This window comes from Chitinivorax sp. PXF-14 (genome assembly GCF_040812015.1).
GTDB lineage: Bacteria > Pseudomonadota > Gammaproteobacteria > Burkholderiales > SCOH01 > JBFNXJ01.
Genome location: NZ_JBFNXJ010000015.1, coordinates 56,139 through 106,479 on the forward strand (window position 1 = coordinate 56,139; position 50,341 = coordinate 106,479).

At 59.4% G+C, this 50,341-nt stretch carries 48 protein-coding genes, 1 tRNA gene and 3 pseudogenes (1 of these 52 running past the window's edge); 22 read left to right on the top strand and 30 right to left on the bottom strand.

The window, feature by feature from the left end:
- From ABWL39_RS16800 to ABWL39_RS16885, 18 genes and pseudogenes are all read right to left on the bottom strand, one after another.
- Positions 1 to 149, bottom strand: a pseudogene (locus ABWL39_RS16800) (restriction endonuclease) (its annotated part extends 799 nt beyond the left edge of the window); the annotation flags it as partial.
- A 166-nt stretch (positions 150 to 315) separates the two neighbouring features.
- Positions 316 to 1,308, bottom strand: a complete 993-nt coding sequence (locus ABWL39_RS16805; protein WP_367793913.1) for an Abi family protein — start codon at positions 1,306 to 1,308, stop codon at positions 316 to 318.
- Between the two features lie 21 nt (positions 1,309 to 1,329).
- Positions 1,330 to 2,937, bottom strand: a complete 1,608-nt coding sequence (locus ABWL39_RS16810; RefSeq protein WP_367793916.1) for a type I restriction-modification system subunit M — start codon at positions 2,935 to 2,937, stop codon at positions 1,330 to 1,332.
- Positions 2,934 to 4,118 (bottom strand): AAA family ATPase, encoded by a 1,185-nt coding sequence (locus tag ABWL39_RS16815; protein ID WP_367793919.1) that lies wholly within the window; start codon positions 4,116 to 4,118, stop codon positions 2,934 to 2,936. The genes ABWL39_RS16810 and ABWL39_RS16815 overlap by 4 nt, the downstream gene beginning before the upstream one ends.
- A complete protein-coding gene (locus ABWL39_RS16820; protein WP_367793923.1) occupies positions 4,115 to 5,398 on the bottom strand; it encodes a restriction endonuclease subunit S in 1,284 nt (427 codons plus the stop codon). Before ABWL39_RS16820 ends, ABWL39_RS16815 begins: the two co-directional genes overlap by 4 nt.
- Before the next feature lie 13 nt (positions 5,399 to 5,411).
- Positions 5,412 to 8,408 carry a type I restriction endonuclease subunit R gene (locus tag ABWL39_RS16825; RefSeq protein WP_367793926.1) on the bottom strand — a complete coding sequence of 999 codons (2,997 nt, stop codon included), beginning with the start codon at positions 8,406 to 8,408 and terminating at the stop codon, positions 5,412 to 5,414.
- A gap of 71 nt (positions 8,409 to 8,479) precedes the next feature.
- A complete protein-coding gene (locus ABWL39_RS16830; protein WP_089460208.1) occupies positions 8,480 to 8,671 on the bottom strand; it encodes a hypothetical protein in 192 nt (63 codons plus the stop codon).
- Between the two features lie 173 nt (positions 8,672 to 8,844).
- A complete protein-coding gene (locus ABWL39_RS16835; RefSeq protein WP_367793930.1) occupies positions 8,845 to 9,888 on the bottom strand; it encodes a hypothetical protein in 1,044 nt (347 codons plus the stop codon).
- Positions 9,885 to 10,463 carry a hypothetical protein gene (locus tag ABWL39_RS16840; protein WP_367793933.1) on the bottom strand — a complete coding sequence of 193 codons (579 nt, stop codon included), beginning with the start codon at positions 10,461 to 10,463 and terminating at the stop codon, positions 9,885 to 9,887. Before ABWL39_RS16840 ends, ABWL39_RS16835 begins: the two co-directional genes overlap by 4 nt.
- A gap of 40 nt (positions 10,464 to 10,503) precedes the next feature.
- A complete protein-coding gene (locus tag ABWL39_RS16845; RefSeq protein ID WP_367793936.1) occupies positions 10,504 to 11,688 on the bottom strand; it encodes a tyrosine-type recombinase/integrase in 1,185 nt (394 codons plus the stop codon).
- Positions 11,689 to 11,902: 214 nt separating this feature from the next.
- Positions 11,903 to 12,994 carry a redox-regulated ATPase YchF gene (gene ychF / locus ABWL39_RS16850; protein WP_367793938.1) on the bottom strand — a complete coding sequence of 364 codons (1,092 nt, stop codon included), beginning with the start codon at positions 12,992 to 12,994 and terminating at the stop codon, positions 11,903 to 11,905.
- Positions 12,991 to 13,602, bottom strand: a complete 612-nt coding sequence (gene pth, locus ABWL39_RS16855; RefSeq protein ID WP_367793941.1) for an aminoacyl-tRNA hydrolase — start codon at positions 13,600 to 13,602, stop codon at positions 12,991 to 12,993. The genes ychF and pth overlap by 4 nt, the downstream gene beginning before the upstream one ends.
- A 78-nt stretch (positions 13,603 to 13,680) precedes the next feature.
- Positions 13,681 to 14,271 (bottom strand): 50S ribosomal protein L25/general stress protein Ctc, encoded by a 591-nt coding sequence (locus ABWL39_RS16860; protein WP_367793944.1) that lies wholly within the window; start codon positions 14,269 to 14,271, stop codon positions 13,681 to 13,683.
- An 83-nt stretch (positions 14,272 to 14,354) separates the two neighbouring features.
- On the bottom strand, positions 14,355 to 15,308 hold the full coding sequence (locus ABWL39_RS16865) for a ribose-phosphate pyrophosphokinase (RefSeq protein ID WP_367793947.1): 954 nt from the start codon (positions 15,306 to 15,308) through the stop codon (positions 14,355 to 14,357).
- A 65-nt stretch (positions 15,309 to 15,373) separates the two neighbouring features.
- Positions 15,374 to 15,450: transfer RNA gene (locus ABWL39_RS16870), tRNA-Gln, on the bottom strand.
- An 18-nt stretch (positions 15,451 to 15,468) separates the two neighbouring features.
- Complete coding sequence (gene ispE, locus ABWL39_RS16875) at positions 15,469 to 16,314, bottom strand: 4-(cytidine 5'-diphospho)-2-C-methyl-D-erythritol kinase (RefSeq protein ID WP_367793950.1); 846 nt, start codon at positions 16,312 to 16,314, stop codon at positions 15,469 to 15,471.
- Positions 16,311 to 16,865 carry a lipoprotein insertase outer membrane protein LolB gene (gene lolB, locus ABWL39_RS16880; protein WP_367793953.1) on the bottom strand — a complete coding sequence of 185 codons (555 nt, stop codon included), beginning with the start codon at positions 16,863 to 16,865 and terminating at the stop codon, positions 16,311 to 16,313. The genes ispE and lolB overlap by 4 nt, the downstream gene beginning before the upstream one ends.
- Positions 16,865 to 18,637: a tetratricopeptide repeat protein gene (locus ABWL39_RS16885; protein ID WP_367793956.1), complete on the bottom strand. Its 1,773-nt coding sequence runs from the start codon at positions 18,635 to 18,637 to the stop codon at positions 16,865 to 16,867. The genes lolB and ABWL39_RS16885 overlap by 1 nt, the downstream gene beginning before the upstream one ends.
- A 167-nt stretch (positions 18,638 to 18,804) precedes the next feature.
- On the opposite strand from ABWL39_RS16885, the gene mutM reads away from it, so the two are divergent.
- Complete coding sequence (gene mutM, locus ABWL39_RS16890; RefSeq protein ID WP_367793958.1) at positions 18,805 to 19,620, top strand: bifunctional DNA-formamidopyrimidine glycosylase/DNA-(apurinic or apyrimidinic site) lyase; 816 nt, start codon at positions 18,805 to 18,807, stop codon at positions 19,618 to 19,620.
- A 133-nt stretch (positions 19,621 to 19,753) separates the two neighbouring features.
- Positions 19,754 to 21,721, top strand: coding sequence for a dynamin family protein (locus ABWL39_RS16895; RefSeq protein WP_367793961.1), 1,968 nt, complete (start codon positions 19,754 to 19,756; stop codon positions 21,719 to 21,721).
- 93 nt (positions 21,722 to 21,814) lie between these two features.
- Here ABWL39_RS16895 and ABWL39_RS16900 read toward each other — a convergent pair whose 3' ends face one another.
- Positions 21,815 to 22,066 carry a YfhL family 4Fe-4S dicluster ferredoxin gene (locus ABWL39_RS16900; protein ID WP_367793964.1) on the bottom strand — a complete coding sequence of 84 codons (252 nt, stop codon included), beginning with the start codon at positions 22,064 to 22,066 and terminating at the stop codon, positions 21,815 to 21,817.
- 70 nt (positions 22,067 to 22,136) lie between these two features.
- Complete coding sequence (gene rsmD / locus ABWL39_RS16905) at positions 22,137 to 22,778, bottom strand: 16S rRNA (guanine(966)-N(2))-methyltransferase RsmD (protein WP_367793967.1); 642 nt, start codon at positions 22,776 to 22,778, stop codon at positions 22,137 to 22,139.
- On the opposite strand from rsmD, the gene ftsY reads away from it, so the two are divergent.
- From ftsY to clpA, 6 genes are all read left to right on the top strand, one after another.
- Positions 22,777 to 23,814 carry a signal recognition particle-docking protein FtsY gene (gene ftsY, locus ABWL39_RS16910; RefSeq protein ID WP_367793970.1) on the top strand — a complete coding sequence of 346 codons (1,038 nt, stop codon included), beginning with the start codon at positions 22,777 to 22,779 and terminating at the stop codon, positions 23,812 to 23,814. The genes rsmD and ftsY overlap by 2 nt on opposite strands.
- Positions 23,811 to 24,464 carry a cell division ATP-binding protein FtsE gene (gene ftsE / locus ABWL39_RS16915; protein ID WP_367793973.1) on the top strand — a complete coding sequence of 218 codons (654 nt, stop codon included), beginning with the start codon at positions 23,811 to 23,813 and terminating at the stop codon, positions 24,462 to 24,464. Before ftsY ends, ftsE begins: the two co-directional genes overlap by 4 nt.
- Positions 24,461 to 25,363: a permease-like cell division protein FtsX gene (ftsX, locus tag ABWL39_RS16920; RefSeq protein ID WP_367793976.1), complete on the top strand. Its 903-nt coding sequence runs from the start codon at positions 24,461 to 24,463 to the stop codon at positions 25,361 to 25,363. Before ftsE ends, ftsX begins: the two co-directional genes overlap by 4 nt.
- A gap of 111 nt (positions 25,364 to 25,474) precedes the next feature.
- A complete protein-coding gene (rpoH, locus tag ABWL39_RS16925) occupies positions 25,475 to 26,341 on the top strand; it encodes an RNA polymerase sigma factor RpoH (protein ID WP_367793979.1) in 867 nt (288 codons plus the stop codon).
- Positions 26,342 to 26,617: 276 nt separating this feature from the next.
- A complete protein-coding gene (gene clpS / locus ABWL39_RS16930) occupies positions 26,618 to 26,926 on the top strand; it encodes an ATP-dependent Clp protease adapter ClpS (protein ID WP_367793982.1) in 309 nt (102 codons plus the stop codon).
- Positions 26,927 to 27,161: 235 nt separating this feature from the next.
- On the top strand, positions 27,162 to 29,450 hold the full coding sequence (clpA, locus tag ABWL39_RS16935) for an ATP-dependent Clp protease ATP-binding subunit ClpA (protein ID WP_367793984.1): 2,289 nt from the start codon (positions 27,162 to 27,164) through the stop codon (positions 29,448 to 29,450).
- 72 nt (positions 29,451 to 29,522) lie between these two features.
- Here the strand turns inward: clpA and ABWL39_RS16940 are convergent, their stop codons facing one another.
- From ABWL39_RS16940 to ABWL39_RS16950, 3 genes are read right to left on the bottom strand one after another with little or no spacing between them, the layout of a single operon-like run.
- On the bottom strand, positions 29,523 to 30,533 hold the full coding sequence (locus ABWL39_RS16940; RefSeq protein ID WP_367793987.1) for a DUF475 domain-containing protein: 1,011 nt from the start codon (positions 30,531 to 30,533) through the stop codon (positions 29,523 to 29,525).
- A 51-nt stretch (positions 30,534 to 30,584) separates the two neighbouring features.
- Positions 30,585 to 31,490, bottom strand: coding sequence for a site-specific tyrosine recombinase XerD (gene xerD / locus ABWL39_RS16945; protein ID WP_367793990.1), 906 nt, complete (start codon positions 31,488 to 31,490; stop codon positions 30,585 to 30,587).
- The gene (locus tag ABWL39_RS16950; protein WP_367793992.1) at positions 31,453 to 31,953 is read right to left on the bottom strand and encodes a methylated-DNA--[protein]-cysteine S-methyltransferase; all 501 of its coding nucleotides are present in this window, start codon (positions 31,951 to 31,953) and stop codon (positions 31,453 to 31,455) included. Before ABWL39_RS16950 ends, xerD begins: the two co-directional genes overlap by 38 nt.
- 53 nt (positions 31,954 to 32,006) lie before the next feature.
- Here ABWL39_RS16950 and ABWL39_RS16955 point away from each other — a divergent pair, with 53 nt between their 5' ends.
- Positions 32,007 to 32,900, top strand: a complete 894-nt coding sequence (locus tag ABWL39_RS16955; protein ID WP_367793995.1) for an AEC family transporter — start codon at positions 32,007 to 32,009, stop codon at positions 32,898 to 32,900.
- Positions 32,901 to 32,963: 63 nt separating this feature from the next.
- Here ABWL39_RS16955 and rplS read toward each other — a convergent pair whose 3' ends face one another.
- The 5 genes from rplS to ffh all read right to left on the bottom strand — a co-directional run bounded on the left by rplS (position 32,964) and on the right by ffh (position 36,306).
- Positions 32,964 to 33,338 (bottom strand): 50S ribosomal protein L19, encoded by a 375-nt coding sequence (rplS, locus tag ABWL39_RS16960; protein ID WP_367793998.1) that lies wholly within the window; start codon positions 33,336 to 33,338, stop codon positions 32,964 to 32,966.
- Between the two features lie 4 nt (positions 33,339 to 33,342).
- Positions 33,343 to 34,107 (bottom strand): tRNA (guanosine(37)-N1)-methyltransferase TrmD, encoded by a 765-nt coding sequence (gene trmD, locus ABWL39_RS16965; RefSeq protein WP_367794001.1) that lies wholly within the window; start codon positions 34,105 to 34,107, stop codon positions 33,343 to 33,345.
- The gene (rimM, locus tag ABWL39_RS16970; protein ID WP_367794004.1) at positions 34,107 to 34,613 is read right to left on the bottom strand and encodes a ribosome maturation factor RimM; all 507 of its coding nucleotides are present in this window, start codon (positions 34,611 to 34,613) and stop codon (positions 34,107 to 34,109) included. Before rimM ends, trmD begins: the two co-directional genes overlap by 1 nt.
- A 7-nt stretch (positions 34,614 to 34,620) precedes the next feature.
- On the bottom strand, positions 34,621 to 34,872 hold the full coding sequence (gene rpsP, locus ABWL39_RS16975) for a 30S ribosomal protein S16 (protein ID WP_367794007.1): 252 nt from the start codon (positions 34,870 to 34,872) through the stop codon (positions 34,621 to 34,623).
- 90 nt (positions 34,873 to 34,962) lie between these two features.
- Positions 34,963 to 36,306 (bottom strand): signal recognition particle protein, encoded by a 1,344-nt coding sequence (gene ffh, locus ABWL39_RS16980; RefSeq protein WP_367794010.1) that lies wholly within the window; start codon positions 36,304 to 36,306, stop codon positions 34,963 to 34,965.
- 98 nt (positions 36,307 to 36,404) lie between these two features.
- On the opposite strand from ffh, the gene ABWL39_RS16985 reads away from it, so the two are divergent.
- The 12 genes and pseudogenes from ABWL39_RS16985 to ABWL39_RS17040 all read left to right on the top strand — a co-directional run.
- Positions 36,405 to 37,205 carry an inner membrane protein YpjD gene (locus ABWL39_RS16985; protein WP_367794012.1) on the top strand — a complete coding sequence of 267 codons (801 nt, stop codon included), beginning with the start codon at positions 36,405 to 36,407 and terminating at the stop codon, positions 37,203 to 37,205.
- A 120-nt stretch (positions 37,206 to 37,325) separates the two neighbouring features.
- Complete coding sequence (locus tag ABWL39_RS16990; RefSeq protein ID WP_367794015.1) at positions 37,326 to 38,570, top strand: HlyC/CorC family transporter; 1,245 nt, start codon at positions 37,326 to 37,328, stop codon at positions 38,568 to 38,570.
- Between the two features lie 159 nt (positions 38,571 to 38,729).
- Positions 38,730 to 40,442 carry a type IV-A pilus assembly ATPase PilB gene (gene pilB, locus ABWL39_RS16995; RefSeq protein WP_367794018.1) on the top strand — a complete coding sequence of 571 codons (1,713 nt, stop codon included), beginning with the start codon at positions 38,730 to 38,732 and terminating at the stop codon, positions 40,440 to 40,442.
- A gap of 14 nt (positions 40,443 to 40,456) precedes the next feature.
- Positions 40,457 to 41,680, top strand: coding sequence for a type II secretion system F family protein (locus ABWL39_RS17000; RefSeq protein ID WP_367794021.1), 1,224 nt, complete (start codon positions 40,457 to 40,459; stop codon positions 41,678 to 41,680).
- A gap of 29 nt (positions 41,681 to 41,709) precedes the next feature.
- On the top strand, positions 41,710 to 42,570 hold the full coding sequence (locus ABWL39_RS17005) for an A24 family peptidase (RefSeq protein ID WP_367794024.1): 861 nt from the start codon (positions 41,710 to 41,712) through the stop codon (positions 42,568 to 42,570).
- Positions 42,567 to 43,178, top strand: a complete 612-nt coding sequence (gene coaE / locus ABWL39_RS17010; protein ID WP_367794026.1) for a dephospho-CoA kinase — start codon at positions 42,567 to 42,569, stop codon at positions 43,176 to 43,178. The genes ABWL39_RS17005 and coaE overlap by 4 nt, the downstream gene beginning before the upstream one ends.
- Positions 43,179 to 43,261: 83 nt before the next feature.
- A complete protein-coding gene (gene zapD / locus ABWL39_RS17015; RefSeq protein ID WP_367794030.1) occupies positions 43,262 to 44,020 on the top strand; it encodes a cell division protein ZapD in 759 nt (252 codons plus the stop codon).
- 243 nt (positions 44,021 to 44,263) lie between these two features.
- Positions 44,264 to 44,811: pseudogene (locus ABWL39_RS17020) on the top strand (urease accessory protein UreD).
- 152 nt (positions 44,812 to 44,963) lie between these two features.
- Positions 44,964 to 45,263 carry an urease subunit gamma gene (ureA, locus tag ABWL39_RS17025; protein ID WP_367794054.1) on the top strand — a complete coding sequence of 100 codons (300 nt, stop codon included), beginning with the start codon at positions 44,964 to 44,966 and terminating at the stop codon, positions 45,261 to 45,263.
- Between the two features lie 69 nt (positions 45,264 to 45,332).
- A complete protein-coding gene (locus ABWL39_RS17030) occupies positions 45,333 to 45,863 on the top strand; it encodes a GNAT family N-acetyltransferase (RefSeq protein WP_367794033.1) in 531 nt (176 codons plus the stop codon).
- Between the two features lie 15 nt (positions 45,864 to 45,878).
- Positions 45,879 to 46,163 carry an urease subunit beta gene (gene ureB / locus ABWL39_RS17035; RefSeq protein ID WP_367794036.1) on the top strand — a complete coding sequence of 95 codons (285 nt, stop codon included), beginning with the start codon at positions 45,879 to 45,881 and terminating at the stop codon, positions 46,161 to 46,163.
- Positions 46,164 to 46,189: 26 nt separating this feature from the next.
- Positions 46,190 to 46,538, top strand: a pseudogene (locus tag ABWL39_RS17040) (hypothetical protein); the annotation flags it as partial.
- A gap of 93 nt (positions 46,539 to 46,631) precedes the next feature.
- Here the strand turns inward: ABWL39_RS17040 and ABWL39_RS17045 are convergent.
- Complete coding sequence (locus ABWL39_RS17045; protein WP_367794039.1) at positions 46,632 to 47,858, bottom strand: fatty acid desaturase; 1,227 nt, start codon at positions 47,856 to 47,858, stop codon at positions 46,632 to 46,634.
- A 19-nt stretch (positions 47,859 to 47,877) separates the two neighbouring features.
- Positions 47,878 to 48,984 (bottom strand): ferredoxin reductase, encoded by a 1,107-nt coding sequence (locus tag ABWL39_RS17050; protein WP_367794042.1) that lies wholly within the window; start codon positions 48,982 to 48,984, stop codon positions 47,878 to 47,880.
- Between the two features lie 165 nt (positions 48,985 to 49,149).
- Between ABWL39_RS17050 and fabR the strand changes: the two genes are divergently transcribed.
- Positions 49,150 to 49,791 carry an HTH-type transcriptional repressor FabR gene (gene fabR, locus ABWL39_RS17055; protein ID WP_367794045.1) on the top strand — a complete coding sequence of 214 codons (642 nt, stop codon included), beginning with the start codon at positions 49,150 to 49,152 and terminating at the stop codon, positions 49,789 to 49,791.
- The last annotated feature ends 550 nt before the right edge of the window (positions 49,792 to 50,341 follow it).

A 50,341-nucleotide genomic window follows, 5' to 3' on the forward strand; every position in this document is an offset into this window, starting at 1 on the left:
TGGGTCATTTCAGCGGTCAACTCGCCTCGCTGCTGCAGCTTGGACAGATCCAGGTTCAGCTCATCCCAGGTCACATAGACCCTACCTTCCTGGATGAACTTCTGTTCGTATTCGCCGTGAGATCCCGCGCAAATCAACCAAATTGCCATCTTTTCCTCCCTAATTTCGCGCTTTCCTAGTCCTTGGCGCACGTCTGCGGACAAGTGCGGACGTTGACGGTACCGGCCCGGTAGCCTAGAATTTGTAGCAACACGGCCCCTCTCGGTGACTCTGCTTCGGCAGAGAAGCTGCTGAGGGGTTTTTTATTGCCTGTGTTCACCAGTCTGCCTCCCACCCACCAGGGGCGCCCATGCCCGCCAGGTTCAGGCCGAGGTGAGAGAGATCGGGGAAGGCGAGCAGATGCGCTTTCATCCGATCAGGCCAGCTCGACCGAGGATTGACCACGCCCAGCAGATGTCGGGTGATCTTCAAGAGCAAGAAGCAGCGTGCCCGCGCGTGCGCATCGGTCTCAAACGATGTGGCCCAAGCCTGCTCTGCAGACGACGGCAGCTTCGGCTGATCGACGATGTTCCGATTCCAGAGACGGCTGTGGTGCGCACAGACATTGCGCAGATAATTCAGGCTTCGCAGCCAAGTCGCGAACACCCGGCCGTTGCTCACGCCGTACTGGCTGGCAATCGCGTCTTGCTCGGCCTCGCGAAGGCCGTTGAACAGCGTCGAAAGCGTGCCGAAGTCCCACACCTCGCAGGCCACCCAGATCGCCAGTGGTAGGCCATATTTCGTCCGGTTGTGCCGAACGAATTCTTCCCTGGATCGGCCGATCAACTGGGCATGCTTGCCCAGCCACTCGTGGTGCCGGGTGACGCCGGAATCCTTGTCCAACTTGACGCTGAACTCGTCGTGGAAGAGCTCGGGCTTGAGGTAGGCAAAGCGGTCAAGTTGCCCAAGGGTGTGGGACACGTCCACGCGCAGCGCGACTTCGATGCGTTCCAGCGCGTCCATGACCAGCAGCCGAAGCTGCTTGTCAAACACGTACAGGTCCACCGCATTCTGGAAGGTGGTCCCAGCCCGGAAGGCATCGAGTGCGATGCGCTCTTCGCGAACCTTCTTCGGCTTGCGACCGTGCTCATCGAGCAGGCATAAAGGCTCGCTGCGCTCGCGAAACGCGAACCAGTAGCCGCTGAGGCGGTAGTAGCCAATGCGCTCCAGGTAGTCCAGCGCCCGAGCTCGGTCGGTGACGACCATGCCCCGGCCGATCAACTGGTCCAGTTGATCGGCATAGCTCTTCCAGGGTTTGGGATAGCTCACGCGGTCGGCCTTTCCGGGGAGTCAGGGCAGCAATGGCAGCCCCAGCTCCTTGAGGAACTCGTTGTGCTGCTGTGTGGCGGTCTTGATCTTCTGATCCAAGGTGACCAACTCCGCATGCACCTTCGCCAAATCGATCTCTTCTTCGTCCTCCGCAGTGCTCACGTAGCGCGAGATGTTCAGGTTGAAATCGTTCTTCTCGATTTCTTCCATACTTACCCGACGCGAGTAGCGCTGCTCTTCCTTGCGGAACTGGTAGGTGCCGATGATCTTGTTGATGTGCTCAGGCTGGAGCACGTTCTGCCGCTTGGCCTTGTCGTACTCCTCGGCGGCATTGATGAACAGCACGTCGTCCGGCTTCTTGCACTTCTTCAGCACCAGGATGCAGACCGGGATACCCGTGGAGAAGAACAGGTTGGCGGGCAGGCCAATCACCGTGTCGATGTGTCCGTCCTTGATCAGCTTGGTGCGGATGCGGGCCTCGGCGCCACCCCGGAACAATACCCCGTGCGGCAGGATGATGGCCATCACGCCGTCCTGCTTCAAGAAGTGGAAGCCATGCAGCAGGAACGCGAAGTCCGCTGCCGACTTGGGCGCCAGACCATAGTTCTTGAAGCGCATGTCTTCGCTTAGCGATTCCGAGGGCTCCCAGCGGTAGCTGAACGGTGGGTTGGCCACCACCGCATCAAACTTTGGAATCTTGGCCGGATTGGTCTCGCGCAGGGCATCCCATTCATTGAGCAGGGTGTCGCCGTGAAAGATGTCGAACTCCGAATCCTTCACCCCGTGCAGCAGCATGTTCATGCGCGCCAGGTTGTAGGTGGTGATGTTCTTCTCCTGCCCATGAATCTTGCCGATGCCATGCGGCCCCATGCGGTGGCGCACGTTCAGCAGCAGCGAGCCCGAGCCGCAAGCAAAGTCGAGCACGCTGTCCAGATGCGAGCGCTGGCCCGTCGCAGGCTCTTGCCCGTCCAGCGTGACGATGGCCGACAGGATGGTAGAGATGGGTTGTGGGGTGTAGAACTCGCCCGCCTTCTTGCCCGAGCCTGCTGCGAACTGGCCGATCAGGTACTCATAGGCATCGCCCAGCGTGTCGCTGTCGGTCGAGAACTGGCGCAGGCCCTTGGCGATTTCGGCAATGATCTTGCACAGACGCGCATTGCGTTCTTTAAGCGTCTTCCCCAGCTTTTCGGAGGCGAGGTTGATTTCCGAAAACAAACCTTTGAATGTGCTAGCAAAGGACTCCGTTTCGATGTGTTTAAAGCCCGATTGCAGCGTTGTGAGCAGATCATCATCTTGAATCCGAGCCATCTCCACAATGTTGTCCCAAAGATAGGGCGGCTCAATCACGTAATGCACTTTGCGGCGCATCTGCTTCTCAAACTCAGGCACATCGGCCGCGTTGTCGGCGTACCAAAACGACAGCGGGCTCAGCCGATCTTCTGGGAGCAGTTTCGGATATTCACTCCCCAGTTCCTTTTTCGCTGCGGTTTCATAGTTATCCGAAAGATAACGGAGAAACAGAAAAGCCAGCATGTAGTCGCGGAAGTCATCCGCGTTCATGGCGCCGCGCAGTTGGTCGGCAATTGCCCAGAGGGTCTTGCCCAGTTTTTGTTTTTCGAGATCGGTCATGGGTTACCTACTGGCCCAGCAGCCGGTGCAGGCTGGGGGAGCAAATCGGGGTTAAACGGGTAGCGATTAAGGAAGCCATCCAGAATCGTCTTGAAGTGCTCCTTGTTCTCGTCCCCCATTGGCACGGGCTCGAACAAGGAATAGTCGCCGTGGCTCAGGATGTTGATAAGCCGCGCATGCAGCACGCCTTCCGGGTCGTCAGCATCGTCAGTCGGGATGCAGGCCGAGAACTTCGAGAAGCCATGAAAGCTCGCAGACTTCTCCAGCACCGAACGCAGCATGTTGAAGTGGTAGGTGTACAGCTCGCCCGACTGGGCCGCCTGGTACAGGTCCGTCAGCACCGCCACGTGGTGGAAAAATGGAGTCGCCCCGGTATAGGCCAGGGCGTATGAGCCATCCGTTTTGGATCGCGATAAGAAGTGGGCCGACACCTTCTTTGAAGTGCGCACACCCAGCTCGTTGTGCATCACATTGAAGAACAGGGGATGGTGCGACGAGATCACTACCTTCAGCGGGTTGTCCGCCTTGTTCAACAACTGCACCAAGTGGTTACCCACCGAGATGGCATTGTGCTCATCGAGCGATGAAATCGGGTCGTCGATGTAGACGTATTTCACCCAGCGGTAGGACTCGATCTCCGGGTCCATCGCCAGCCGCATGACGGCGAGGAAGAAGCACCATACGAAGAGGTTCTCTTCGCCGCGCGACACCTTGATGTTGTCGATGACCTCCCCGTTCACCATGCGCGAGAACCGCACCGCCCATTCCTGGGTGTCGATACGGAAATCAAAGTCCGCGTAACGCTGTAGCAATGGCCGGATTCGGTTGTCCATCTCCAGTTCCGCCAAACCGGCGAAGAAGCGCGAATCAGCGTTCAGCGTCAGCCTGCGGTCGCTGTCACCCTCTAGGTCGTTGTCCCAGTGGAAGAGGTCTTCGGTGAAGGCGTTGAAGTAAAGCGTATCACCTACGGTCTCTGTGATTGTCAGGGGCTGCCCCACATGATCACCGACTGAAAGGGGACGCTGGATCGTCTTTTTGCCTGCATCCTTGAAAGCCATCGACAGCCGTGTTTTGCCAGTGCCGTTGTAGGCATACAGGACGATGGTTTTCTTGTTCTCCAGTTCTGTGCGCAGATGGGTGACTAGCGCTGGCAGATCGGCGAAAGTCTGCCCCGGTTTCATTCCTGTACCTCTTCAAGCGCTGGGAATAGCTGTTGCACTAAGCCCTTCTTGTGGGCTCTGAGCGCATCGACTCTTTTCGCCTGTGCGGTAATTCGCAAGTCGAGAGAAGCCAGACAATCGGCAATCATCTTTTGCTCAGGCAATGTTGGCAGAGCTAGTTTCATGTCAACAAAAAACGGAAGCCCTATGGTTTTGATGGTGCTTCCGGTGGCAACCCTCTCGAATAGCGGCTTCTTATGTTGTAGCGAGTAATAAAGGAACCAGTTGTAAAGCCTGTCCGGCTTGCAGGTCCACACGATGAAGTGCTGACTCACCGCCATATCTGAACCCATGACGGCGCTCTTTCCAACGCCTGCGTCTCGACTCAGGAGCACTGACCCCGCCGGATGCAAGACAGCGGATGAGTTTTCAATGCCAGCAGCTGAAATTTCCGTTTCCGTTTCCTCAATGAGGCCAGCATCGAGGCGCTTGGAATCGGCGAGTGACACCCACTTGATGCCGCCGCCATAGTATTCAGGGTGTGCTTTGCTCGGTGTATGTCCTGAGCCGCGCTTTGCCAAGTCCTCCAGGCGGTTTTCTTTCCAATCCTTTGCATTTCGAAATTCGGGGAATCGTAAGCGCGGAACGGTCTCATCCTCAACAGGCATGAGACTTTTCATCAAGCCTTGCTTTTGTGCCTTGAGGGTTTCGAGCTTCTGGCTTTCTGCTGCGATAAGTTCATCAAGGGACGACAGGCAATCAGAGATCTTCTGTTCTTCCTTTGGTGTGGAGACGGGGACTGGCAAGCCCATAAAGGCATCGCTTGTGATACTTATGCGGTCATGTCTTGCCCCGGTACTTGACGCCTGGCGCATGTAATGATGCCAATGCGTTGATTTAAAATAATGGGCAAAGAAATCGTTGTTAGGGTTATTAAACCGAAAGACTGTGTATAGGGGCGACATGACGCCGACGCCAATATTGTTTTTGGAAATTGGTCCGACTGGCGCGTTCGCGGAAATGCGCGGGTTATAAACATAATCCCCTTTTTCCACAATGTAATAACCGTCAAGATTTCCCTGATTGGCAATGTCCTTCTCGAAGTAGTCACGCTGATCCATCACGCCAAACTCTGCGGAATTGGTCAGTACGCGTACGTGCTCGACCACAGTATTTTTGACAGTGCGGCGCTTTGCTAACGTGCCCATAGGCTCTAACTTCCATACGGCAGCATCCCGGAACTCCGGAAACCTTAGCTTGGGCACCAGTGCCGACTTTGCTTTATTGTTGACTTCGCTCATCGCGCTTTCGCCTTCACTGCTCATAAGCACTCAGCCCGGAAATCTCTTGCCCTTGCGCCAGTTTGTGTAGCAGCGGCGTCAGTTCTTCCATCAACGCCAGTTCCTTCTGCGTGCGGGCCTTCCAGCCCAGGTCCAGCGGCGCCATCAGCTCGCTCAGCGCTTCGCCATCAAAGATGCGGCGGCGCAGCACGCCATCGACGAAGCCTTGCAGCGCATCGGCCCCCAGGCCATGGCGTTGTGCCATCTCGGACAGCGCCCGGCTCTTCTTCTCCGCCTTGAAGCGATCAAAGCCTTGGCGAATGGCGTCTTCGTCCAGGGCCTGGCCCACGGGCAAGCCGCGGATGTATTCGGCGATGTCGTCGCGGTCGTCGATGAACTTGGCATCGGCCTGGATCAGGCCGATGAGCTGCTCGCGGTTCAAGGTCAGCTTGCCGGGCTTCTGCTGAGTCATCCGGGCAATCAGGCCCATGATGTAGTCGTAGTCGATTACCGCCGAGGCGAAGAGCACGAACTCGAAATCGAGCTGCTGCACTTCGGGCGGGGTTTGGTCGCGGTCTTGCAGGGCCTTCAAGCGCTTGGCGGTTTCCAGGTACACGCCCTTGAGGCCCAGCATCTGGTCAGGCGGCGCAATCTGGGTGATCTGCGCTTTCTGTTCTTCCGAAAGGTCGGTGTACTGATCCAGCTGCGTCTTGAGGCGCTGCATTTCCTTGAAAAGGTTGACGAACTGGCTGCGCGCGGCATCGCCCTTCAGGTTGGCAACGTCTTCTGGGGCGTTCGTCAGCCCTTGTGACTGCATGAAGTCCTCCAGCTGTTGCGTGGCGGCTTGTAAGGTGTCGATTACCTTGGGTGCTGGGTCAACCAGCCAGATTTCGCGCGGGTTGTCGGTCTTCTCGCCCGAGAACAGCGCGATGGCCTCTTCCACAGGCTTTTGCTGCTGGCGGAAGTCGAGCACATTGCCGTAGGGCTTGCTGTCGTTCAAGACGCGGTTGGTGCGCGAGAACGCCTGGATCAGGCCGTGGTACTTGAGGTTCTTGTCCACGTACAGGGTGTTCAGGTACTTAGAGTCGAAGCCAGTAAGTAGCATGTCCACCACGATGGTAATGTCGATCTTCTGGCCATGCGGCAGATCGGCATTGGGGTACTGCTGGTCCTTGATTCGCTTCTGCACGTCCTGGTAGTACAGGTCGAACTCGGCGATGCGGTGGTTGGTGCCAAAGCGCGCGTTGTAGTCGGCCATGATGCGCGTGAGCGCGGCTTTCTTGCCTTCCGGGTCCTGCTGGTTGTCGGCCTTCTCCTGTGGCAGGTCTTCCTGAATCTGCTGCACATCCTTGTTGCCGTCGGCGGGGGGAGAGAACACACAGGCCACGTTCAGTGGAACGAAGCCGTAATCCTCGGCCTGCTTTTTTTCCTGCAGCTCCTTGAAAGCCTCGAAGTATTCGATGGCGTCATTGATGCTGGCGGTGGCCAGCACGGCATTGAACTTGCGCCCGTTGGTGGCGGCATCGTGCTTGGTCAGGATGGTCTCGATGACCTTGGCTTTCGGCAGCCCCTCGCCCGGCTTGGGCGGCTTCTTTCCCTCGGGCTTGAAGAAGTCGATGTGGAACTTCAAGACGTTCTGGTCTTCAATGGCGTGTGTGATCGTGTACTCGTGAAGGCAGCGCTGGAACAGGTCGTCCGTGGTGCGGTAGCTAGCCTGCTGGCCTTCTATCTGCACTGCAGTGGCGTTCTCTTTGAAGATCGGAGTGCCGGTGAAGCCGAACAACTGAGCATTCGGGAAGAACTCCTTGATGGCCTTGTGGTTGTCGCCGAACTGCGAGCGGTGGCACTCATCGAAGATGAACACCACGCGCTGTTCCCGCAGGGGCTCCAGACGCTGCTTGTAGGTCTCCCGGCCCTGCTTTTCCTTCTGCTTGTTGCGCTTGCTGTTCTCGTCCAGCGCCAGGCCGAGCTTCTGGATGGTGGTGACGATCACCTTGTCGGCGTAGTCGTCAGACAGCAGGCGGCGCACCAGCGCCTCGGTGTTGGTGTTCTCTTCGACGCAGCCTTCCTGGAACCGGTTGAATTCTTCGCGTGTCTGCCGATCCAGGTCCTTGCGGTCAACCACGAACAGGCACTTGTCGATGTCCGGGTTGTCTTTGAGCAGGGTGGACGCCTTGAACGAGGTCAGGGTCTTGCCCGAGCCGGTGGTGTGCCAGATGTAGCCGTTGCCGCAGTTCTGGTGGATGCACTCCACGATGGCTTTGACGGCATAGATTTGGTACGGCCGCATCATCAGCAGCTTCTGCTCGCTGGCGACCAGCACCATGTAGCGGCTGATCATCTGGCCTAGGGTGCACTTGGCCAGGAACTTCTCGGCGAAGCTATCGAGCTGGGTGACCTTCTTGTTGTCCTCGCTGGCGAACTGGTAGACCGGCAAGAAGCGCTCATCGGCATTGAAACTGAAGTGCCGGGCGTTGTTGTTGGCGAAGTACCAGGTGTCTGTGCGGTTGCTGACGATGAAGAGCTGCAAGAAGCACAGCAGCGTCTTGCCATAGCCGTTGCCGGGGTCGCCCTTGTAATCGACGATCTGCTGCATGGCGCGGCGCGGGCTGACCGCCAGCGTCTTCAGCTCAATCTGCACCACTGGCACGCCGTTGATGAGCAGCATCACGTCGTAGCGGTGATGGCTGTTGTCGGTGTTCATGCGCAGCTGGTTGACGACCTCGAAGTCGTTCTTGCACCAGTCCCGAATGTTCACCAGGGTGTAGTTCAGCGGTGTGCCGTCGTCGCGCTCGAAGGCGTTGATGCTGCGCAGCGTTTGGGCCGCGTTGTAGACGTCGGGCGTGATGATGCTGTCCAACAGGCGTTGGAACTCGCTGTCGGTCAACCGCACCCGGTTGAGCGCTTCGAACTTGGCGCGGAAGTTGGCTTCCAGCACAGCTCGGTCGCGAATGTCAGGGCGGTAGGTGTATTTGAGGTCACCGAGCTTGGCGATCAGGTCAAGCTCGATTTGGTGTTCTGTGGTCGTCATGAATCTGTTCCTGCCGTCATGGATGTGTGTGGTTTGCGGTCAGGCGGCTCCCTGTGGCTAGAGTGGCCACGTCAAGCGCTCGCCTTGGCCGGTTCTCCGTTCGGGCGGTCCAGTCTCAAGTCATGGCTGCGCGCGTACTCCAACACCAAAATTTCGATCATCGACGCCACCGAGCGACGCTCGCGATCAGCCGCCAAGCGCAAAAGCTGCTTGATCTCGGCGGAGGTGCGGATGGAAAGGGTTTCGTCCTTCAGGCGTGACATGGCAACGTCTCGTCAATGGTGTCTGGTAAATGTACTGCCTTTGCATGCAATAGCGCAATGCAATGTTGCACCATGCCCATCGCAGTGGCAGGTGCTCGCAAATCACGGCAGGAAGTCCAAGCAGAAATGGGGCAATGACTGGCGTCATTGCCCCATTCGTCGTTCGCGTTCCCTCATTCCATTGGGGGTGCGAGCACGTCCGGACGGAGGCGTACTTGCAAGGCCTTGAGCGGCAAATCTGCCTCGATGAGTACTGGACGCAAAGTATGTCCGCTGCGAGCTTGATGCGCCGTGCCGTAATGACGCCGCGTTTTGGCGCTTCGGTGGCCAAGACCACGACTGGTGGCATCGCCGTCGCCCGACGCCTTCACATCTGCGCTCCATTGGTGGCGGAAGCAGGTGGCGGTGATGGCGTGGCCATGTTTAGGCCAAAGCGCGCTTGCAAGGCGTTGAACCTCCGCCGTGAAGTTGCCCGCCTTGGCGACATGGATGTGCAGTTTTCTGTCGGGTAGTGGGCTGAGCCGCTTCACCAGCGCAGCCACCAGCGGATGGGTGTCCTCAGCGGCGTAGGCCATGAAGCGGTAGCGTTGCCCCTGTTGGGCCTTAACCTTGATTCCCTGCACGTAAAGACAGAGGGTCTCGATGCCGAGCGCGTCGTCGTGCTGCAGCCAAGCAGTGATGCCTTTGACAACTTCACCGGGCCTTGCACCGGTCAGCGCTGACGCCAGAAGTGCTTCGGCATATTTGCCAGTGGCGCCACGCTCATACAAGTCTTCTCGCCAGGTCGGCGGCAGCCCTTTCAACGCCTGCCGTTTGCTCCGGCGCTTGCGACGTGGCTGGGTCATCCCCTGCTCGTTCAGGGTAACTAGGGCATGCAGCTGCTCGTGTAGGTGAGGTAGCACATCAGCCAAGCGATGCCAGTCCAGCCCCTGCGAGACCGAGCGCACATCCAGGCGCTCGCTCACCAGCCGTCGGCAGTAGAACCGCAGTGCGGCAAGCCGCTTGTGGAAGGTTCTGGGGCTATGAGTGGCTTGCACAGCGCCTGCCAAGCCGCCTGGGGTGAAAGATGCACGATCCAGGAGTACATGGGCCATACGCAGGTATTCGGCCTCTGTGCGGCTGGATCGGCCAGTTGAAGGCGCCTGCGGCAATGCCTTAGGCAGCATGACCAAGCACTCGCGGGCGATGATGTTCAAGCGGTCGGCATCGACGTTCATGGTCGAATGCCTTTGGCGAGATCTTCGAAGATGACGGCGGAGACTTCCCGCAGTTTTCCCTCCCGGAGTGCACTGAGCAAATTGCCTCTCCCGAGTGGTGCATACCCATGCCTGGGTTCGCCAGCCGTGTTCTCCGGCCTTCCTCGCCTGCGAGGCGCGCCCAGCGACTTGGCGGCTTGCTCTAGCCATCGCAGGTCTTGCCAATGCAACATGCGCTCGGCGTCTCGCGGCCCCCAGGGCTCGCCAGAGAGTTCATGTGCTTGATCGATTTCGTAACGCTCGTGGCCGTCCAGGTCACCAATGAAGGCTTGGTGCGCAGCTCGTTGCTCGCTCTCCAGAACGTGCAATTCGCTCAGGTTGAGGCCTTCCATCGCAAAGCGAAGTTGCTGCGCGGCTTGGGCAATCGCTTCAAAGCGCCTGCGCCTGTTCTCGGCGTCTTGGGCCTGATGCCTCAGTTGCATGTAGCGCTGTGCAAGGTCCGATGCCGCCGCTGTGAATGCTTGGCGCCGTGCTGAGTCTGCGTCACTGTCGTGTTGGCTCTGCCGTGGAAAATGCGCTTCGATCACCTTTGCCAAGTGCCTAAGCGCAGCGGTGTCGCATGCCAAGACGGTAGACCTAGGGTCGCTCATGAGCGGCAGCTCTCCATTGCACGAGGTGGTCGGCCCAGTCCTGCATCATCACTTGGCGCTCCTCGAAGTAGGTGGCATGGTTGTAGGCGCGGCGCACGTTGTTTTGGTCAGAGTGCGCGAGCTGGGCTTCGATGGCATCGGGCCGGTAGCCCATCTCGTTGAGTCGGGTGCTGCCCGTGGTGCGGGTGGCATGGGGGCTGTAGGTGCCGGCCCAGCCCAGAACTTTCAAAGCCTGCCTGAGTGATGCAACGGACATCGGGGTGTTTCGGTTGTCACGGCCGGGGAAGAGGTGCTTGCGCTGTCCGGTGATGGCTTTGAGTCCCCTTAGCATCTCCACGGCCTGCATCGGCAGAGGCACCACGTGCTCTTTGCGGGCCTTCATGCGCTCTGCGGGAATACGCCATAGGGCGCGGTCCAAGTCGATCTCGGTCCATTCGGCTTCGGCGACTTCGCTGGGTCTCGCCAAGGTCCACCACATCAGCTGCATGCAATAGTTGATCTGGAAGGTGCAACGGTGGTTGTCGAAGTCGTTGAGCAGCTTGCCGATCTGCGCGGTGGTGAGGGCGGTCTTGTGCTGCGTCTTGTTGGCGGGCAAGGCCTTGCGAACGGGCCAGACGGGGTCGCTGTCGGCACGCAGCGTGGCCACGGCGTACTCGAACACGGCTGACATGGTGCGGCGGGCTTCGGCAGCCACGGTAGGGGCGCCGCGCTTGACCGTGTGCTGCAGGATGCCCAGCACGTGGGCGGGTGTGATGGCACGGATGGGCATCTGGCCGATCTCGCCAAACACCACGCGTTCCAGCATGTCCAGGCGCCGGTTCTTGGTGACGTCTTCCCAGTCTTTGGTCTGCAGCCACTCGCGCGCCACCTTCTCGAAGGTGATCTCGGCGTCGCTGGCTTGCTTGATGCGGTCGATCTGCCGCTGCTGGGCGGGGTTGATGCCTTGCTTGACGAGTTGGCGCGCTGCTTCGCACCGGTCTCGTGCCTCGGCCAGGCTGATGGCGGGGTACTCGCCCAGGGCGAACATGCTGGCCTTGCCCTCCAACGTGAACCGGTAGCGCCAAGCCTTCACGCCGCTGGGCTTGACCTCCAGACACAGGCCGCGGTGGTCAGTGAGCCGGTAAAGCTTGGGCTTGGGTTTGGCATTGCGACAGTGGGTGTCGGTCAGCATGGCGGGTGCTCGATGAAGACGATGCACTCACTGTACTCACTTGTCGCGCGACACGCAAAGATGCGTACTCACCATTGTACTCAATCAGAAGGTGGCTGCTCGCGCAATTTCTGGCAACGCCAAGAAACAACAAAGCCGCATAAGTACGCGGCTTTGTTGATGTTTTCCTGATTTCATAGTCTTTCCTGATGTTGCAGGAAAGACCGTTCGCCCACTAGACGTTAAACAGGAAGTTCATGATATCGCCATCCTTGACGACATACTCTTTACCCTCGGAGCGCATCTTGCCGGCCTCCTTGGCGCCCTGCTCGCCCTTGTAGGTGATAAAGTCGTCGAAGGCGATGGTCTGGGCACGGATGAAGCCGCGCTCGAAGTCGGTATGGATGACCCCGGCGGCCTGGGGGGCGGTGTCGCCGACGTGGATGGTCCACGCACGGACTTCCTTCACGCCGGCAGTGAAATAGGTCTGCAAGCCAAGTAGCGTGTAGCCGGCACGAATCAGGCGGTTCAGGCCGGGCTCGTCGAGCCCCATGCTTTCGAGGAATTCAACCTTATCGGCATCTTCCAGGTCTGCGATCTCGGACTCGATGGCAGCGCACAGTGCCACGACAGGCGCCCCTTCTTTCTCCGCCAGCGCCTTGAGCTTGTCCAGATGCGGGTTGTTCTCGAAACCATCCTCGGCCACGTTGGCGACGTACATCGCGGGCTTGATCGTCAGCAGGCACAACGGTTTGACGATCAGCTTCTCGTCGTCGCTCAGGTCGGCGCTGCGGGCCGGCTTACCCTCGTTCAGGTGGGGCAGCAGCTTATCGAGCACGGCGATCAGCTTTTGTGCCTCCTTGTCGCCCGATTTCGCCTTCTTGCCTTCGCGGGCCTGTGCCTTTTCGACGGAAGACAGGTCGGCAAGCGCGAGCTCGGTGCCGATCGTTTCGATGTCGGCGATCGGGTCGACCCGGCCGGCAACGTGCACGACATTGTCATCATCAAAGCAGCGGACGACATTCACGATGGCGTCCGTTTCGCGGATATTGGCCAGAAACTGGTTGCCCAACCCTTCGCCCTTGCTCGCACCGGCCACCAGGCCTGCGATGTCGACGAACTCGACGATCGCTGGCTGGATTTTCTGTGGCTTGACGATCTCGGACAGTTGGGCGAGTCGCACATCCGGCACCTCGACGATGCCGACGTTCGGCTCGATGGTACAGAATGGGTAATTGGCCGCTTCGATGCCGGCCTTGGTCAGCGCGTTGAACAGCGTGGATTTACCGACGTTGGGCAAGCCAACGATGCCGCATTTCAGGCTCATGGTTTCACTTCCGTAGAATCAGTTTTCGGTTTCGGTGGCGTATGCAACTGGTGCATGGCCTTGGGAAAATCGCCACGGCGGAGCAAGGGCAGCACGCGGAGCGAAGCATCGATGGCCTCGTCGATCACGCGTTGCTCTTCGGCTCGCGGCGGTTTCAATACATAGTTGGCAACCTCGTTGCGATCGCCCGGGTGGCCGATGCCGAGGCGCAGCCGCCAGAAATTGGGCGTCCCCAGATGGGCGATGATGTCCTTCAAGCCATTATGTCCGCCATGGCCGCCCCCCTGTTTGAGCTTGGCCGTGCCAGGCGGCATATCCAGCTCGTCGTGCACGACAAGGACCTGCTCCGGCACAATCTTGTAGAACTTGACCAGGCTCAGCACCGCGATCCCGCTGCGGTTCATGTAGGTGAGCGGCTGTTGCAGCCAGAGCTCCCCCCCCCCCGTGCCGACACGCGCGACATTAGCGTGGAATTTCGACTCGTGGCGCAGGGACAAGCGCTCGTCATGGGCGATGCAGTCCACCCACCAGAAACCGGCGTTGTGCCGGGTGGCACTATATTCGGGGCCGGGGTTGCCGAGCCCGACGATCAGCTTGATTCCGCTCATTTCGATGTACTCAAGAAAACGGCCCGTTGCCGTACCCCGGAGGGCGGACCAACGAGCCGTTCAGGGCAACAGAGACGCTTATTCAGCAGCTTCTTCGCCACCAACCTTACCGCTGCAGTTCACTACGGTTTGGTTTTCGCCACGGCTCAGGGCCACGATTTCAACGCCTTCCGGCACCTTGACGTCAGCCAGGTGGATGGAACCACCAGCTTGCAGGTTGGCCAGATCGATTTCGATGAACTCGGGCAGGCTGGCCGGCAGGCAAACCACGTCAAGTTCGTTCATCACGTGGTTGATGATGCCGCCACCGAGCTTGACGCCCGGAGCGATGTCAGCGTTCATGAAGTGCAGCGGCACCTTGATGTGCAGCTTTTCGTTCGGGTTAACGCGCTGGAAATCGACGTGCAGGATCTGTTGCTTGTAGGCGTGGTGTTGAACATCACGCAGCAGAACCTTCTCGACCTGACCACCGACGTTCAGGCTCAGAACGGACGAGTGGAACGCTTCGACGCGCAGCTGATGGAAAATCGAGTTGTGGTCGAGGCTGACGTTGGTCGGCTCGGCGCCGGCACCGTAAACGATGGCAGGTACGCGGCCAGCACGGCGCAGGCGGCGGCTCGCACCCGATCCTTGTTCGCTGCGTGCTTCTGCGAGGACTTCGAAGTTCATGGTCTTACTCCAATTTAACTGGATCATCCGCGACCAGATGACCTATCACAAAAAGCGGTGCCGGAAAGGCACCGCGCAAAAAATCAATCGACGAACAGGGAGCTGACCGACTCTTCGTTGCTGATCCGGCGCAGCGTCTCGGCCATCAGGCCGGCAATGCTGACGACGCGGATGCGGTCACAGGCCGCCGCTTCATCGGACAGCGGAATCGTGTCGGTGACGACCACTTCATCGATATCGGAATTCTTGATGCGCTCGACCGCGGCGCCGGACAACACCGGGTGCGTGGCATAAGCCAGTACACGTGCCGCGCCGTGCTGCTTCAATGCAGCGGCAGCCTTGCACAGCGTGTTGGCGGTATCGACCATGTCATCCATGATCAGACAGGTACGACCCGACACATCGCCGATGATGTGCATCACTTCAGCCACGTTGGCCTTCGGACGACGCTTGTCGATGATGGCCAGATCGGTATTCAGCTGCTTGGCCATGGCACGTGCACGCAGCACGCCCCCCACGTCGGGCGACACGACCAGCAGGTTTTCGTAGTTCTTTTCGCGCACATCGGCCAGCAGCACGGGCGTGGCATAGATATTGTCGACGGGTATATCGAAGAAGCCCTGGATCTGATCGGCGTGCAGGTCGACGGTCAACACACGATCGACACCGGCGCTGGTCAGCATGTTGGCCACGACCTTGGCCGAAATCGGCACACGCACAGAACGTGGGCGGCGGTCCTGGCGGGCATAGCCGAAATAGGGGATAGCGGCGGTAATACGGCCGGCGGACGCACGCTTCAAAGCATCGGCAATCAGCATGACTTCCATCAGGTTGTCATTGGTCGGCTGACAGGTCGACTGCAGCACAAACACGTCGCGGCCACGCACGTTTTCGAGCAGCTCGACGGTTACTTCGCCGTCGCTGAAACGGCCAACCGCGATACGGCCGAGCGTGATGTCGAGATGGCGAACAACCGCCTCGCCTAGTTTCGGGTTGGCGTTACCCGTAAAAACCATCAACCCGTCATAGGCCATCACAACACCTCAGCAAATAACAAAAAAGCGTGTAACAGGCTTGGTTACACGCTTTTTTATCGATTATCTGGCAGGGGAAGAAGGATTCGAACCTTCGCATGTCGGAATCAAAATCCGATGCCTTAACCAACTTGGCGACTCCCCTGTGGAGTACTCTCTTACATTACCACATCGTGTACAGCGGATGCTTATCCAAGCCCTTTGCCACGACCGCGGTCATTTCAAGAGGCAGCGATTTCACCACACTTTCGGCAGCTTGTCTAGTTTCAAATTCAGCAAACACACAAGCGCCGCTTCCTGTCATTTTTGCATCGCCGAACTGGCCAAGCGTTTCAATCGCCTGCTTTACTTCGGGGAAGCTGTCGCACACCACGGGCTGAAGGTCATTCCGTGTCGGCACGTCAGGAAAGGCGCGCATCGTAATGGGCTTCGTACCCCTTGTCAAGCGAGCAGAGGAAAATATCTGCGCCGTCGGCACCTGCACGCCGGGGATCACCAGCACATACCAGCGCTCGGGCAACGCGATTGCCTGCAGGTCTTCGCCCACACCTTCTGCAAACGCATTCTGACCAAATACGAACACGGGCACATCTGCACCCAGCGTCAAGCCAATAGCCTGCAACTGGCTGCGTGACAGGCCCAGCCGCCACAGGTGATTGAGCGCGATCAGCGTGGTGGCGGCATCCGAGCTGCCGCCGCCGAGCCCGCCTCCCATCGGAAGATGCTTGTCGATGGCGATGTCGACACCGTAGGTACACCCGGTCCGCTGCTGCAGCAACCGCGCCGCTCGCACGACGAGATCCTGCTCGGCCGGGACGCCAGGAATATCATTCACACGCGCCACGGCGCCATCGTCCCGCAACCGAAAATGCAGCGTGTCGGCAAAATCAATGAAGCGGAATGCGGTCTGCAGCAAGTGGTAGCCATCGTGTCGACGCCCGACGACATGCAAAAATAGGTTGAGCTTGGCGGGGGCCGGGCAGCTCAGGTCAAAACAGGGTGCAGTCACGGCGTGAGATTCCAATCATCGATGACGAGGCGGATTTCGAGTGCCTGGCGACGCAGAATCAGCTTGCCGGGCAAGGCCTGCGCATAGTTGTCGTAGTCGATGGTCCAGCCGGCCTGCTCCAGGCGGCAGGGCCTCCCCTGCTCATCTCGCTCGATACTGGCCGGCCCACCCGGCTCCGGCATGGCCTGGACCCAATAGCGCAGCCCGGATAGCGGCAGCTCCCAGCCCAGCAGCTCACGGCTCAAGCCTTCCACGGTCGGGGCAGCATGTATCGCCCCATCCCCCAGATCAAGCCGGGCGCCGGAGGAATCGATATCCAGCCGGGCAAGCTGCGTGCCGATCGGCGAGCGCAAATCGATTTCGTCGCGGCTCTCGCGGTGGCGCCAGCTAAGCTGGCCGTATTGCCCACCCTTTTTATACTTGACCCCGAGCCGGCCGCTCAGATCGAACGACGTCGCGGGCTTGCCGCCAGCGGGCGATCCAACCACGGTCGGCAACGAAGAGCAGCCCGCCATGAAAACCAGGCATGCAGACAGGAGCCAGGCACGCATCAAGGGTTGAATTTCTTGATCACCTGCAGCAATTGATCGTGTTCAGGGTTCTGCTTGAGGGCATCCTGCCAGGTCGTCTGCGCTTCCTGGCGGCGGCCCATGGACCACAGCACCTCGCCAATATGCGCGGCGATCTCAGGGTCAGGGCGGGATGAGTAGGCCTTGTTGAGATCGTCGAGCGCCTCTTCCAGCCGGCCAAGCCGGAACTTCACCCAGCCCAGGCTATCGAGGATGAAAGGGTCATCCGGATCGATCTTGCGTGCCGACTCGATCAGCTTCAGCGCCTCCTGATGGCGGTTGGTGCGGTCGGCCAGCGTATAGCCCAAGGCGTTCAACGCCATGGCGCTGTCCGGCTTGATCTTGATCGCCTGGCGCAGATCCTTCTCGACCTGGTCGATACGATCCAGGCGCTCGGCGATCATGGCACGATCGTAGAGCAGGTCGAAATTGTTCGGGTAAGTCTTGAGTGTTCCATTCAGCAGCATGTAGGCGCGTTCATACAGCTTGGCATCACGCAGCAGCTGCACTTCCATCTGCAGCCACATGACGCGCTGCTCATCGGTTTTTGCGGGCAGCTTTTCGAAATGCGACAAGGCCTCATCGAGACGCCCATCCTTCGCCAGTAGCCGTGCATACCGGCCCTGCGCTGGTGCGAAACGTTCGCCGGCGGGCACGGCCAAATAAGCCTGCTTGGCATGCTCGGTGTCGTTCATGTCCTCATAGGCTTGACCCAGCATGAGATACAGGCCGCTGGTATCGCGCAGCCCGGTGGTCTCGGCGCGCGTGAGCATGCCGATGGCGGTCTGAGGCTCCTTCATTTCCAGCGACAGGCTGGCAATCGCCAACATCAACTCGCCGTTCTGCGGTTCCTTGTCGACGATGCGCTGGAACTCGTTGCGTGCCGCCGACCATTCCCGATTGGACACGAGCAGACGGGCGTAGGTCAGACGGACATCCCGCGCATCAGGATGCTGTTTGAGATAGTCAGCCAGATAGAAACGCGCGGCATCCAGCGACTGCTTTTGCAATATCTGCGCCTGGAACAGCGCCGCCAGCTCCCATTCGGGACGCAGCGCCAAGGCGCGTGTCACCTCCTGCTGAGCAAGCTCCGCGTCGCCCGCCCGCCATGCCAGCGCCCCTACCACAAAATGCGCCTCCGCCACTGACGCATAGTCCGCAGCCAGCGTCCGGGCAAATGCCAGGGCCCCCTCCTTATCCTGCTGCTTGACCAGCATGTCGTGCAGCTCGAGCCATACCCTGGGCAGACTCACCGTCTGTTGCGCCAGCACCGCACGTAACTGCGGCAGCGCCTCGTCGTAGCTGCCCTGGCGCACCAGCAGCGAGATCAACGCATGCTTGGCGGCAAGCGACTCGGGCTCCACCTCGGACCAGGTTTGCGCATCGGCCAGCGCCTGCGACAAATGTCCGGTCACCACGGCCACCTCGGTACCACGACGCGCAATGCGTGGATCCTTGGTGCGCTTGACCAGTTCCGCATAGGCCCCGGAGGCCACATCGCCCCGGCCCCGCTGCAGGGCCACCTCACCCAGCAGCAGGCCGAACAGCACTTCGTTGGTCAACTCCTGTCGCGGCAGATTGCGCGCCTGCAGCGCCGCCAACTTGGACGGCGTAGACGGATCGCCGTCATCGTCGTCCTGCTGGCTGTCCGCGCGGGCTGCGCTGGTTTCGACGCCTGGGGCCGGCGTTTGCATTTGCGCGCAGCCGGCCAGCATAGCCAGCAGCGTTGCACCGTAAATCAGTTTGCCATTCATGGTCGGATAGTCCGCGGGGGCCTACAAATAGATGCCTGGTTGATTGGTATGGATGGACCGCCGACGCCGCGAGCAGTTCGCCGCGACATAAAGAGGCCTGCCACTGGGGCAGGTAAATGCAACATCCGTTTCTTGTATTATCACCTTTTTTTGCTGAGTTGCGAGTCATGCCCGAGCTTCCTGAAGTCGAGACTACCCGCCGCGGCATCGAGCCCAGCCTGCTCGGACAGACCATCACCGGTGCAGTGGTCCGCAATGCGGCCCTGCGCTGGCCGGTGCCGGACGACCTGAACCAGCAGCTTGCCGGCGCGAGCGTTGCCGAAGTCGCCCGCCGCGGCAAATACCTGCTGATCGACTGCGGGCGAGGCTGGATCATGATTCATCTCGGCATGTCCGGCAGCCTGCGGCTCGTCCGCAGCGGCACGCCGCCAGACAAGCATGACCATGTCGACATTGTGCTGACGAGCGGCTGGACACTCCGACTACGCGACCCACGCCGTTTCGGCGCCGTGCTCTGGGTGCCCGGGCACATCGCCAATCATCCGCTCTTGCGCGAGCTAGGCCCGGAGCCCCTGTCCCCTTCGTTCAACGCCGACTATCTATATGAAGCCACGCGAGGGCGCAGTGCCGCCATCAAGCTGGTGATCATGGATAGCCATACTGTCGTCGGCGTTGGCAACATCTATGCCAGCGAATCGCTGTTCCGCGCGGGCATCCGCCCCACCACACCGGCCCAGCGCCTCGGCCACGCGCGCTGCGCCAAGCTGGTCGAGGCCATCCAGGCCACCTTGGATGATGCGATTCGTGCCGGTGGCAGCACGCTACGCGACTTTGTCGATAGCGCCGGCAACAGCGGCTATTTTCAGCTGCAAACCTTTGTTTACGACCGTGCGGGCCAGGCCTGCCGTGTATGCGGCGGCGAAATTCGCCTGCTGAAGCAAGGCCAGCGCTCCACTTACTACTGTGTGCACTGCCAGCATTAGTGTCTGCTGAATATCTGATATTATTTTCGGATAAATGTACGCCGACCACCGAGAAACGGTGCGGCCCGCAAGCGCGGTTATGCTACATTCACCTCAATAATTCAGGAATCTTGACCGAGGGAGGTCTTGCCCCATGCCACATGACAATCTGATCGCCGATTTTGAGGCTTACAGCGGCTGGCGTTCCGCCGTTTCGCAAAGCATCGGCAGTTTCCAGAAGTGGCTGGGGGAGCAGGAGTTGGGCGACGCGCAAATTGACATGCGCATCCAGCACCTGATCGACCGGTTGCGCGAAGACAAGCTCAACGTGGCGTTCGTTGCGGAATTCTCGCGCGGCAAATCCGAGCTGATCAACGCCATCTTCTTTTCTGCCTATGGTCAGCGCATCCTGCCGTCCTCCGCCGGCCGCACGACCATGTGCCCGACCGAGCTGATGTACGACGCCACTCGCCCACCGGCTATTCAGCTGCTACCGATCGAGACGCGCGCCACCGATACCACCACGTCGGAATACAAGCGCTACCCGGACGAATGGACATCCGTGGCACTCGATGTGGATTCGGGCGACAACATGCAAGCGGCCTTCCAGAAGGTGGGCGAAACCCGCAAGGTCACACCTGACGAGGCGGCCAAATATGGCCTCTACCGTGCGGACAATCCGGACGACCAGCTCGCCATCGACAGCGAAGGGCAGATCGAGATTCCTTGCTGGCGACACGCCATCATCAATTTTCCGCACCCGCTCCTGCAGCAGGGGCTGGTCATTCTCGACACACCGGGCCTCAACGCGATCGGCACCGAGCCCGAGCTGACGCTGAACCTGCTGCCCAACGCGCACGCCATCCTGTTCATTCTCGCGGCCGACACCGGCGTCACCAAGTCGGATATCGACGTATGGCGCAACCACATCGGAAACCAGGCGGGCCGCAGCCGTGGCCGCCTGGTCGTGCTGAACAAGATCGATGGCCTGTGGGACGACCTCAAGACCGAAGACGAAATCAACGCCGAGATTCAGAAGCAGGTCGATACCAGCGCCGAACTGCTGGGTCTGAAGCCTACACAGGTATTCCCCGTCTCAGCCCAGAAAGCGCTGGTCGCCAAGATCAACAACGACGACACACTACTTGAAAAGACAAGGCTTGGCCGGCTGGAGCGCGCGCTGTCGGACGAGCTGATCCCGTCCAAACAGGAGATCGTGCGCGACAGCACCCAGAACGAGATGGAGGACCTGGTCAGTGGTGCACGCCAAATCCTCAACTCACGCCGGGCCGGTGTCGCCGACCAGTTGGGTGAGCTGAAGGGCCTGCGTGGCAAGAACCAGGACGTCATCGAACACATGATGGAGAAGGTCAAGCAGGAGAAGGAACACTTCGAACGCGGCCTGCAGCGCTTCCAGGCGCTACGTTCCGTGTTCTCGCAGCAGACCAACATCCTGTTCGGTTATCTCGGCATGGATAGCCTGCGCGATGAGATCGCGAAGATCCGTAACGAAATGGACAACAGCGCCTTCTCCTCGGGTCTCACCAATGCGATGAACCGTTTCTTCAAGGAGACCAACGGCTCGATCGCCAAGTCCGCCGAGCAGATCGCGGAAATCCAGTCGATGATGGCCGGCATGTACAAGAAATTCAGCGAGGAACACGGCCTGTCACAAGTCGCACCGGCACCGTTCTCGACCCTCAAGTATCACAAGGAGATCGCCCGCCTGGAGCGCAGCTACAAGGAACACTTTAACACGCTGGGCAATATCATTTCGACCTACAAGAACACGCTCGCACGCAAGTTCTTCGAAACCATTGCCAGCCGCGTGGTGTATGTGTTCGAGGTCGCCAACCGAGATGTCGAGAACTGGCTCAAGACCATCATGGCACCGATGGAAACGCAGGTCCGCGAGCATCAGCTGCAGTTGCGCCGCCGTCTCGAGAGCGTCAAGCGCATCCATCGCGCAACCGATACGCTGGAAGATCGTATTGCAGAACTCGAACAGATCGAGGCCAATATCATCGAGCAACTCGGCCAACTCGATCGCTACATGAAGTCGATCTACCAGTCGCTCAACGACGACACGATTGCCACACACAAGACGGCACAAGTCGCCTGATCTCGTCCCAACGTAAAAAGCCCGCATCATGTGCGGGCTTTTTGCTTTTGGATATGGCAACGGTACGCTGCCATATTGCTACATCGTTGCGGCCTATTTTGCGCCGTGCAGCCTGGTGTACTTGTCCATCAGTTGGTCCTGGCTTTCCTTGCGGTCAGGATCAAGCGGAATGCAGTCCACCGGGCAAACCTGCTGGCACTGCGGCTCATCGTAGTGGCCAACGCACTCGGTGCACAGGTTCGGGTCGATCTGATAAATCTCCGGGCCCTGCGAAATCGCGCTATTCGGGCACTCTGGCTCGCAGACGTCGCAATTGATGCATTCGTCGGTAATCATCAAAGCCATACTAAATTCCTCAACTATTACATGCACAGAATTGTGTCACCTCGCGCCGGACAGCGCAAGCGTGGATACCCTAGGTGTCTGATTTATCGCTACTTCCCGCTCGCAGCAGGAGGTAATTCACCTTGCCCGCGCAACCCTGCCGGTAAATATCCCACCCAACGGGCAGCGACGGCACATCCGCCGTCTCCACGTAAATGTAGCCATTAGGCACGACACGCCCAGCTACCGCCGGCAGCACAGTCGCCAACAGCTCACTGCCGAACGGTGGATCGAGCAGCACCAGGTCGAACTGCTCATGCGCACTGGCAAGATAGCGCTGCGCATCGGCATTGACGACCTCGATGCTCTTCGCCCCTAGCAGCGACACATTCTCTTTCAGGGCCTGAACGACGGGCCGAGCCAGCTCGACCATGACGACCCGCGACGCATGGCGCGAGGCGGCCTCGAACCCCAGCGCACCACTGCCGGCGAACAGGTCGAGACAACGCCAGCCAGTCAGATCCTGGCCCAGCCAGTTGAACAGCGTCTCGCGTACACGGTCTGGAGACGGCCGCAGCCCTTGATGATCGGGGAAGGAAATCAGGCGCCGTTTCCACTGGCCAGAGACAATGCGGACTTTATTGCGATACATGTGGTATGTGCCGGGATGGCGCGAGACAAGATAAACGGTAAAATTATACCCGACCGACCAGCCATGATTCGACCAACGCATGTTCAATTTCTTCAAATCGGATAAACCGAAACCCGACGCGACACCTGACGCCCCGGCCGCCCCAACCGCAGCCCCCGTCGTCAGCACGCCGCAAGCCCAGCCCCAGCCCGCCCCTCAAGAGGCGAAGCCGCACTGGCTCAGCCGCCTCAAGAGCGGCCTGAGCAAGACTCGCACACAGCTGGGCAAGCAATTCACCGTACTGTTCCGCGGCCGCAAGATTGACGAAGAGCTGTACGAGGAACTGGAAACCATCCTGCTGACCGGCGACGTCGGCGTGGACGCGACGCAGCACCTGCTCGAAGACATCCGCACGCGCGTCGCCAAGCAGAACCTCGACGATGCAGAGCAGCTGAAGAGTGCGCTGCAGCAGTCCTTTGCCGAGCTGATACAACCGCTGGAAAAACCGCTCGACATCTCGACGCACAAGCCCTTCATCATCATGCTTGCAGGTGTCAACGGCGCGGGCAAGACCACCTCCATCGGCAAACTGGCGAAGTACTTCCAGTCCCAAGGAAAGACGGTCCTGCTGGCAGCTGGCGACACCTTCCGCGCGGCTGCCCGCGAACAGCTTATCGCCTGGGGCGAGCGCAACGGTGTGTCGGTGATCGCCCAGGAGTCGGGTGATGCTGCGGCCGTAATCTTCGATGCCATCAACGCCGCCAAGGCACGGGGCATCGATATCGTCCTGGCGGATACGGCGGGGCGCCTGCCGACCCAGCTTCACCTGATGGAAGAGATCAAGAAGGTCAAGCGCGTCATCCAGAAGGCCGACCCGACCGGTCCGCACGAGGTGCTACTCGTGCTCGACGCCAATACTGGCCAAAACGCCCTCAACCAGGTCAAGACGTTCGACGACGCACTGGGCCTGACGGGCCTGGTAGTCACCAAGCTGGATGGCACCGCCAAGGGGGGCGTGATCGCGGCAATCGCCAAACAGCGGCCGGTGCCGATCCGCTTTATTGGTGTCGGCGAGCAGATCGACGATCTGCGGCCCTTCCGCTGCGCAGAATACGCTGAGGCGATGTTCAACGAATGATCCAGTTCAGCCAGGTCGTCAAACGCTATCCCGGCGGTTACGAAGCCCTCAGGAACATCAGCTTCGAGATCGACAAGGGTGAGATGGTGCTGCTGTCCGGCCACTCCGGGGCGGGGAAATCGACACTGCTCAAGCTGATTTCCGGCATGGAGCGCCCCACTTCCGGCAAGGTCGTCGTCAACGGGCAGGATGTCGGGCAACTGCGCGATGGTGCCATTCCCTATTTACGTCGCAACTTCGGCCTGATCTTCCAGGATCACAAGCTACTGTTCGACCGCTCGGTTCAAGATAACGTCAAGCTCGCCCTGGCCATCACCGATTTTTCCCCCAAAGACGCGACCAAGCGGACACATGCCGCGCTGGAGCGAGTCGGCCTGCTCGACAAGGCAAAGCAGAACCCCATCCACCTCTCGGGTGGCGAGCAGCAACGCCTGTGCATCGCCCGCGCGATCGTCCACCGGCCGAGCATCGTGCTGGCGGACGAGCCGACAGGTAACCTGGACCACGCCTACGCCGAGGACATCATGGATCTGTTCGAGTCCTTCAACCAGGTGGGCGTCACCATCGTGCTCTCCACCCATGACGAGGGGTTTCTCAAGCATCGGCCGCATCGCATCCTGCGGCTCAAGCAGGGGGGGCTGAGCCAGTGATCTGGGTTCATCAACAGGTATCGGCGCTCTCCCAAGCCGTCCGCAACATGCTCAAGGCGCCCTTCACGACACTGCTCAACGTCGTGGTAATCGGCATCGTGCTGTGCTTGCCGCTCACGCTGTACACGGCGCTGCTCAATCTGGAGCAGCTTGCCGGCAAGCTGCCCGAGCAGAACCAGATTACGATCTACCTGAAAACATCGAGCAACAATACCGACCTCGCCAATTTGCAGAGAAAATACGGGCAGGTAGCCGGCATCGCCAAGATCGAAGCCATTCCCCGCCTCAAGGCCGTGGAACACATGCAGCGGCAAGGGCTAGGAGAAGTACTGGCGGCGCTGCCGGACAACCCGCTGCCCGACGCCCTGCAGATCACCCCAGCCACAGCCGACAGCACGGTCTTGGACAAGCTCGTTGCGCAGCTCAAGGCAGAGCCGATGGTCGAGCAATTGCGCTTCGATGCGGAGTGGGCTCGCCGGCTCGAGAGTGTGTTGCAGTTTGGCGGCAACATCGCGCTTCTACTCTCGATTGCGCTGGGCACGGCGCTCGTCGTGGTAACTGGCAACGCCATCCGCATGCAGGTGCTGCAACGGCGCGAGGAGGTGGAAATCACCAAGCTGATTGGTGGCACCAACCAGTTCATCCGCCGCCCCTTCATCTATTTCGGCCTGATCCAGGGCCTGCTGGGCGGCCTGTGCGCCTGCGCCCTGCTGGCCCTGGTGGTTTACCAGCTCAGCCCGGCCGTCAACAGCCTTGCTCACAGCTATGGCAGCAACTTTACCGTGCACCTGCCGGCCCTCACCGCCCTGCTAGGCGGCATTGCTCTGGCCGGTGCGCTGTGCTGGCTCGGCTCACTGCTGGCGGTCAATCGCTTCCTCGGACAGCTGAAGACCCGCTAAGCCGCCCCTATCCACGACATAGCAATTTTCAATCGCGCCCGGCGAACTTTCCGGCTACATTAGCACTCATATGTCCGGAGTGCTAAACTGCACCAGAAGGAGAATTTCTGCATGACCTACGCGATGAGCTTGCCCATTGTTTCCGACGCCAGCAGCCTGGAACATTACATCCAGACTGTGAACAGCATTCCCTTGCTGTCCCAAGACGAAGAGACCGAACTGGCCGAACGTCTGCAGCGCCAGAACGATCTTGAAGCAGCCCGCAAGATGGTGATGTCGCATCTGCGTGTCGTGGTGTCGATTGCCCGCGGCTATGCGGGGTATGGCCTGCCTCAGGCCGACCTGATCCAGGAAGGCAATATCGGGCTCATGAAGGCTGTCAAACGCTTCGAGCCCAACCGTGGTGTTCGCCTCTTTTCGTTTGCCGTGCACTGGATAAAGGCGGAGATTCATGAGTTCATCCTGAAGAACTGGCGCCTGGTCAAAGTTGCGACAACCAAGTCGCAACGCAAGCTGTTCTTCAATCTGCGCAGCATGAAGTCCGGCCTGCATAGCCTAACGCCAAACGAAGCTCGGGACATCGCCACACAGCTCGGGGTAAAGCCCGAAGAGGTGCTGGAGATGGAAATGCGCATGGGCGGCCAAGACATCGCGCTGGAATCGCACAACGACGACGGCGAAGAGGCCTACGCGCCGATCGATTGGCTCGCCGATGAAGACAATGAGCCGACGCGAACCATCGAGCGGCGTGCCACGGATCACCTTCACGGCGAGGGGCTCGAGCATGCGTTGCTCAGCCTGGATGATCGTAGCCGCCGCATCGTACAGGCGCGTTGGCTGGCCGACGACGGCGAAGGCAAGACGCTGCACGACCTGGCGGCAGAATTTGGCGTCTCGGCCGAGCGTATCCGTCAGATCGAGGCCAAGGCCCTGCAGAAGATGAAGACTGCGCTGATGGCCTTGCCTGCGACGCTCTAACCCTCACCGCTTTACCCCCAGCGGGGTGGCTCAATCCGCCCCGTTTCTTTTCTCCTGTGTCTGCGAGAAAATATCCCATTGTCAGCACACGCCATAAACACATGTTTTTAATGGTATTTTTACTTTAAAAACGGCCTTGAAAAATCTCTACGCCGCGCCAAAATTAGTATTGAGTGAGCAGATATATGCTGGCCCCCTTGGCTAACGGCTGATGATTGTTGCGTAACGACGCGAATCAAGGTACTTAAGTAACTGTAGCTTTGTGGTCCAGCAGTCATGTCTACCCAGTTCAACAACGAGTCAGTACTCTCACCCGACAAACAGAAGCTGAAGCCACCGTCGATGTACAAGGTGGTTCTGCTAAATGACGATTACACACCGATGGAGTTCGTGGTCGTCGTTCTGCAGCAGTTTTTCCATTTGGGTCGTGAACAAGCAACACGTGTGATGCTCAAAGTCCATACCGAGGGGCGCGGGATCTGCGGGGTTTACCCCCGTGATATTGCAGCCACCAAGGTGGACCAGGTTCTTGAGTTCGCACGCCAGCACCACCATCCATTGCAGTGTGTGATGGAGGAAAACTGAACGTCGGTGGCTCACGCCGCCGGGTTCAGCCGTGGGGGCGGAGAAGTGAGACATAACAATAAACGACAAAGTGGGCTGGCCGTAGCGCCCACACCCTTCCGGGCCAGCGCCGGCAACGACGTCTGGCATTGTCGTGGGACGCATGCGGAGATACACACCGAGGCGCATACCACTCCTGGCTCCACGCCGCGTTTGGCGTAGACGCAAGGTCGTTACCTAACGGGATAGGCTTTATATGATCGCCCAAGAGTTGGAAGTGACACTGCACATGGCATTCATGGATGCCAGGCAAAAGCGCCATGAGTTCATCACGGTCGAGCATCTATTACTCGCCATGCTGGATAACCCGACGGCGGCCGAGGTGCTGCGCGCCTGCGCCGTCAACATGGATGACCTGAAGAAAAGCCTCACCGATTTCATCAATGAGCATACGCCCATCGTTTCCGGCAGTGACGAGGTCGACACACAACCGACACTGGGTTTCCAACGCGTCATTCAGCGCGCGATCCTGCATGTCCAATCGTCAGGAAAGAAAGAGGTCAACGGGGCCAACGTCCTGGTTGCGATCTTTGGGGAAAAGGATTCCCACGCGGTGTTCTTCCTGCACCAGCAGGGCGTGACCCGCCTCGATGTGGTGAACTACATCTCGCACGGCATCACCAAGACCAGCTCCGGCTCCGCCTCGACACCACCGTCTCATAGCAAACCCGAGAGCGAGCAGGAAAGCGAGCAAGAGAGCACAGGCTCCGGCGCGCTGGAAAACTACACGCAAAACCTCAACGTGATGGCAGCCAACGGCAAGATCGACCCACTGATTGGCCGCGACAGCGAGCTCGAGCGCGTGATTCAGGTCCTGTGCCGTCGCCGCAAGAACAACCCGCTGTTGGTAGGCGAAGCTGGCGTGGGCAAGACAGCCATCGCCGAGGGTCTGGCCAAACGTATCGTCGAGGAAGACGTACCCGACGTGTTGGCGCGCTCTACCGTCTATTCGCTCGACATGGGAGCACTGCTTGCCGGCACAAAATACCGAGGCGACTTCGAGCAGCGGCTCAAGGCGGTCATCAAGCAGCTGACGGCCGATCCGCACGCGATCCTGTTCATCGACGAAATCCATACCCTGGTTGGCGCCGGCGCAGCATCCGGCGGTACGCTGGATGCATCCAATCTGCTCAAGCCTGCACTGTCGAACGGCTCGCTGCGTTGCATTGGTGCCACGACCTATAACGAGTTCCGTGGCGTCTTCGAGAAGGATCATGCGCTGTCTCGCCGCTTCCAGAAAATCGACGTCAACGAGCCAACCGTCGACCAGACGGTGGAAATCTTGCGTGGGCTTAAGTCGCGCTTTGAAGACCACCATGGCGTCAAATACACGCAAGCGGCGTTGACGACGGCAGCGGAGCTGTCCGCGCGCTTTATCAACGACCGCCATTTGCCGGACAAGGCGATCGACGTGATCGACGAAGCCGGCGCGGCTCAGCGCATCCTGCCGAAGTCCAAGCAGAAGCGAACCATTGGCAAGGGCGAGATTGAGGAGATTATCGCCAAGATTGCGCGCATCCCGCCGAAGAATGTATCGAGCGACGACCGCAACTCGCTGAAGACACTCGACCGCGACCTCAAGAATGTCGTCTTCGGGCAGGACAAGGCAATCGATGCGCTGGCGTCCGCCATCAAGATGGCCCGCTCCGGTTTGGGCAACCCGCAAAAACCGATCGGCAACTTCCTGTTTAGCGGCCCGACCGGTGTCGGCAAGACAGAGGCCGCCCGCCAGCTGGCCTATATTCTGGGTATCGAGTTGATCCGCTTCGACATGTCGGAGTACATGGAGCGGCACGCAGTCAGCCGATTGATCGGCGCGCCCCCCGGCTACGTTGGTTTTGAGCAGGGCGGCCTGCTGACCGAGCAGATCACCAAGCATCCCTATGCGGTGTTGTTGCTTGACGAGATCGAAAAGGCGCATCCGGACATCTTCAATGTGCTGCTGCAGGTGATGGACCATGGCACGCTGACCGATAACAATGGCCGGAAGGCCGACTTCCGCAATGTGATCATCATCATGACCACCAATGCGGGTGCCGATTCGTTGAGCAAGCCGTCGATCGGCTTCACGAGCAGCAAGCAGGCAGGTGACGAGATGCAGGACATCAAGCGCCTGTTCTCACCCGAGTTCCGCAACCGCCTGGATGCGACAATTGCCTTCAACGCGCTGGATGAAGAAGTCATCCTGCGCGTCGTGGACAAGTTCCTGCTGCAACTCGAAGCCCAGTTGCACGAGAAGAAGGTCGATATCCACTTCTCGGATGCCCTACGCCACCATCTGGCGAAGACGGGCTTCGACCCGGTGATGGGCGCACGGCCAATGTCCAGGCTGATTCAGGACACCATCCGCAAGGCACTGGCGGACGAACTGCTGTTCGGGCGTCTGGCCAGCGGCGGTCAGGTGACGGTAGATGTGACTGCCGATGGAGAGATCAGGCTCGATATCCAATCCACATCCGACATTGAGTCCGTCACGAGCAGCTGACGCCATCGGTGCAACTAAAGCGCAAGGGCCGCAATCGCGGCCCTTGTTTTTTCAGACACCAGACAAGCCACCTTATCGGCTGCGCACCCGTTGGTTATGCAAAATCGACGAGATCAGCGCCAAGACGATCAGGCCCGCCCCCAGCCCACCGGTCACCGCCTCCGGCACATGAACGATGGTGGATAACAACATGATGGCGGCCAGTATCCCGATCGCCCAGAACGCGCCATGTTCCAGATAGCGATATTGCGTCAGGGTGCCTTTATCCACCAGGAAAATGGTCATCGCGCGGACAAACATGGCCCCGATGCCCAAACCTGCTGCAATGATGAAGATATTGTTCGATAGCGCGAAAGCGCCGATTACACCGTCGAAACTGAACGATGCGTCGACCAGCTCGAGATAAACAAAACCAGCGAGACCGGATTTGGCCACCTCGGTCGCACTCTCCTCGTCGCCAAACACGGCACCAATACCATCGACAACAATGTAGGTCACCAGCCCCCAGATACCGGCAAGCAGGAAGCGTGCTTGTTCTTCTGCCGGGACAAAACCAGCGATGATGGCAAGTACGGCCAGTGCCAAGGCCAGCTCGACCATGCGCAACCGCCCTACCTTGGACAACGGTGCCTCGAGCACGTGAATCCAGTGCACATCCTTTTCGAAGTCGACAAAGTACTTGAGGAAAACCAGCAACAGAAAGGCCCCGCCAAACGCCGCAATCTCTACATGCGCGGCAACCAGGTGTGCGGCGTAGTCATCCGGGCGATTGACCGCCATGGTGAAGACCTCGATCGGGCCAAGATGAGCGACAACGGATACGATCAGCACCGGGAATACCACGCGCATGCCAAACACCGCGATCACCATGCCCCAGGTCAGGAAGCGACGACGCCACGGCTCATCCATGGAGCGCAGTACCGTGGCATTGACCACTGCGTTATCGAATGACAGAGAGGTTTCCATGACGCCCAGAACGGCGCCGATCCACACCCCCTTCCAGCCCTGCAGCCAATAGCAGAATGCCAGACAAAGCACCATGAATAGAAAAGAACCGGAAAAATACCGTGAGAGTGCTTGCATGGGTGTCACTTCGTTGGAAAGCGGCGATGTTGAGGTAGCCAGAACCTGGCGTCAACCGCGCGGGTGGTGTTCGGCATGGAGTCGTTTGAGCCGCTCCTTGGCGACGTGGGTGTAAATCTGCGTAGTCGATATATCCGCATGGCCCAGTAGCAACTGGACAACCCGGAGATCGGCGCCATGGTTCAATAAATGGGTGGCAAAAGCGTGACGCAAGGTGTGCGGGGAAATCTGCGTCGCAGAAATACCCGCCATTGGCGCGTACTTCTTCACCAGGGTCCAAAACATCTGGCGCGTCATCGCCTCGCCCCTCACCGTAACGAACAAAGCCGCCGTGGCGCCAGGTTTGGTAAGCAGCCCCCGGGCATCCCGCATATAGCGTTCAATCCAGTGGGCAGCCTCCTCCCCCAGCGGCACCATCCGTTGCTTGCTGCCCTTTCCCATGGCACTGACAACCCCGGCATTGAGATCCACATCCGCCAGCTTCAGATTAGTCAGCTCCGATACCCGCAGGCCGGTTGCATAGATCACCTCCAGCATGGCCTTGTCACGCAAGCCTAGCGGGGTGTCCAGGTCAGGGGCCGCCAGCAGCAAGTCGACGGCCATCTCACCCAGGCTCTTGGGTAAGGGGCGCACACGCTGAGGTGGGTCTAGCCGCAGGCTTGGATCGATCTGCAACCGGCCTTCCATCACATAAAACCGGTAGAAGCGTTTTGCGCTCGAGACAAAGCGTGCGGCCGAGCTTGCCTTTACCTCCTTGTCCCGAAACAAATGGGCGAGGTAGTCCTGCAGATGCACCACCTCTGCCCGCAATGGGTCCCCTACGCCGTGAATATCTGCCAGCCAGATCGCAAATGAAGTCAGATCGCGACGATAGGCAAGAATCGTGTTCTCCGCCAGCCCGTCGCTGAGCAGCAATGAATCACAGAAGAGATCGAGAGAATCCAGTGAGTCCTTCATGCCACAGCAACCATTGTTTGATCGAGAGCATTTCCGCCCCGGATTGATGATTGAACCCACCCCAGCCAGAGCTGGACAGCACCCGGTGACAAGGTACGACGATGGGAATGGGATTGTCACCGCAGGCCTGCCCCACAGCCCGGGCGACAGAACCCAGCCGTGCGGCGAGTTCACCGTAGCTCAGGGTTGTCCCCGCTGGAATTGCAGATATCCCGAGCCAGACACGACGCTGGAACTCGGTTCCGGCTGGTGCGAGCGGCAGCTCGAAACGAAAGCGAGGATCCGCCACATAGGCATCGAGCTGAGCACAAACGAGCTCGGCCAGATCCGTCAAGGCCGGTCTCGGCGGCACGGAGACCGGGAGAAAGTCGATTGCAAGCACGCCCTGGCTACCCGTCACAATACCGAGGGCCGTGCAGGGTAAATGATGGATCGCATCATATGGCTTGATTGTGGTTTTCAACACTGTCCTCCCCGATTCGCTTCGTTACAATCGTGCTTTCGGTGATTCACGACATGAACCCAACACTCATTCTACTCCCCGATTTTGCACTGATTCTGTTCGGTTACGGTCTGCGGCGATCCGCCCAGTTTGACGACGCATTCTGGCGCGGTATCGAGAAGTTCATCTACTTCGTTCTCTTTCCGCCACTGCTGTTCCGCGCACTGGTCAAGGCACACCTCGATTTTGTGGCGAGTACCCCCATGCTGCTCGCCGGCCTCGGCTTCACGGCCTTTGGCCTGATGCTGGGGTATATCGCACGCCCTTACTTGAAATTGTCTCCGGCGTCGTTTGCCTCAGGCATTCAAGCTGCGTTTCGCTTCAATTCCTATGTCGGCTTTGCCATCATCGGCACTCTGGACGGCCAGGCCGGGATTGCCGCGATCGCCTTGCTGTTCGGGCTGATGATCCCGCTGGTCAATATCGTCTCAGTTTCCTTGCTGGCCCATCACGCCCAAGGCAATATCCTGCGGGAGCTTGCGAGCAACCCGCTGATTGGCGGCATCATCGTCGGTTTGGCCTGCAATCTGGCGGGCATTGCGCCGCCCTACTGGGTCATGCACGCCATCGGTGCGCTTGCCGACGCAGCCCTGCCGATGGGCTTGATATCCGTTGGGGCTGGCCTGCGCTTCAGCACATGGAGCCGGCATCCAGGCGTGATTGCCTACTGGAGCGGGATCAAGCTTGTCGCGGTCCCTGCCTGCGCCAGCCTGCTCGTTTCCTGGCTCGATATTTCCGCCGTCTATCGTGATGCAGCGTTGATAATGAGCACCTTACCGGCAGCCACATCTTGCTACATTCTTGCCGTCAGAATGGGGGGGGATGGCATTCTCGCCGCCTCATTGGTGACAGCAACCACGCTGGGCGGCATGCTCTCCATCCCGCTCTGGCTCGCGTACTGGTACTGACCGACGCCTCATCAAAAAAAACGCCGCTGTTTCCAGCGGCGTTTCCATGCGTACGAGCGTTGATTACGCTTGAACGACCTTGCGAGCAGGCAGCTTTTCCTTGATGCGTGCCGACTTGCCCGAACGATCGCGCAGGTAGTACAGCTTGGCACGACGCACATCACCACGACGCTTCACTTCGATCGAAGCAACGAGCGGCGAGTAGGTCTGGAAAGTACGCTCAACGCCTTCGCCAGACGAAATCTTGCGCACGATGAACGCGCTGTTCAGGCCGCGATTTCGCTTGGCGATTACGACACCTTCATACGCCTGCAGACGCTCACGGTTGCCTTCCTTTACCTTTACCTGAACGATAACGGTATCGCCGGGTGCAAATTCAGGAATGGTCTTGTTCAGGCGAGCGATTTCTTCCTGCTCGAGTTGTTGAATCAGATTCATGTTGTTACTCCGGTTTTGTGGAATCTTGTTCCTTCTGGTACTCCGCCAGAAGCCGAGATTCCTCTTTTGTCAGCTGGTGTTTAGCCAGCAAATCCGCCCGCCGCAACCAGGTGCGGCCAAGCGCTTGTTTCAACCGCCAGCGGTTGATCAGGGCATGATTACCGGACAACAGCACGTCCGGCACACGCACACCCCGGTATTCCTCGGGCCGAGTGTAATGAGGGCAATCCAGCAGGCCGTTGACGAAGGAGTCCTGCTCCGCCGAACCCGCATCATTCAATGCGCCGGGCAATTGACGCACGATCGCATCGATCAGCACCATTGCTCCCAGCTCGCCGCCGGACAGGACATAGTCACCGATCGAGAGTTCCACATCGACCTGACGCTGTATCACGCGCTCGTCGATTCCCTCGTAGCGGCCAGCAAGCAGGACCAGCCCCGGCTCACTCTTGAGCTGCATGACCAATTCGTGGTCAAGCAAGCGGCCTTGCGGCGACAGGTACACCACCTTGGGCACCGCCACGCCAGCCTCGTGCTGCCGAGTCTTGGCTGCATCAATCGCCAGCTCCAGCGGCTCGGGCAACATGACCATGCCAGGCCCGCCACCATAGGGGCGATCATCAACCGTCCGATAATTGTCGGTCGCGAAGTCGCGAGGGTTCCAACAATGCAGCGAATACAGCTTGCGCTCGTGAGCACGACGGCTGATGCCGTGCAGTGTGATGGCGTCGAACATCGGCGCAAACAGCGTCACGACATCGAACTGCATCAGTAGTCCAGCCCCCAGTCGACCTGAATGCGACGAGCAGGCATATCTACCGCCAGAACGACACTCGCCACGAAGGGCAATAACCGTTCCGTTTGGCCATCATGCACCACCAATACGTCGTTGGCGCCCGTCTGCAACAGCTCGACGACCTTGCCCAACGATTCACCAGCGACGTTGCTTACCTCCAACCCGACCAGATCGGACCAGTAGTACTCACCTTCGCTTGGTTCCGGCAGCTCATTGCGCGGCACACCAACCTGGCAATTGCGCAGGTGGGCAGCGATATCTCGATCAGCCACACCTTCCAGCTTGGCGACGATGCTCTTCGTGTGCAGCTCGGACGCTTCGACCCGGTATGCGTTCCATTGCCCCGCCTTCCCCAAATACCACACGGGATAGTCGAGCAGGCTGTCCGGGTGCTCCGTGTCCGCATAGACATGGACCCAGCCACGCACGCCAAATGGGGCACCGATGTACCCCATCGTTACAATTTCGTCGGCAGACACCGTGCTATTAGGCAGCAGCCTTGCCCTGCAGCTTGATCAGCTTGGCTACGGCATCGCTGACTTGCGCACCCTGGCCTTGCCAGTAGGTCACGCGGTCCATTGCCAGACGGAAGCCTTCGCCGCCTTCTTTGGCAACCGGATTGTAGAAGCCAACACGTTCGATGAAACGACCGTCGCGACGATTGCGGGAGTCAGCAACGACTACGTTAAAAAACGGACGGTTTTTGGAGCCACCACGGGCCAGACGAATAACGACCATTGTTCTACCTATCTCAAAAACAGGAAAAAAGACTGTGATTCTACGATACCACTTTGAAATTTGACAAGAATTTTCGTCTTGCCTGCCACATCACATCCCAGGCAACATCCCCTTCATGCCACGCATGAGCTTGGTGATGCCACCCTTGGAGAACTGCTTCATCATTTTCTGCGTTTGCTCGAACTGGTTCAGCAGCTTGTTGACTTCCTGCACCGACACCCCAGCGCCAGTCGCAATGCGACGCTTGCGCGAGGCCTTGATCAACTCGGGCTTGGTCCGCTCCTGCTGCGTCATCGAGTTGATGATGCCTTCGATGCGATTGATCACCTTGTCGTCAACCTGGCCCTGCGCCATCTGGCTCAGTTGACCAGGCAGCTTGTCGAGCAGCGAGCTCATGCCGCCCATTTTGCGCATCTGCTGGATCTGCATCTTGAAGTCTTCCAGGTCAAAGCCCTTGCCCGACTTCATTTTCTTGACCAGCGCCTTGGCCTCTTCCTGATCGACCGTCCGCTGTGCATCCTCGATGAGCGACAGCACGTCCCCCATTCCGAGGATACGGGAGGCCATACGGTCAGGATAGAACGGCTCCAGCCCCGTCAATTTTTCGCCGACGCCGACAAACTTGATCGGCTTGCCCGTCACATTGCGAACCGATAGTGCCGCGCCGCCTCGCGCATCGCCGTCCAGCTTAGTCAGCACGACCCCGGTCAGCGGTAGCGCCTCGCCAAAGGCCTGTGCAACATTCACCGCATCCTGGCCCTGCATGGCATCGACCACAAACAGCGTCTCGACCGGCAGCAGGGATGCATGCAGATCCTTGATCTCGGCCATCATCTGTTCGTCGATGGCCAGTCGGCCAGCCGTATCGACAATCAGTACATCATGGAAATGACGTTTGGCATGATCGAGTGCCGCCAGCGCGATCTCGACCGGTGGCTGGCCAACGTTGGAAGGGAACCATTCGACTTCGATCTGGGCGGCCAGCGTCTTGAGCTGGTCGATTGCGGCGGGACGATAGACGTCGCAGGAAACAAGCAGCACCTTCTTTTTCTGCTTTTCCTTGAGCAACTTCGCCAGCTTGCCAGTCGTCGTCGTCTTGCCCGAGCCCTGCAACCCCGCCATCAGCACAACGGCGGGCGGCACGGCAGCCAGATTGAGCGCGTCATTGTGCTCGCCCATGAGCTTGACGAGCTCTTCGTAAACGACACCGATGACAGCCTGCCCCGGCGTCAGACTACCGATCACATCCTGGCCAAGCGCCCGCTGCCTGACATCGTTGACGAAGTTTTTGACGACGGGCAGTGCCACGTCGGCCTCGAGCAGCGCCATGCGCACCTCGCGCATGGCGTCCTGAATATTGGATTCGGTCAGCCGCGCATGCCCACGCAGATTCTTGACTACGCCAGAGAGCCGGCTCGATAGATTTTCAAACATTTGCCATTCCTTGAAACTGCTGTCGCGGCGCGGCCTGCGCGCGGCATCCAATATGGTGTAGACTTTGGCCGAAACGTGGAATTTTACCTTAGTTTAACGTGTCCATCCTTCCCTTAATCGTTATCGTCTCGTACGCCGGCCTCGGCTGGCATTTCTGGCGGAGCCGCTGGCATGGCGCCAGCACGCGCCCATTGCTGGAGCAGATGGTGCTGCCACTCGCGCTACTCCTGCATGGCATCACTCTCGGCGATACGATCATGCACAGCAATGTCGTCGGGCTGGGGGTAGGAACTGCGTTGTCGATTACCTTATGGTTGTCGGTAGCGATTTTCTGGCTGGGCAATTTCTTTTACCCTGTCGAAGGCCTGCAGCCCCTGCTCCTGCCACTCGCGGCACTTGCCGTACTGGGCGCAGAGCTGATGCCGCCGATGCACCCCTTTGTCGGCGCAGAACTGCCCGCCTTCCGCGCCCACATCCTGTCAGCGATGCTGGCCTATAGTCTCATCACCAATGCCGCACTCATCGCATTGCTGATGAACATAGCAGACCGGCGCCTGCACAAACACACGACCCGCAGCCTTGCGGCCAATCTCCCGCCCTTGTTGAGCCTGGAATCCCTGCTGTTCAAGGTGTTGGCCGGAGGGTTTCTGCTTCTGACGGCGACGCTGATCAGCGGCTTATTCTTTTCGGAAGAAATCTTCCACCAGTCGTTCAGGCTGAATCACAAGACCCTATTCACCGTCGTCGCCTGGAGCGTCTTCGCGGCGCTACTACTGGGCAGAACCTTCCTCGGCTGGCGAGGGCGTATCGCCGTCAGGTGGACCCTCTCGGGCTTTTCCCTACTCCTACTGGCGTACATCGGCAGTAAATTTGTTCTCGAAGTCGTTCTGCAACGCTGATCCTCATTTAGCGCTGCACAACAACCGTGGCGGCTAGCTTGACACCCGGCTGGCCGTGACAAAATACTGAGCCTGACCCAACGCCCCTAGACTCCTGTGGACTCGGTACCATTATCAGCCTTGGCCGTCTCTTTGGTCTGCTGCCTTATCGGCTCGGCCTTTTTCTCCATGGCGGAAACCGCCATGATGGCGGCCAATCGATACAAGCTACGCTCGCTGACCAAGGCCGGACATCAAGGCGCAAAACTGACTACGCAACTATTGAGTCAGACTGACAAGCTGCTGGGCGTCATTCTGCTAGGCAACAGCCTGATCAATGCCGCAGCAGCAGCCCTGGCAACCATCATTACCTTCCGCCTGATTGGCAACGATCGACTGGCGCTGAGTGTTGCCACAGTCGGCGTGACATTCGCCATCCTGGTGTTCAGCGAAGCCACACCGAAGATCGTTGCCGCCACCTACCCAGAGAAGCTCGCCGTCGCGATTAGCTTTCCGCTGGCGGCACTGTCAAAAGTGTTTTATCCGGCAGTGTGGTTTATCAATCTATTCGTCAGGCTATTGCTGACCCTGATGGGCCTGGGCAGAAAGCCGGCCTCGGAACAAAACCTAACCCCCGAGGAGTTGCGACTACTGGTACTGGAGGCAGGCCCCTTTGTAGGAAAGAAACACCACAGCATCTTGATGAATTTGTTTGATCTTCAGGCGAGCACCGTCGACGACATCATGGTACCGAGGAGGCAAGTGGAAGCGCTTGATCTCAACGAAAATGCGGCAGTGTTGTGCGAGCAGCTCAGCACCTGCCATCACACTCGGCTACCGGTCTACGAAGGCAGTCTGGACTCCCTCCAGGGCATTGTGCACACCCGCAAACTGCTCAACGTATCTCGCGACAGCATTGACGCAGATGCCATACGTTCTGTGATGCGCGAGCCGTATTACATACCGGCCGGCACCCCCCTTTTTACTCAGCTCCAGAACTTCCAGGAAAATCACAGGCGCCTAGGCTGCGTCGTCGACGAATACGGTGAATTATTAGGGCTGGTAACGATCGAGGATATCCTCGAGCAGATTATTGGCGAGTTCACCAGCAACACCCCCAGCCAGGGGGGGGCGCGGATCAGCCACGATCAAGCCGGATATGTTGTAGAAGGCAGCAACCTGTTACGAGACATCAATCGCCGGCTCGGTATGACCTTCCCCCTGGATGGTCCCAAAACAATCAACGGACTGGTGATCGAGTACTTTCAGGATATCCCGGAGGCTGGGACCTGCATGACCGTGGCAGGTCAGCGGATGGAAATCCTGCAGACACAAGGCCGATCAGTCAAAGCAATCAGAATTTACTTCCCTGTAAATCCTTCCTAAACTGAACTGAATATATTCACCGCACTGCGACACCCCATTGGGCCGGGGGCAAGGCATTTGTGGGTGATGGCCCACCACCCGATCCCAGCCAACTTTACAAAGTTTCATGTCGAGTGCATTATTTCTGAATTTTAACGGTTACTAATACTCAAACTGCATATGGCCGCACCTTCTACACCGGCACCTTTGTCAGGCCTTGCTCGAGCACTGGTACAGCACAACCTGCTTCAACAACCGGATGCCGATGCAGTTCAAAATCAGGCGAACATCGCTGGGATTGCATTTATCCAGCAACTGGTGCTGAGCAAAAAACTGTCGCCATTGCAGATTGCCGAATTTGCATCGCAAACCTTTGGCTTCCCACTACTCGACTTGAGCGTGATCGACCCGACCAGCATTCCCAAAATGCTGGACCAGAAGCTCATGGTTGGCCGTCGCATCCTCCCCTTGTACAAACGGGGAAACAAGCTATTTGCAGCGATTTCCGATCCAACCAATCTGCAAGCACTGGAGGAAGCAAAATTCCAGACCAGCCTTGCCGTCGAACCCGTTGTCGTCGAAGACTCCAAACTTGGGGTCTATATCGAAAAGGCCGTCGAAGCCAGTGGCGCCAACATCCAGAATCTGGTCGACGACGACATCGCCCTCGACATTGGGGATGAGGCAGGAGAAGAGCAAGCCAACGAGGCCAGCGTCGAGGTGGACGATGCGCCTATCGTTCGCTATGTGCAGAAAGTATTGCTCGACGCCATCAATGCAGGCGCCTCGGATATCCATCTCGAACCCTACGAAAAATTCTATCGCGTTCGTTTCCGGGTCGACGGAATCCTTCGCGAAATTGCGCAGCCCCCCCTGGCCATCAAAGAGAAGGTGGCGGCACGTATCAAGGTGATCTCCAGCCTCGACATCTCCGAGAAGCGCATCCCCCAGGATGGCCGCATGAAACTGCGGCTTTCCGGGTCGCGAGCGATCGATTTTCGCGTCAGCACGCTCCCGACCCTGTTCGGCGAGAAGATCGTGATGCGTATTCTTGATCCCTCCAGCGCCACGCTGGGGATCGACGCACTGGGCTATGAACCGGATCAGAAGGAAGCGCTGCTGCGGGCAGTCAAGCGACCTTACGGGATGGTTCTGGTGACAGGGCCGACAGGCTCAGGCAAAACCGTATCCCTTTATACCTGCCTCAACATTCTGAACGAGCCCGGCATCAATATCTCGACGGCAGAAGATCCGGCGGAAATCAATCTGCCAGGCATCAATCAGGTCAATGTCAACGACAAGGCCGGTCTCACCTTCTCCGCCGCGTTGAAATCATTCCTTCGCCAGGATCCGGACATCATCATGGTCGGCGAAATCCGTGACCTGGAAACGGCGGATATCTCGATCAAGGCGGCGCAAACAGGGCATATGGTATTTTCGACACTGCATACCAACGATGCCCCGACCACACTCACCCGCATGATGAATATGGGGGTAGCACCGTTCAATATTGCGAGTTCTGTCATCCTGATCACGGCGCAGCGCCTCGCCAGACGGCTATGCTCGAACTGCAAGAAGCCCATCGATTTACCAAGGGAAGCCTTGCTTGGCGCTGGATTTCAGGAGGAAGACCTGGACGGTAGCTGGAGGCCCTATGGCCCAGTCGGTTGCGATACTTGCAAAGGATCCGGTTACAAGGGACGGGTGGGCATCTACCAAGTAATGCCCATTTCAGAGGAAATGCAAAGGATCATCCTGAAGAACGGTACGGCAATGGATATCGCAGAGCAGGCTCAACGCGAAGGCGTCAGGGACCTGCGGCAGTCAGGCCTGTTAAAAGTCAAACAGGGATTCACCTCGCTGGAAGAGGTCGAGTCGGTAACTAACGAATAACGACGGGAAAAGCGATGGCTGTCGCGGCAAAACAACAGAAAATAAAAGAGTCCACTTTTTCCTGGGAAGGAACGGACCGTACCGGCAAGCGTGTCAAAGGCGAGATGCGTGCCGGGGGCGAAGCTCAGGTGCAGGCAGTTCTGAGACGGCAAGGCGTTCGTGTCAACAAGGTAAAAAAACAGCGAGCCTCAATCGGCAAACGCATTACGGATAAAGACATCACGCTCTTTAGCCGCCAGATGGCCACCATGATGAAATCGGGGGTTCCACTTCTTCAGGCCTTTGACATCGTGGCTAAAGGCCATAGCAACCCGGCTGTTTCCAAGCTGATTTTTGACATCAAGGCAGACGTCGAAACTGGCAGCAGCCTGACAGCAGCCTTTCGGAAATACCCACTGTATTTCGACAACTTGTTCTGTAACCTGATCCAGGCAGGGGAGCAGGCTGGTATTCTCGACACGTTGCTGGATAGGCTTGCTACGTATAAAGAAAAGATCATTGCCATCAAAGGTAAGATCAAGTCGGCGATGTTCTACCCAACCGCAGTAATCGTTGCCGCATTTGTCATTACTGCCGTCATCATGATCTTCGTGATTCCAGCATTTAAGGAGTTGTTCTCCAGCTTCGGGGCGGACCTACCTGCACCAACATTGTTTGTCATGGCCGTATCAGATTATTTTGTGCACTACTGGTGGTTGATGTTCGGCGTAATAGGCGGTGCGATCTTTGGATTCATCGAGGCAAAAAAACGGTCGCGCAAGCTGCAAATATCCATGGATCGTCTGTCACTTAAATTACCGATTTTTGGTGATGTCATCCGGAAGGCCACGATCGCCCGCTGGACGCGTACGTTATCTACCATGTTTGCCGCCGGGGTACCCTTGGTCGAAGCGCTCGACTCCGTTGGGGGGGCCGCAGGCAACCAGATTTATGCCGATGCTACCAAGCGCATTCAGAACGAAGTCTCGACCGGTACCAGCCTGACGGTCTCGATGCAGAACAGCGACGTCTTTCCGAGCATGGTTCTGCAAATGGTGGCAATCGGCGAAGAATCCGGTGCGCTGGATTCGATGCTGAGCAAAGTCGCCGATTTTTACGAAGAAGAAGTCGATAACGCGGTCGAGGCGCTGTCGAGCCTGATGGAGCCGATCATCATGGTCGTGCTCGGCACACTGATCGGCGGTATCGTCGTGGCAATGTACCTGCCAATCTTCAAGATGGGTCAGGCGGTTGGCTAAGCCTCACGGAAACCGCCGCTAAATCTGATATGGAATTGATATCCGCATTGCAAGCAACGCCCGCGATGTATGTCGTCGCGTGCCTGATTCTGGGTCTGCTGGTCGGCAGTTTCTTGAACGTGGTGATTCACCGCCTGCCGCTCATGATGGAGCGCGAATGGCAGGCGGATTGCGCCTTCGCACGAGGCGAGACATTGGCGGAGCAACCCAGGTACAACCTGGTCGTTCCACGCTCCGCCTGCCCTCAATGTGGGCATCAGATCACGGCGGTCGAGAACATTCCGATCGTCAGTTATCTGCTGCTCCGTGGCAAATGCCGCCAATGCAGCACCCCGATCAGCATGCGCTACCCCTTGGTAGAAGCGATCACCGGCCTGATCACCGCCTATGTTGGCTACCGTTTTGGCGTGACGTGGCTAGCTGCAGGCGCCATCATGTTCTGCTGGACGCTGATTGCACTAACCTTCATCGACTTCGATACCCAGCTTCTCCCCGATTCGCTGACGCTACCGCTACTGTGGCTAGGGCTGCTGTTCAATCTGGGAGACACCTACGTCAGCCTCAAGCATGCGGTGATCGGCGCCATGGCTGGCTACCTGATCCTGTGGAGCGTGTACTGGCTGTTCAAGCTGATTCGCGGCAAGGAAGGCATGGGTTACGGCGACTTCAAATTGCTAGCGGCAATCGGCGCCTGGCTCGGCTGGTCGGTGCTGCCGCAAGTCATCCTGATGTCCTCGATACTGGGGGTGGTCGGTGGAATCGTCGCCAACCTGCGTGCAAGACAAGGGCTTGAAACTCCCTTCGCATTTGGCCCTTATCTCGCTCTGGCGGGCTTGGCGTCGATGCTGTGGGGGCCGCAAATCGCCCAGCTGATCGGCCTGAACCCGTGAATCTTGTCATCGGTCTGACCGGGGGCATCGGTTCGGGAAAGTCGACCGTCACGCGACTTTTCGAGCAGCGCGGCGCCGGTGTTGTCGATACGGATGCCATCGCCCACGCGCTCACCGCTCCCGGCGGCAAAGCCATCGCGCAATTGCGCGAGGTGTTCGGTGATGCCTACATCACCGCGGATGATCGTCTCGATAGAGCGGCCATGCGGCAGCGGGTGTTTACCGACGACGACGCCAAGCGCCAGCTCGAGGCCATTTTGCACCCGATGATCCGACAGGAAGTGATGGCTGCGCTGGCTAGGCAGACGGCGCCTTACACCCTGCTTGTCGTGCCGCTGCTGATCGAAACTGGCGCCTATGCGGACGCCATCTGCCGCACGCTAGTTGTCGATTGTGCCGAAGCGACGCAGATTTCGCGCACGGCACAGCGAAGCGCGCTTCAGCCTGACGAAGTCAAGGCCATTATGGCCAAGCAGGCCACGAGAAGCGAGCGGCTGGCACGTGCGGACGACACCGTAGAGAATGATGGCGAGCCCGGCGCGCTCGAACCACAGATCGCAAAATTACACGATCAATATATGCAGATAGTGCGACAAATCAAGGCGTAAGCGGACATTGTTCAAGTGACATTTGTCATTCTTCGCGATATCCCGCAAAATTAGACATTAAACCCATAGTTTCGGCCAAGCGAGTGATCAGTTACGAGTTTCCTCTCAACGAGCGAATCCGCACCATGTTGCGGCTGGAAGATTTGTTTGCTCGGTTCTCGCACTTTTCCGACAAGGCTGAAGCACATGACCATCACGCCGCCTTGATGGTTCTGTTCGAAATCATGGAGGTCGCCAGTCGGGCCGATCTCAAGTCTGACCTGATCCAGGAGCTCGAGCGCCAGAAGCACTCGCTCGAAGCGCTGCGCAACAACCCGCAAATTGCTGAAGACGCACTGGATGCGGTGTTGGGTGAAATCGAGGATGTTTCCGCCAAGCTGCTTGAGATGGTCGGGCGTATTGGTCAGCACCTGCGCGAAAATGACTGGCTGATGAGCATCAAGCAGCGCACCTCGATTCCGGGCGGCGCCTGCGAATTCGATCTGCCCTCCTACTTCTACTGGCAGCGCCAGCCAGTGCAGACGCGTCACCAGGCGTTGCTGGGCTGGATGGCGCCCATGCTGCCGCTCAAGGATGGCTTCGACATCGTGCTGCGCCTCTTGCGCGACAGCGGCAAGACGATGAACTACACGGCACGCCAGGGCATGTTCCAGCAGATGTCGGGCGGCAAGGTGGTGCAACTGATCAAGGTATCGCTCGACGAGCAATATGCCTGTGTGCCAGAGCTCTCCGCCAACAAGTACGCGATCAACATCCGCTTCATCCACCCCGTTCTGACGCTCGACAAGCCTCGCCAGTTCGATGGCGACGTGAACTTCCAGCTGACCTACTGCAACCTCTGAGCCGGGCCTCGCCCGGGGCGCAGGTTCGCACGCCCCATACCGGGCTCTCCCTCTCTTCATCAGCACAGTCACACAGCACGCACCATATGCGCCCCGGCGAGATCGTTTTTGGTGCGATATATGCCATGACGCCTGCCTTTCGGGTAGGTCATGGCGCACCAACAGCTTGATTCACAAAGGCTCTACCCTTTCACAAGCCATCTGGCATGGCTTATGCGTAAGCCAATGGCCGATCGCAGCGATATGGTCATTTTACTGGTGGCGCAGCACTACAATTTCGACGCCAGGCTGGATAGGGGCAGCCACGCGTTGATCACCACGCAGTGGTATCGCTCGGCCGGGCGACAAGCCCGCCAGCGCGTGAGCCTGCAGATTGCAATGGGCGCCCTGCTCGAATGGCTACCGCAGGAAATTATCGTCGTCGATACCGCACAAGCCAGCAGCCACGTCGACATCCTGCTCGATACGGGGCGTGGCGGTGCGACTGGGGCATCGTCTGCCTCGGCCGGCCGGCGAACCAGGAGTGCTTCACCTCTGGCGAATGGCGGCAGCACCTGTCGATTTCGTGCGGCGGCAAACTCCTGTTTATCGAACAGGCGCGTGTCGAAGGCGGCCGCCGCATCCCCGCTTCATCGGTCGGTATGGCAGGCCAGGCGGCGATGGCAAATATATTCGCCACGCTGGATACGCTTGATGCCAACCGCATAGACAGGCTACGCTCGATTCCAGTCGTGCCCGGTGCGCGGGCCAGGCGTCACCGTGATCGACGGACTGCTGCTGGCGCTACTTAGGGCCAGGCACCGAAGCAGCATGCCACCATGGCCAGCAGGGGTGGGAAATTGTGCGCCCGGCAATGGCCGGGCAGCCCGCCGCCCATCCACCGCGCATCTGACGAACTTGAGCCGCGCCAGGAGCGCGACCTATCAGCAACCTGAGGAGCATGATGGAGCTCACGCCCCGCGAAAATGACAAGTTGTCGAGCTTCACCGCCGCCCTGCTGGCCGAGAGCCACAAGGCGCGCGGGCGGCGGTTCAACGATCCGAAGGCCGTCGTCTACCTGTCGATAGCGATCGCGGGTGCCCGCGATGGCCGGAGCGTCGCCGAGCGGATGAGCTACAGCACGCTCCTGCTGACGCGCGACGAGGTCATGAACAGTATCGCCGAGTTGGTTTCCGACATCCAGGTCGAGACGATCTTCCCCGGCGGCGCCAAGTTCGTCACCGTACAGCAGCCCATCGTATGAGCCTTGCGCACGGTGGGCACACCCCATTCCAACATAACGATCAAACCATCCCATTTGAGAGGACCAGCCATGAAAATCTTTCGGCTCAGCAAACAGGCGTTGCGTGAAGCGATCCCCCAGCTCAACGACATCCTTATCGACGGCGTCAACAACGGTGCATCGGTAGGCTTTCTCGCACCGCTCGACGAGCGGCGCGCGACGCAGTACTGGCGCAGCATCGAGGACAGTATCGAGCAAGGCTCGCGCTGGATCTGGGTGGCGCTCGTCGACGGCAAGCTGGTGGGCAGCGTGCAGCTGGAATTCTGCCAACGCGAGAACGGCCTGGCGCGCGCCGAGGTGCAGCGCCTGCTGGTCCTGCGCGAATACCGGCGCAAGGGCGTGGCAACCGCGCTGATGAACACCGTCGAAGATGCCTCGCTCGATCAACGCCGCAAACTGCTGGTGCTCGACACCGAGTCCAACTCCGCGGCGGAAACCTTCTACCTCGAACTCGGCTACCAGCTCGCGGGCCGCATCCCGTCGTATGCCAATTCGCCCGACGGCCACCTGCACGCCACAGCGATTTTCTACAAGCAGCTGCAGGAAGAACAGTGGCTATGATCCCGGGCTAGCGGCGTGGCCGGCGAGCTCACGCTCAATGCCGGGCGCGCCACCGAGGTGCTGGCGGTTGCCAATACCTGCGACCGGCCCATTCAGACCGGCTCGCATTACCACTTCCAAGAGACAAATGCCGCGCCGCAGTTCGACCGCGAGGCTACGCGCGGTTTCCGTCTCAACATCCCGGCGGGCATGGCGGTACGCTGCGAGCCGGGGCAGACAGGCACGGTGATGCGGGTCAAATGCGCCGGTGGCCTCGTCGTGCACGGCTTTCAGGGGCGGATTTCAGGCGCGCTGCGATAAGGCTGTCGCACCAGCCCCATACCAAGATGTTCAACCCCGCCGTCGGCAACCGGGTTCACCTCGCCGATACTGGCTGGTGGATCGAAGTCGGGCGCGATCACACGATCAACAGTGAGGAGGTCAAGTTCGGCGGCGGCAAGGTGATCCGCGGCAGCATGGGGCAGCGCCAGCGGCTCGACGCCGAGGAGGCCGACACGGCATCACCAATGCGCTGATCCTCGACTGGCGGGCGTGCTCAAGGCCGACCACAAGCTCAACCACTACTGCCCGCACGTCGAGGCCGGCCAGCAGAACGATCTGGTGCGTGCTGACGGCGAACTGCTGGCGTGCGAGCCGGCCACCGTGCTGTCGATGGCGCAGCGCAATTTCCTGTTCCGAGCAATCGGCCTGCACGCGAATAGGGACGGGGCTTCCAGCCCGGCTGGAAGCCCCGTCTACATTAGCCCTCGGGGCAGTCCTCGATGCACCTCAGGCCGCTGCGCTGGCGTCAGCAGGCTGCGTGCTGTCCAGCCATTGCTGCAGACGGCGCAAGGTGTCGTCGAGCTTTTGTGCCGGGCTGGCCTGGCGCGGTGCCGTCGCACGGGCAGCAGCCGCTGCCGGTGGCGCGGCCACGCCGGCGGCTGGCTGGGCATCTTCCGGCCTGTTGGGCAGGGCATGGCGGAAGATCCGCTTGACCACCGAGCCGAACTGCCGATGAAACGGCCCGACGTTGTAGTGCACGCCGTATTTCTCGCAGATGGCCTTCACCTCGACCGCCATCTCGGCATAGCGATGCGCCGGGATGTCGGGGAACAGGTGATGCTCGATCTGGTGGCTCAGGTTGCCCGACATGAAATGAAACCACGGGCCGCCCGACAGGTTGCCCGAGCCGCCAAGCTGGCGCAGATACCAGTGGCCGCGGCTTTCGTTCTCGAGCACCGAGGGCGGGTAGACTTCTGCGTCGCCGGTGAAATGGCCGCAGAAGATGATGCCGAAGGTCCACAGGTTGCGGACCACATTGGCCACGCCGTTGCCGGCGAGCACGCCGAGAAAGTTCGGCCCGGCCAGCGCCGGGAACACCACGTAGTCACGCAAGCTGGTCTGCCCGACCTTGCCGGCTACCTGCTTGAGCTTGGGCAGCAGCTCCGACACCGGCACCTTACCCTTCAACACGCGCGGCACCTGCAGGTCGTACACCGCAATCGCATGCTGGAACGTTAGCGCCTGGATCGTCGCCCACAGCGGCTGGCCGAGGTAGAAGCGTGTCCAGCGCTGTTCCGGGAACAGGCGGACGACGCCGTAGCCCAGGTCGTGGTCACGCCCGAGTACATTGGTGTAGGTGTGGTGCAGGTAATTGTGGGTATGGCGCCAGGCGTCGCTCGGGCAAGCGTTGTTCCACTCGTAGGTGTTGCCGTGGAATTCCGGGTCGTTCATCCAGTCGTACTGGCCGTGCATCACGTTGTGGCCCAGCTCCATATTCTCCACGATCTTGGAAAAGCTCAGCAGCAGGGTGCCGCCAACCCAGGTGGGCGGGAAAAAACCGGCGAACAGCAGGCCGCGCCCGGCGGCTTCGCTCAGGCGGACGGAGGAACGAACACGGCGGATATAGCGCGCATCCTTTTCGCCGAGATCGGCGCGCACGCGGTTGCGCAGTGCATCGAGCTCGGCGCCGAAAGCGTTGATCTCCTCATCGGACAGGGGGTGATTGGTAGTCATGCTGGCTTATCCCGGGGGGTTACAGATCAAGTACGACGTCGGTCAGCGGGGCGCACACGCAGAGCTGGATGCTTTCACCCGGTTCGGCCAGCACCTTGCCGCTGCGGATGTCCCTGACCGCGCCTGACAGCTTCTTGCAACTGCACGAGAAACAGATCCCCATGCGGCAGCCACAGGCCGGGCGCAGCCCACTGGCTTCGGCCTGGTTCAGCAGCGGCAGCCCGGTGCTGCCTTCATACTGCTGCTTCGAGCGCGCGAAGGTCAGCGTGACGGCCTGCTGCTCGCCTTCCACCACCGGCGGCGGTGGCGAGAAGGCCTCGACATGCAGCTCACCAAAATAGGCTTGCGACTGCCATACCAGGCGCACCGCCTCGGTGAAGCCGTGCCCACCGCAGACAAAGGTCGTGCGCTCCCCCGCCCTGGCGACCCGCTGCAGGTGCGTAGCCTCGAAACGGCCGCTTAGCCAGCGTGGTGGGGCCTCCTCACCGGTCAGCGACAGATGCACATTGAAGTTGGGGTGAAGATAGGCCAGCCGCTGCAAGGTATCGGCAAAGGCGAAGCCGGCTTGCGTGCGGCCGTAATAGAGCATGGCGATATCGCCGGTGTATTTGCGCTCGAACAGCTCGTGCACCATGGCAAGCAGGGGTGTGACGCCGCTGCCTGCCGCGATGAACAGCAGTGCCGGCGGCGGGGGCTCGGGCAGGCGGAAATCGCCGAATGCCTGGCTCAGCTCCAGGTAATCGCCCGCCTTCAGGCAATCGTGCAGCCAGCCCGATACCACCCCCGCCGGCTCACGCCGTACCGCGATCTCGATCGCGCGGCCGGGGCGGGAGGGCTTGATCGGACTATAGCTGCGGACATGGCGTACACCGTCGATCTCGACCGTCAGCTGTACGTGCTGGCCGCCTGCGCAGCCGCGCCAGTTGTGGTTGGGCCGCAGGCGGATCAGCAGCGTCTCGGCCGCCACCTGCTGCAGCGATTCGACCCTGGCAACCACGCGGTGCAAGCGCCACTGGGGTGACAGCAACGAGGCATAGAAATCAACGATGGGCTCCGGCACCCAGCGCTCGGCCAGGCGGAGGGCATTCGGCAACAGTGTGGACGAAACGGCAACGGGGATACGCATGGAACGATCCTTTTAGTGAACACATGTACACCAAGATGACATGCCATTATCTTTAAGTCAACACTTGTTCACTTAATTTTCGTGGGCCACAGAGGCCATGCCCCCATCGACCATGTGTTGCGCTTCTGCTACATTCCGGTGGCTTCTACCTTTGGTTTTTGCTTCGTGGTACGCGCAGAAAAGAAACAACTGACCCGCCAGGCATTGCTGAATGCCGCGCTCGACCTGATGGAATCCGGACGCGGGTTCTGCAGCCTCTCCTTGCGCGAAGTGACACGCCAGACCGGCATTGTGCCTGCGGCCTTCTATCGTCATTTCAGCGATATGGACGAACTCGGCCTGGCGCTCGTCGATGAAGTCAGCCTGACCTTCCGCGCGGCGATCCGCGCCGTGCGCCATCACGAGATCGAGCTGGGCGGTGCAATCGACGCCTCGGTGCGCATCTTCCTCGATCATGTCGATGAGCACCGCCGCCTGTTCCTGTTTCTCGCGCGCGAGCAGTACGGCGGCTCGCCCGTCGTGCGCCAGGCCATCGCGGCCATGGGGCGGCAGTTCATCGCCGACCTGGCGGCCGACCTGATTGCCGCACCCAAGCTCCAGCACCTGTCGCCGGTCGACATCGACATCCTGGCCGACCTGATCGTGAAAACCGTGTTCGCGACCGTCCCCGAGCTGATCGACCCGCCCCGCGTCGACGCGCCCGCGCATGAAGACCCGAAGACCCGGCTGATCCACAAGCTGCGCTTCATCATGATCGGTGCCAAGCTCTGGCGCGGCATTGCGCCACCGGCGGAAGCCAGCCACTAGCACGGGGGCTCCCCTGGCTGCTGCACCTCCCCCGCGCCAGGCATCAATCTGGCACCCGTATAGCGCTGGGACGGTGCGTGGCGCGCAGTGTTCCTTTCGCAATCAAGCAGATGCAAAGCTGGCGAGGCTCTTGCGTGGTGCTCTGGCGTTCCCCCCAAAAGGCGCTGCCCGTGTGGCTCATTACCCAACGCATCCCCACTGCGGCAGATTGGCAGGCCGAGCTTGAGCAGCCCTCCGATCGGCGCCGGAAGAGTCACCTACGCACGCGCCCCAGCCCAGACGAGGTGCTCGCCCTGTTCATCGAGCGCGGCACAATGCTGCGTAATGGCGACCCGCGGCCAAGCCAGGACAGGCGCATCGTCAAGGTAGTCGCCAAGGCCGAGGCGGTGCTGCACATCACACCCCCACCTCACGGGTCGTCCGCCGGCAGCAAGAGGGAGCACGCAATCCACTGCGTACTATGGTCAGCTAACCTTCGACTTAGCTGCATCACAGCACTCCGGCCCCGGCACCACTGTCGGCGGCTTGTTTTGCGTGTGAGTCATCAACA

Coding starts and splice junctions, on each gene's coding strand:
- ABWL39_RS16810 (WP_367793916.1), bottom strand. CDS start 2,937: ATGACCGATCTCGAAAAACAAAAACTGGGCAAGACCCTCTGGGCAATT.
- ABWL39_RS16815 (WP_367793919.1), bottom strand. CDS start 4,118: ATGAAACCGGGGCAGACTTTCGCCGATCTGCCAGCGCTAGTCACCCAT.
- ABWL39_RS16820 (WP_367793923.1), bottom strand. CDS start 5,398: ATGAGCGAAGTCAACAATAAAGCAAAGTCGGCACTGGTGCCCAAGCTA.
- ABWL39_RS16825 (WP_367793926.1), bottom strand. CDS start 8,408: ATGACGACCACAGAACACCAAATCGAGCTTGACCTGATCGCCAAGCTC.
- ABWL39_RS16830 (WP_089460208.1), bottom strand. CDS start 8,671: ATGTCACGCCTGAAGGACGAAACCCTTTCCATCCGCACCTCCGCCGAG.
- ABWL39_RS16835 (WP_367793930.1), bottom strand. CDS start 9,888: ATGAACGTCGATGCCGACCGCTTGAACATCATCGCCCGCGAGTGCTTG.
- ABWL39_RS16845 (WP_367793936.1), bottom strand. CDS start 11,688: ATGCTGACCGACACCCACTGTCGCAATGCCAAACCCAAGCCCAAGCTT.
- ychF (WP_367793938.1), bottom strand. CDS start 12,994: ATGAGCCTGAAATGCGGCATCGTTGGCTTGCCCAACGTCGGTAAATCC.
- pth (WP_367793941.1), bottom strand. CDS start 13,602: ATGAGCGGAATCAAGCTGATCGTCGGGCTCGGCAACCCCGGCCCCGAA.
- ABWL39_RS16860 (WP_367793944.1), bottom strand. CDS start 14,271: ATGAACTTCGAAGTCCTCGCAGAAGCACGCAGCGAACAAGGATCGGGT.
- lolB (WP_367793953.1), bottom strand. CDS start 16,865: ATGCGTGCCTGGCTCCTGTCTGCATGCCTGGTTTTCATGGCGGGCTGC.
- ABWL39_RS16885 (WP_367793956.1), bottom strand. CDS start 18,637: ATGAATGGCAAACTGATTTACGGTGCAACGCTGCTGGCTATGCTGGCC.
- mutM (WP_367793958.1), top strand. CDS start 18,805: ATGCCCGAGCTTCCTGAAGTCGAGACTACCCGCCGCGGCATCGAGCCC.
- ABWL39_RS16895 (WP_367793961.1), top strand. CDS start 19,754: ATGCCACATGACAATCTGATCGCCGATTTTGAGGCTTACAGCGGCTGG.
- ABWL39_RS16900 (WP_367793964.1), bottom strand. CDS start 22,066: ATGGCTTTGATGATTACCGACGAATGCATCAATTGCGACGTCTGCGAG.
- ftsY (WP_367793970.1), top strand. CDS start 22,777: ATGTTCAATTTCTTCAAATCGGATAAACCGAAACCCGACGCGACACCT.
- rsmD (WP_367793967.1), bottom strand. CDS start 22,778: ATGCGTTGGTCGAATCATGGCTGGTCGGTCGGGTATAATTTTACCGTT.
- ftsE (WP_367793973.1), top strand. CDS start 23,811: ATGATCCAGTTCAGCCAGGTCGTCAAACGCTATCCCGGCGGTTACGAA.
- rpoH (WP_367793979.1), top strand. CDS start 25,475: ATGACCTACGCGATGAGCTTGCCCATTGTTTCCGACGCCAGCAGCCTG.
- clpS (WP_367793982.1), top strand. CDS start 26,618: ATGTCTACCCAGTTCAACAACGAGTCAGTACTCTCACCCGACAAACAG.
- clpA (WP_367793984.1), top strand. CDS start 27,162: ATGATCGCCCAAGAGTTGGAAGTGACACTGCACATGGCATTCATGGAT.
- ABWL39_RS16940 (WP_367793987.1), bottom strand. CDS start 30,533: ATGCAAGCACTCTCACGGTATTTTTCCGGTTCTTTTCTATTCATGGTG.
- xerD (WP_367793990.1), bottom strand. CDS start 31,490: ATGAAGGACTCACTGGATTCTCTCGATCTCTTCTGTGATTCATTGCTG.
- ABWL39_RS16955 (WP_367793995.1), top strand. CDS start 32,007: ATGAACCCAACACTCATTCTACTCCCCGATTTTGCACTGATTCTGTTC.
- rplS (WP_367793998.1), bottom strand. CDS start 33,338: ATGAATCTGATTCAACAACTCGAGCAGGAAGAAATCGCTCGCCTGAAC.
- trmD (WP_367794001.1), bottom strand. CDS start 34,107: ATGCAGTTCGATGTCGTGACGCTGTTTGCGCCGATGTTCGACGCCATC.
- rpsP (WP_367794007.1), bottom strand. CDS start 34,872: ATGGTCGTTATTCGTCTGGCCCGTGGTGGCTCCAAAAACCGTCCGTTT.
- ffh (WP_367794010.1), bottom strand. CDS start 36,306: ATGTTTGAAAATCTATCGAGCCGGCTCTCTGGCGTAGTCAAGAATCTG.
- pilB (WP_367794018.1), top strand. CDS start 38,730: ATGGCCGCACCTTCTACACCGGCACCTTTGTCAGGCCTTGCTCGAGCA.
- ABWL39_RS17000 (WP_367794021.1), top strand. CDS start 40,457: ATGGCTGTCGCGGCAAAACAACAGAAAATAAAAGAGTCCACTTTTTCC.
- ABWL39_RS17005 (WP_367794024.1), top strand. CDS start 41,710: ATGGAATTGATATCCGCATTGCAAGCAACGCCCGCGATGTATGTCGTC.
- ureA (WP_367794054.1), top strand. CDS start 44,964: ATGGAGCTCACGCCCCGCGAAAATGACAAGTTGTCGAGCTTCACCGCC.
- ABWL39_RS17030 (WP_367794033.1), top strand. CDS start 45,333: ATGAAAATCTTTCGGCTCAGCAAACAGGCGTTGCGTGAAGCGATCCCC.
- ABWL39_RS17045 (WP_367794039.1), bottom strand. CDS start 47,858: ATGACTACCAATCACCCCCTGTCCGATGAGGAGATCAACGCTTTCGGC.
- ABWL39_RS17050 (WP_367794042.1), bottom strand. CDS start 48,984: ATGCGTATCCCCGTTGCCGTTTCGTCCACACTGTTGCCGAATGCCCTC.